This is a genomic window from Streptomyces sp. NPDC040545 (genome assembly GCF_055595065.1).
Window position 1 is genome coordinate 1 of sequence record NZ_JBVIWA010000034.1, and the last position, 50,105, is coordinate 50,105.

A 50,105-nucleotide genomic window follows, 5' to 3' on the forward strand; every position below is an offset into this window, starting at 1 on the left:
GCTTCGATCTCGGACGGGCCGGCGTTGAAGGACTGCGGCTTGATCTTGGTGCCGCTCAGTTCCTTCTCGATCAGGCCTTCCTGGAGGCCGACCAGGGCGGTGGCGTGCGTCAGGTTGGGGAAGTACCCGATACGGACCTCGGAGGCGGACAGCTTCTTGCCCGCATCGACCGCGGTGTTGGCGGACTTGTCGTCCTCCTTCTTCGCCTCGGAGCCGTAGCCGCAGGCGGTGAGCAGGAGCGGAAGGGTCGCGGTGACGGCGATGGCACGCAGGGCGGTGAGCGGTCTTGCGGCAGACACGAGGTGTCCTTTCACGGGATGGGGTTCAGGGAGCTGCGGGGACGGAGACGGGCGGCGCGAAGCCATCGGCACACACGCAAGTCACTCCCGGCCGTCGGCGGGTTCGCGGCCGCGGGCCGGGGAGGGTATGGCGGACGCCGGCGCTCGAAGGCAGGCGGTGGGTGAGGTCGGCCGAGGGGCCCGGGGCAGCGCCCAGTGGTGACCTGCGTGTGCGGCCGGGTCCGGCGAGGTGTGTCAGCCGGGCTGACAGATGGCGCTGGAGGTACGGACCAGGTCGATGTGCCGGCGGGAGGTCAGAGGCAGCATCCGGCCTGCGTGGTGCAGTGCTCGCACGGGCCACCTCCCTGGATTCCTAGTTTTCCCACCTGGTTGGTAGGCATATTGGCAGAGGCCGAGACTCACCCCAAGAGGCTGTCCGCATGTTGGATGCAGGCCTCTCGACATGTGAGAACGTGCAGGTGGGCCGAAGGGCGTGGGGCTAGGGATTGGTCCAGGCGCCGGGGGTGTCGGCCAGTGCCGACACGTCAGCGGGCAGATCGGCCGACGCGACATCGGCGAGCGTCACGCCGTCCAGGATCTCGCGCACATTGGCCCGCAGCGCGATCCACAGGGGGAGCAGCGCCTGGGCGGGGCCGGTGTAGGACAGGTCCGGCGGGCGGACCCCGCGCACCGATACGAGCGGCCCGTCCACGACGCGGATCACATCCGCGACACTGATGGACCGGGCGGGCTTGGCCAGCCGGTAGCCGCCGTTCCCGCCCCGCTGGCTGAGCACGAGACCGCCCCGGCGCATGTCGTTCAGGATGCCCTCGAGGAACTTGTGCGGGATGTCCTGGGCGTCGGCGATGGCCTCGGCCTTCACCGGCCCGTCATCCTGTGACGCGGCAAGCTGCAGCGCGGCACGTACCGCATAGTCCGCCCTGGCTGAGATCCGCATACGGACATTATCTGGCATGGCTGCGGGCGGTGTCCGCCATGGGTGGCAGTCGGCTGCCGGGTGCGCCTACCCGGCAGCCGGGGGCACGTCTCCACCCCGCGACCGGAGCCGTGCCGTGCTGTGAGGTGCCGTGCCGTGCCGTGCGTCAGCGGAAGGCCGCCACCGCGCGGTGGGAGCCGTTGAGGTAGTGCTCGCCGATGGAGCGCAGGCGGTGCGCGACGGGGCGGTGGGCCGTCAGGACCCGGGCGTTGCGCCAGAACCGGTCCAAGCCGGGCGCGTCGGCGAGCTCCAGCACCCGGGCGGTGATGCGCAGGGCGGCCTTCGACGTCACGGTCTCGGCCGTGGCGACCAGGGCGGCGACGCCCGCGGCGCCCTCCGCGTCGAGGTGCGGCCCCGTGTCGAGGGCCTGCGCCATCACGTCCGTCGCCCGGTCGACCACGGCGGTGGCCGTCTGGGCGGCGGAGGCCAGTTCCCCGTAGGTCAGGAAGAGGTCCGGGTCCTCGCCGGGAAGCCGGTGTGCGCGGCCGCCCCTGCTGAGGTCGCGCGCCTCGGTGAGGGCGCCCTCGGCGATGCCGAGGCCGACGTGGCACAGGGCGAGCCGGAGCGCCGGCTCCGCGAGCGCGGTGAAGGGTGCGGTCGACTCCTCGTCGTGCGGCCGGCGGCCCAGCACCTGCTCGGGGGTGACGGTGACCCGGTCGAGGACGACCTCGCCCGCGCCGGCGACGCGCTGCCCGAGGCGATCGTGGGCGGGCACGACGGTCACGCCCCGTACGCCGGGTGGGATCCGTACGACCAGGACCTCACCGTTCGCGGCGCACACGGCGTCGACCACGATCTGGTCGGCCGTGGCCACCGCCGTGTCCACGGCCCGGCGCCCGCTCAGCAGATAGCCGGCGGCGTGCCGCCTCAGCGTGAGGTCCGGTCCCTCGGTGTCGTCGTCGGGCCAAGGAGTGCGGACCGCGCCGGTCCACAGCCACCGCTCGCGCACCGACTCCTCTTCGAGGGCGGCCGCGTGCTCGGGACCCGCGTAGAAGCGTCCGCTCCACGTGTGCGCGTAGTGGCGGGCGAGTACGTCGCCGACAGAGCTGTCCGCCGCGGCGATCTCCCGTATGACGGCGCATCCGGTACGCCAGTCCGTCCCACGGCCCGGCCCGGGCGGAGTGAGGGCCGCCGGCAGGCCGGCCTCGCGCAGCCGGGCCGTCTCGTCGGTCGGCTCCTTGCCCGCCTGGTCGCGGACGATGGCGTCCGCTGCGAGGTCGTCCGCCACGTCGCGGGCGGTACGCAGGAGTGCGCGGCGCTGTGCGTCGGCGGCTCGGTGGGCGGCGGTGCCCGGTGTCGTCGGCACCGGCGTCACCGACAGGCCCGAGCGTCGGCGCGTGGTGTGCGAGCTGGGTGGCCAGCTGTGCCATGGGGGATGGCGGTCGTCATGTCGGCTGCTCCGGAACATGGTCGGGCGGCGTCGGCCGGTTGCTGAACGTGCGGGAGGGGCGCGAGGGGTGGGAGGCGGGGAAGGGCCGAGCCTGGCGGATGAAGGCAGCGTCAGTGCACTGCGCGACCGCACTCCGCCCTATCCCTACTTTTCCCATCGGAGTGATAGGGAATCCTTGCCCGAAGCGGCCTTCCCGGCAAGAGCGTGACCGGATCATGGACACTTCGATCTCGAAATGAAAGACGATGCAGGTCAGAGGGGGGTCGGCAGAGATTTCCTATGAAATCAGTAGGGAAGTGTTGACGCGCGCCTGCCGCGCACCCCACCATGTGGCCATGTCCCCGTCGCAGCCGTTGCTCGTACGCCGCAGGCACGTCGACTTCCGTCGCGTCGCCAGCGCCGTCTGCCGACCCGTTTAGGGCTTCTTCGACAGGGCGATCCCTCGCGCGCGCCGGAGTGCCGGCCGCCGTTCGTCTCTCTGTGCGCCGCGCTCGTCGTGCCCCGGTCTGCGAGCCGTACGGGTCCGCCCGGCGTACGGCGCGCCGACCCTTCCGCTCGCATCCGCCGCGGAGACCCCTGCCCCGTCGTGGCCGAACACCCGGCATCCGTATCCGACTTCGAGCAGCCGAAGGGGCTCATCGTGACCACCGCCATTCCCGTACCCGACCTCCGCCGTTCCCCGGCCCCGCGCCTCCAGCTGGTCGGCGACCGTCCGCCCGCCGTCCCCGCCCCCGTCCCCGTCCCTGTCCGCGAGAGCGAGGGCGGCCGTGTCGGATACCTCGTGTTCCTGCCCGCGAACGTCGACCCGGTGGCGGTGATGAGCGCGCACGGCATACGCCCGGAGATCCGTCCCCTGGGGCTCGGAACGCCTCCGGCCCCCGAGCCGGAAGCGGCTCGGCACCTGGAACCCGATCACTCCGGCGGCGCGATCCGCGTCGACCGCGCACGCCGGCTGATCGAGGTCGACGGACGCGAACTCGACCTCACCTACCTGGAGTTCGACCTCCTGGCCTACCTCGTGGCGCACCCGTACACGGTTCACACGCGTGATGCCCTCATCACGGGCATCTGGGGATATGGGCACATCGGCGACGGCCGTACCGTCGACGTCCACGTGGCCAGGCTGCGGCGCAAGCTCGGCCCCGCTCACCGGGACCGCATCTCCACCGTGCGCCGCGTCGGCTACCGGTACGTTCCCGACCACCGGTAGCCCGGAGTCGGGCCGTGCCCCGGCCGATGGTGCCGCGGCCGTGAGCCGAGCTCTCGGAAAGTGGGAGATTCCCGATTCGGCCAGCGAACATCTGTTTCGCGCCGGTTAGGGCGGATCCGGGTGTCGCGTTGTCCGGTGAGTGCTGTGCTGGAGGGGATACGCCCGTCGGGGGCAAGCGTCGGACAGCGTGATCAGGGGGTCTTCAGCGATGGCTTCTCTGCACTACGAAATACTCACCGATCCGGCTCCGCTCCAGGTGCCGGTCGCGGGCGAGGAACGCCACGGATCGGTCTACATCGTCGTCTCCAACCCGACCATGGACGAAGTGATCTGGTACTCCATCGAGATACGAGTGCCCTGCGGCCAGGCGGACGGTGATCTGACGGCACATCCGAAGACGATCACCGCGCGGGTCGAGCGGAACACCGCGACGAAGAAGGGGGAGGAGCCGATCGTCGCCTGGGACGACAGCACGGGCGTCCTCACCGTGACCGCCCGGCCGAACACGCTGTTCCAGGAGGCCGGCTCCATGGCCCTGGTCCTGGACGGCTTCCCCGTCTCCAGCGCATCGGGACTGGTGCTGCTGCGCGTGACGGAGAGGGCGGCGAACGGCGCCTGGGTGAAGAAGACCCCCGTGACCCTGAGCCTGCTGAAGCAGCTGCCCAAGGTCCCCCGCAACTTCCGTGCGAAGCGGACGCTGGTGGCCGGAGGCCAGGACGTCGTCCTGCAGTGGGACGGGCCCGACACCCTCACCTACCGGATCCAGGGTCCGGACGGATCCACGGAGAACGCCTTGCCGACCCGGGGCGCGACCGGCTGGCAGTGGTCGCCGGCGGCGGGCCAGGAGCCGAAGCGGGACGCCACGTACACCTTGATCGCCACCTCCCCGGGCGGGCAGCAGCCCGGGTACTTCCTCACCACCACCGTCCACCTGCGCAGCCCCGAGTTCGAGAGCGTCACCGCGACGACCGGTGTGCACAGCCCGTGGGTCGACGGCACGACGGACCGGGGCCGGATCGTCTTCACCACGCAGGGCGCCCAGATCCGCGACGCCGAGGGCGGCCTCGGCACCCTCTCCGCCGCCAAGGCCGACGTCGAGACCGTGACCGCGGCACGGGTCCGGGGGCGCGAGAGTGACGCCGGGTGGATCGGGTTCCCGTCCGACGGAATCAGGGTCGGCCGCGGCGGCGGAAGCGACTTGGGGACCGTCACGGCCGACAAGATCAGCGTGAACGGCATCAACACCCAGTGGGTGGGGGACCGGGACTCGGGCAAGGGATGGGTCGAGTTCCCGCAATCGGGAGTGAACGTCCGCAAGGACGGAAAGCAGGACTGGGGCACCGTCGCCGCCGATCTCGCGGACCTGAACGGCATCAACACCAAGTGGGTGCAGGGCCGTACGGCCGCCGACGGCTGGATCGAGTTCCCGGCTTCCGGGATGAACGTGTTCCAGGGCGCGGGGAGCCGCCAGTGGGGCACGGTCGCGGCCGACAAGGCCGACCTGAACGACGTGGTCACCCACCGGGCCCAGGTCACGGAACGCCTCACCCTCCAGGGCGGGCTGAGCGTCGACAACGTCCTGGAGACGCAGGACGGCCCGCCGCGGCTGATCGTCCACGGCCGACTGGATGCCGAGGGCGAGGTGAAGGCGGACCGCACGGTCACGGTCACCGGCGACCTCACCACCCTTGGCATGCTGCGCGTTCAAGGCGAGTCGCGCCTGCAGGGGAAGGTGAACGCCGGCGCCCATCTGTCGGTCCGTGCCGGGGGCGCCTGGATCATGCACACGAACGACGGGAAGGTGGCGATCAACGGCGACCTGCGCGTCCACGGGGCATTCCGCTCCGATTCCTGATCGGCACTTGGCGGCAGGTGTAGGGGTAGGTGAAGCTGGTCTCGGCGCGGGCCCGGTTCGGCGACAGCACCTCCAGTACGGCGGTGGCCCGCAGGGAGCCGGGGCCGTGGAAGGTCCGGGGCGCTCGGGTCGCCGTGCAGATTGTGCAGCGACGAGGCGTTTCGGCCGGCGGGGTCCGGAAGATGGCTCTGCCCTACTCCTCGCGGACCCTGCTGAGTGACGGAAAAGTCCGCGAGGTAGCTCAGGCCTGCGACCAGGCCGGCGCTGACGCAGTGGTCTTCGTGGCCACCTTGACCGGGCGTCAGCAGCGCAGGTTGACGGCCGTGCTCGGCCGCCCCGCCCTGAGTCTCTCCGACGTCCTCACTGCCGACTGACCGTGCACTCGAAGCGGCTTGGCGTCGCCGTGCTTCCGGGCCGGTCGTGCGTGTGTCTTGGGCGTGGCTCAGTCGTCCGGGCAGAGGACGAAGAGAGGAAAGGCGAGCCGGCGGGGCCGGTCGCCGATCTCGTCGAGTGCGGCGCGGATCTCGTGGAGGTGGCCGGTGGTCATCTGCAGTGGCGGTTCGTGGGGCTGGTAGGTGGTGCGGATCGGGTAGTCCACGCCCGGTTCGGTGGTCATCTCGATGTGACAGCCCATGACGTGGGTGACCGGTCTGCTTGCGCAGAACTCGATCAGGCGGTCGATGGTCCGGGCGAAGGCCTTCCGGTCCTGGATGTAGAGGCGGCCCGGATACACCGTGTCGCCGGTGAGCAGGAACCCGGTCCACGGGTCGTAGAACGTGACGGCTGCCTCGTGGTGCCCGGGGGTGGCCAGGCATTCGAGCCTGCGGCCTCCCAGATCGACGCTCGCCGTGGCGGTGGGGTTCTCGTCGAAGCCGAAATACTTCCAGGCCGCGGGGGGTTCTGCTGAGACCACCGTGGTGTCCGGACGGTCGGCGAACTGGCCGTCGCCCGCGATGTGGTCGCCGTGGGCGTGTGTGTGCAGCACGAGCAGGTGGTACTCCTGGCGGGGGTGGCGGGTGAGCCAGCTGTCGACGAGCTGGTCCACCACCAGGCGCAAGGGGAAGTACGCGCTCGACGCTGTGGCCCCGGTATCGATCAGCACGGCCCGGTCGTTGCCGAACAGCAGGAACAGGAACGGCGCTTCGTAGTTGATCGCCATGTTCTGCCGCAGGATGACCGTGTGCTCGTCGTACTCATGGACCTGGATGTCCGGGTCGGTGTTGTGCTTGGACGATGGTGAGCCGTGGATCCAGCGGACGTCCAACTCGCGGGGCCGAGAAGCCGGGCTATCGAAATCGATGAAGGATGTACCTGCAGCCATGACGCCTCCTGCGTGCGTCGTCTTGGCGGGCCGGGTACGGCGCACATCTCGTCCGGGGTGGGCACCTATGGGCCTCCGCCGGGACGCTACCACGAGAATGATCTACGGCTCTGCTGCCCGGCGTCCGTGCGGCGAACCACTCGCGGGGCGGGCCTTGGCCTTCGGCGTCGATCCCCCGAAGGCGGAGGTCGCCGACGAGTGACCGAGCAGGAAAGGGTCCGAAAGGAATGGCGACACGGTAGACCGGTTGCCATGGGTCGGGTTGCTTTGACTGATCGGTGCGGCCGACCTGGCGGCCTGCTCGATCTTCGCGCAGTGGGCTGCGCGGGCTTCCTCGTCGACCTGCTTCTCGAGTTCGGCGCGCAAGCCGGTCCGGCCGTCGAGGCCCTCGCGCAGGATATCGGCGTGCCCGGCATGCCGGATGGACTCGCCGAGGACATGGACCATGACGGCGAACAGGTTCGTGTCGGCATAAGGCTCGGGCCACCACGGCACGTGGCCGGGGGCGTCGAGGGGAAGCTCGTTGATCGTCGCGTCCGAGTGTTCCCACGTGCGCCGGCAGAACCCGATGATCTGATCGCGGGTCTCGTCCTCGGTCGCCCACAGATCGCTGCCGTCGGAGTCCTGCCACCGGGGCAGCGGTTCCGGGGAAGGGCGGTCGAAGACCTCGCCGAAGTACCGGGCCTCGACGGTGGCCACGTGTTTGACCAGGCCGAGGAGGTTGGTCCCGGTCGCCGTCAAAGGCCGGCGGGCGTCGTATTCGGACAAGCCGTCGAGTTTCCAGAGCAGCGCCTGGCGGTCCCGCCGCAGTCTCCCGTGCAGGTTGTCCTTCGCGAATTCATCGATCATGCGGCATGAGCCTGCCACGGGCTGCTCGTGGTCTCAAGATCCCGTACGTGGTCCGCAACGACCGGCGGAGCCGAGGGCGACCCGCTCGCGGTCGGCAACAAGCTCGGCATCACCACGCGCAAGGAGCCGGCCGACCGACTGCTTCGGGATCGTCCCCGCAACCGCTGGTCGAGGGTCCGGTACGTGCCCTTCCCGGGAAGGGGCCGGGCCGAGTCATGGTGGCGCCGCGCCGCCGAGGCCGGCAATTCCCGTGCCGCGTACAACCTGGCGATCTGTCTCGAGCGGACTCGGACGTCGCGGAGGCCGAGCGCTGGTACCGCCACGCCGCGGACTCCGGGTACGCGAGCGCCGCCACCAACCTCGGCGTGCTGCTGGCCGAGCGGGGTGACCTCGTCGGCGCCGAACCGCGGCTGAGGCAGGCCGCCCACAGCGGGAATCCCGACGGCAGGCACAATTACGGGGTCCTTCGGCGCATGACCGGCCGGGAGACGGAGGCACGCGCGTGGCTCGAACACCGGTGATCGCCGCTCCCGCCTTCAACGTAGACCGCTGGAGGAGGAGTTGATGGAGACGGGGGACGTTCCCGGGTGGTTCTGGGAGGTCCTGGACACGGCCAGGCCCAGCCTGTCCGCCCTGGAGTCATGGCTGGGGTCGCAGCCGGGAGACGTTCTGGAGGCCTACGCGCTGGCGTACCTGGAGGCCGCCGAATCGCTGATCGACTTCTCGGAAGGCGTGACGGTCGACGGAGCGGTCTGGTCCGAGGACAGCACCGAGGACCTCTGCATGTGGGTGGTCGGCCAGGGGCGCGCGTTCTGGCGTGCGACGGTCGAGGGGATCTGGGAACTGCCGGATGCCGCACAGGCGTACCTGGGGCGCCCCCCACCCCTCATGCAGGAGGTGACGCAGTGGGACGAGCAGGTCCGCCGCCCGGAGCATGCCGGCTACCGGTCCCCGGCAGCCCTGGTCCACGGCGTGTACCGGACGCGCTTCGGGCAAGACCTGCACGAGCGGCTCACGGCCGGATGACGTGCTCCCGGCGAGCGCGGCCGTCACCCGCTTCGCCGGGTCCGCGTTCGGCGAAGAGATGGCTGCGCGTGCGCATCAGGATCCGGCCGAGCATGTTCTTTCCGGTCCCCGTCCGGCCGCGTCCCCAGTAGTGGTCGGACGTCGTGTCCTCGACGATCTCTTCGTCTCCCGTGGCCAGCAGGATCGCGGCGATGTCGGCGTGCGTGCGGAACTTGGCCGCCACGGCGCGGCGCATCACGTCGTCCTTCACCCGTTCCCAGTCCCGCCGCATCGGCTTCGACCGGTCACGGCCCAGCTCCGCCGCGCGCAGCGGGGTGCCGGCCCGGCGGATGAGTTCGGCGTGACGGGTTCCGGTGAACTTCTGTGCCTGGAAGTAGTGTTCCGTGGTCGGCCACCAGTGTCCGTCGAGATCCACGCCGTGTGCGGAGAAGTTGGAGAAGCAGCCGTAGGGAACCTCTCCGGCACCGTGGAAGTAGATCGTCATACGAACCTCGTGTCAGGGACGGGACCCGCACCGTGTCAGTCGCCGCTCCGCGGTCGCAACCGACTTACCGCCCGGCCGGGACCGGCCGCCGCTTGCTATTCTTCCCGATCATGCGAGCCCTCTTCCCCGGATCCTTCGACCCGATCACCCAAGGGCACCAGGACGTTCTCCGCCGCGCCGCCCTCCTGTTCGACGAGGTCGTCGTCTGCGTGATGTTCAATCCGAACAAGACCGGCCGCTTCCCCATCGCCGAACGGCTGGACCGGCTCCGCGCGGCAGCGGCCGACCTGGGCAACGTCACGGTCGACTCCCACACCGGCGGCCTGCTGGTCGACTACTGCCGCCGAGCCGGCATCGACGTCGTCATCCGCGGAGTCCGTGGCGTCGCCGACCTGGACTACGAAATGCCGATGGCCCGCATGAACCACGAACTGGCCGGAGTCGAAACGTTCTTCATGCCTGCAGACCCCGACCTGGCTCACATATCCTCCACCCTCGTGACCGCGGTGAGTCAACAGCAGCGTGTCCCGGATGACGAGGTGAGCCACGGCTCTTCCCGCGGACTTCCCGCTCAGAGCCAGATGGCAAGACCGGCACGTGATCAGTGAACCTGGCCGGTCTGGCGCGATGAGGTATGTCCTGTTCGATGTCGACGGCACGTTGATCGACGCCGTGGACAACCACGTCTTGTCTGGCGGACGTGGGCGGAGCGGTACGGGCTGGACCGGCTGGAGGGATCGGCCGCAGTGGAATGAAGCCCTTGCATGAGCCCACGCGCGGTTTCCCGCAGCTCGTCGCTGAAGGCGAGAGGCCGCGACGTTTCCGGGTCCACCCGGACCTGTACCCGATGGCCGTGGGCATGAACACAACGGCCGTCCTCGGATCTCACCTGGAACTGGTACACCACGCTGGTGCGGCCGAGCCGCGATATCCGGAACCGCACGCCCACGTCCCTCGTGCTCCGAATCGGCTCCTCGTATGTGACGAGGAATTCACGCACGACAAGATGGGTGAGCATGCAAAGCTCCTGGTGGACACGGGTGATCTTGGTCGAGAACTCGTCTACCAGGAGCTTTCGCTGCGCGCATCCCTTGACCCCGCACAGGGCGGACGCCGCCGGCAGGGGGTTGCAAACGGAGCATTTTGTTGGCGAGTTTCTTCGGGCCGCGCGGAGCAGTCGAATTCGAAGAGCAGACGGCGGCGCTGCGGTGCGGCTCCCTACTCCCGCGGGGCAAGGCCGGGGAGAAAAGCTGCTGTCGTCGTGCACGTGCGGAATTGACGACTGCTGGGCGCTGACGGCGCACATTACGGGCACGGACACCACCGTGACGTGGCCGGGCTTCCGCAACAATTCCCGGGACTGGAACTACGACTCCCTCGAGGTCCTGCCGGCGCCCCGGTACTGACGCAACACCACACGGAGGGGTATCCCATGGAGAACGAAGCGATACGAGCATGCCTGGACCTGCTGGGCCAGGCATGCGACCTGCCGCTGGAGGACGAGCGCCGCCGCCTGCTGGAACAGGCGGCCAGCGACCTCGTCCGGGACGGGCGGCGCCGTAGGCGTGCCGCGAGCAGGGCCGTCCGGGCGGCGGCCGACGCGAAGGTGCTGGCCACCACCGCGACCGGAGCGCCCGACCGGATCATGGATGCGGCACTGTCGGCCGAGACCCCGCACCGATCGGGCCTGTCCCCGCACGAGTACGTCCAGGGACACAGCGGTCCCGGTGCGGTGACCCGCTGGCCGCCGGGCCCCGCACCGGACGGCGACGGGCCGCGCAGACTGCTCAACCGCCCCCAACGCTGCTACGTCTGCAAGAACCACTACCGGCAGGTCCACCACTTCTACGGCCAGCTGTGCCCCGGCTGCGCGGAGGAGAACCTCACCCGGCGCACCGCCCGGACCGATCTCACCGGCCGGCGTGCACTGCTGACCGGCGGGCGGGTCAAGATCGGCTTCCACCTGGCCCTGATGCTGCTGCGCGACGGAGCCGAACTCACCGTCACCACCCGCTTCCCCCAGGACGCGGCGAGCCGCTTCGCCGCGGTGCCCGGTGCCGCCGACTGGTGGCACCGGCTGCGGATAGCCGCGCTGGACCTGCGCGACCCCAGACAGGTACTCGCCCTCACCGACCACCTGCTGGGCCAGGCCGCGCCCCTGGACATCCTGGTCAACAACGCCGCCCAGACACTGCACCGGTCCCCCCGGGCGTACCGCGCGCTGGTAGCGGCAGAGGCCGCCGCCGTCGTGAGGGCCCGGCCCTCCACCGCGCCGGAGATCTGGACCGCTCCCGGATTCACCGTTCCCGGATCGCACGCCGCGGCACTCCCTCTGACGGCGGAACTCGCCGCGCGCCCCCGGGCGTCCGGCGCCCTCACCGGCGCCCTCACCGGCTCGCGCAGTGCGGCCGAAGGCGCCCTCGCCATGGATTCCGACCCGGACCCGGACCCACAGGAGCGCACCGACGAGGCGGGGCTCCTGCAGGAGACGGGCGACAGCAACTCCTGGACCCTGCGGCTCGGCCAGGTCGAACCGGCCGAACTCCTCGAGGTCCAGCTGGTCAACGCCGTGGCACCGTTCCTCCTCGCCGACCGCCTGCTGCCCCTGCTGGAGGCGTCGCCGCACGCGCGCCGCTACCTGATCAACGTCTCCGCCGTCGAGGGCCAGTTCGCCGCCCGCAACAAGACCAGCGGTCACCCGCACACCAACATGGCCAAGGCCGCACTCAACATGCTCACCCGAACCAGCGCGACGGACCTGGCCGCCCGAGGCATCCACACCTGCAGCGTGGACACCGGCTGGGTCACCGACGAGAAGCCGTTGCCCGCCCGGGAGCGGCACGCAGCCACGGGGTGGCGTCCGCCCCTGGACGTCATCGACGGGGCTGCGCGCATCTACCACCCCATCCTGCAGGGGCAGGCCGGCAGCCCCATCCACGGCGTCCTGCTCAAGGACTACCGCCACGTCGCCTGGTGACCTGCTCCCGGACCGCGCGGCACGCGATCGTGGCCGTGCGGCTGTGAAGGCGCGTCACTTCGCCGGTCAGCAGCCGCCGGAAGAGACGGGGGCACCGATGGTGAGGGTGGGGGGCGCCGCGCAGCAGCCACCACCGGCCGCCTCGGCGGCCTCGGGCTCGTCGAAGAGGCCCGCACCCCCGCACACGCCGGTCTCGGGGAGGGCGAGCTCGACGCGTTCGGCGGCCTCCATGTCGCCCGCGAGTGCGGCGGCGATGGAACGGACCTGCTCGTAGCCGGTCATGGCCAGGAAGGTGGGTGCGCGGCCGTAGGACTTCATGCCGACGAGGTAGACGTCCTTCTCCGGGTGGGCGAGCTCGTTGACACCGTGGGGGTAGACCGTGCCGCAGGAGTGCTGGTTGGGGTCGATCAGAGGGGCGAGTCCGGTCGGGGCCTGGAGGCGCTCGTCGAGGCCGAGGCGGAGCTCGTCGAGGAAGGTGAGGTCGGGGCGGAAGCCGGTGAGGACGATGACCTCGTCGACCGGGTCCAGGTGGCGGCCGTCCTCGGCGACGAGGACGAGCTGGTCGCCGGTCTTCTCCACGGCGGTGGTGCGGAAGCCGGTGACGGCGTCGGCGTAGCCGTGGTCGACGGCGGCCTTGGCGGCGAGGCCGAGGGCGCCGCGGGCGGGCAGCTGGTCGGCTTCGCCGCCGCCGAAGGTGGAGCCGCTGATACCGCGCCGCAGGATCCAGGTGGTGTGGGTGCCTGCTTCGTCCTCGGCCAGGTCGGCCAGGTAGGCGAGCGCGGTGAACGCGGAGGCACCGGAGCCGATGACGGCGGTGCGCTTGCCCGTGTAGCGGGCGCGGACAGCGGGGTCCTTCAGGTCCGGGACGCGGTACGAGACGCGGTCGGCGGCGGCGCGCTCGCCGAGGGCGGGCAGGCCGTCACCACCGATGGGGCCGGGGGTGGACCAGGTGCCGGAGGCGTCGATGACGGCGCGGGCCGTCAGCCGTTCCTCCCTGCCGTCGGCGCGTGCGATGTGAACGGTGAAGGGCTGGGTCTCGCGGTCGGCGTCCACGACCCGGTCACGCCCGAGGCGGGAGACACCGGTGACGCGGGCGCCGACGCGGACGCGCTCGCCCAGGACTGCGGCCAGCGGCTGCAGGTACCGCTCGGCCCAGTCGCCGCCGGTCGGGTAGCCGGCCGCCTCCGGCTTCACCCAGCCAGTGAGGGCCAGGAGCTTTTCCGCGGCCGGGTCGACGACCTCGCCCCAGGTGGAGAACAGCCGTACGTGGCTCCAGTCCCGCACGGCGCTGCCGGCGACCGGTCCGGCCTCCAGGACCAGGGGCTCGATGCCCTGGTCGATGAGGTGTGCGGCGGCGGCCAGGCCGATGGGGCCGGCTCCGATGACGACGACGGGCAGCTCGATGTCGGCAGGCGCGTTCACGGTCGACTCCTCGGTGTTTCGACATCTGTCGATGTCTTGTGTGGCCAGCATGACCCCTTATTCGATGAGCGTCAACATAGACGTTCATCGAATCTGTAGCTCGTTTCGACGGAACGCGTCGATGTCGTCGCGGCTGAGACCTCTCTGGCTGGCTGGTTCGACATGTGTCAACATAGATACATGTCGAATGTGAACGCGTTGCCGCTGCTGGAGCCGGACACTGTCGTGCCGTGCTGCCCGCCGCTCACCGAGCGCCCGCTGACCGCGGACGAGGCGGAGCGCACGGCCACGATGTTCAAGGCCCTGGGTGATCCCGTGCGCCTGCGGCTCTTCTCCGCGGTGGCTTCGCACGAGGGTGGCGAGGCGTGCGTCTGCGACATCTCCGACGTGGGTGTCTCGCAGCCGACCGTCTCCCATCACCTGAAGAAGCTCAAGGAAGCCGGACTGCTCTCCTCCGAGCGGCGCGGCACCTGGGTCTACTACCGGGTGGAGCCGGCGGTCCTCGCAGCCATGGCTCAGCTCCTGACCCGTGCGGCCGGCGTGTAGGGGTCGCTGGTCCTGCCGCGCATGAAGATGACCGCCACCAGGGCCAGGCCGACGACGGCGCCGGCGAGCTGGGCGCCGATGAAGCCCGGGACCGAGGCTGGGGCGATGCCCGCGAAGGTGTCGGTGAAAGCGCGGCCGATCGTCACCGCCGGGTTCGCGAAGGAGGTCGAGGAGGTGAACCAGTAGGCGGCGCCGATGTACGAGGCGACGGCGACCGGTGCGAAGCGCAGGCGGTCGGTGCGGGCCAGGCCGAAGATCAGCAGGATCAGGCCGGCCGTGGCGACGACCTCGCCGAGGAGCAGGTTCCCAGCGGAGCGGTCGTGGGTGGACCACCGCGCCAGCGGTTCGCCGAACATCGCGTCCGCGAGGATGGCGCCCGCGATCGCCCCGGTGATCTGCGAGGGCACGTACGCGGCCAGCTCGCGAGCGGTGACACCGGCGCCCCCGCGTCGGGCGGTCCACCACTCGGTCAGGGTGACGGCCGGGTTGAAGTGGGCGCCGGACACCGGCCCGAGGAGGGCGATCAGTACGCCGAGGCCGAAGACGGTGGCCAGGGAGTTCGCCAGCAGCTGCAGGCCCACGTCCTGGCTGAGCTCGGTGGCCTGGATGCCGGAGCCGACCACCACCGCCACGAGCGCGGCGGTGCCGACGAGCTCGGCGGCGGCGCGGGCGATCAGCGGGGTCCGGGGCGGGGTCGCGCCGGGCGCGGGCCGGGGCGCGTCGGCGGCTGTGCCGGACGCCGCTGCGGGGGCGGCGCCGACGGGCTCGGTGACGGACAACGGTTCTCCTCGGGCAGGTGAGGCGGTGAGCGGGCACCCTCTATGGGCGGGAGCGCTATGGGCAGGAGCGCTTGAGGTTCGCTTCGGCGGTGGCGCGGGCGGTCCGGGCGAGGTCGGCGAACTGACCGGCGATGGCCTCGATGACTTCCGGGCGCAGGCGGTAGTAGACGTACCGCCCGCATGGCTCCGTGTCCACGACCCCGGCCTCGCGCAGCACCTTCAGGTGGTTCGAGAGGTTCGTCTGCTTGGCGCCCGTCTCCTCCACGAGATGGGTGGTGCAGAGCGTCTCCTTGGCGAGGAGGGTCACGATCTGGAGCCTGAGCGGGTCGGCCAGCACCCGGATCAGTTCAGTGTCGACTGACGTCATCATGGACTGATATTGTCACATCATTCGATGCTGATACCAGTCTGGGCTGATGTCTTGGAGCCCGGGGGCACCGAACCCACCACCGTGGCCGGTTGCGGCGATGCCTCTCCCGTCGTCACCGGCCGGCCCCGCAGTTGACTTCACCCCAAGGAAGAAAGATGCCGTCCACTCCTGTCGCGTCCGTGCTGTTCGTCTGCATCCACAACGCCGGCCGCTCGCAGATGGCCGCCGGCTTCCTGCGCCACCTCGCCGGAGACCGCGTCGAGGTGCGCTCCGCGGGCTCCGTCCCCGGTGACCGGATCAACCCCTCCGCCGTGGCCGCCATGGCCGAGCTGGGCATCGACATCTCCGACCGGACGCCCAAGGTCCTCACCCCGGAGGCCGCGCAGGCGTCCGACTACATCATCACCATGGGCTGCGGCGACGCCTGCCCGTACTTTCCCGGCAAGACCTACCTCGACTGGCAGCTCGAGGACCCGGCCGGACAGGGCGTCGAGGCTGTCCGCCCCATCCGCGACGAGATCAAGGGCCTCGTCGAGGGCCTGATCGCCGAGATCGACGCGAACCCGAAGCTCTGAGCCGACGGGCCCGCGGAGGGTCAGGCCAGCGGGATGGCCGTGTATCCGGCTTCCGTGACGGCCTCGACGATCCGCTCTGCCGGGAGCCGTGACCGCGGCCCCGGTGAGCGCGGAGCCCGAGGTGACGGCGATCAACTGAGCGCCGCCTGGGTGCGGGAGCCGGGCTGGACGGCGGCGCCGAGCAGGCCGAGGGTGGGGGCCGTCGGCCGGGCCACCTTCAGCACGGCCAGATATCCGTCGACGTCGATCATGCTCCCCCTCACCGTCCGAACGGATGATCAGCCCAGGCGGCCGCGCCCGCCCCGTGCTCCGCCCTGGGTGTCCTTGCCGGTGCTGGTCACTCGGGTGCGCTTCGCCTCCGGGTATCCGCCTGCCGCCATTCCTCGGCCGCCTGGATCATGGTCCGGCCGACGTGCTCGAAGAAGTGGCCGATGTCCTGCATCCGGGTGCCGGCGGGTGTCGCGGTGCCGAGGACCTCGGCGCCGCGCAGGGCGAAGTCGGCCAGCATGGCGTTCTGCCGGGCGCTCGCCATCCAGCCGCGGAACCAGGCATCGGCGTCGATGACGTACCGGTCGCGCCGCCGCCCGGGGTCGCGTTCGCGCCTGATGAGCTCCTGCTGTTCGAGCTCGCCGACGGCCTTGGAGACGGAGGCGGGGCTGACCTGGAGGCGCTGGGCGAGCTCGGTGGCGGTCAGGCTGCCTCCGTCGGTGACGTACAGGCACGTCAGCACTCGGGCGGTCATCCGCGGGAGACCCGTACCGACCATCATCGCCGTGAACTGTTCCTCCAGTTCGAGGACGGCCTCCGGGTCGCGTCCGTGCGCGTCGCCCGCGCTCGGGGAGGCCGTCGGCGAGGCGGCCGGGGGCTGCTTGCGGCGGCGGGCGCGGCCCGTGGTGGCGCGATGGGCCGCGTCGGCCCGGTATGCGGCGGGGCCGCCGTTGCGGGCCACCTCCCGGGAGACCGTGGAGATGGGCCGGTTCAGGCGGCCGGCGATGTCGGTGTAGCTGAGTCCTTCCCCCAACCCCTTGGCGATCTCCAGCCGTTCGCCGTGGGTCAGTCTGCCTCCGGGCATCGGCATTGCCTCCGTGTCAGGTCCGCGTGGGCGCCCAGTATTGCTTTCACAGCCAGTTCATTGCAAATCCCTGGAGGCCGTATTTGCATTCGCCTTCAGGGTCATTGCAAGAGATTTGCGCCGTGGCCTGCATAAATGCAGGAGAGGTCGATTCTTTGATTGACGAAAGAGTGAAAGCAATTTAGCTTTTAGTCATTCGCGAACAAGCGACGTGAACCGAGCGGGCCCGGACGAGGGCTGCTCACCGCCCTGATCGGAGCCCTCCCATGACGTCCTTACCCGCCCCCGTGCGTGCCTGGCACCGGCCCCTGACGGTCTGCGCCGCCCTCATGTTCGGCCTGGTGCTCGTCTCCGGCGTCGGTACCGTCGTCGACGGACGGACGCTGCTGGACGAGTCGGTGTGGGACAAGCCGCTCAAGTTCGGCTTCGCCTTCGGCCTCTACGCGGCCACGCTGGCATGGCTGCTGACCAAGCTGACCAGGGGCAGGCGGCTGGGACGATGGCTGGGTACCGTCTTCGCGGTGGCCGCCACCGTCGAGGTGGGAGCCATCACGGTCCAGGCGGCGCGCGGCACCTTCAGCCACTTCAACGCGGACCGGACCGACCCGGTCACCCTGGCCCTGGTCCCGCTCCTCACCTTCGGCGTGATGGTCATCGTCATCGCGCAACTGGTCCTCGCCGTCGTCGTCCTGATCCAGCGCACGGGCGGACCAGCACTGAACCGCGCCATCCGCTCCGGTCTCGCGCTCGCCACCTTCGGCATGGTCGTGCCGGTCTTCTGGATGGTCACCGAGATCCACTCCCGTACGGTGACCGACGCCAACGGCCACTCCGTGCAGATGTACCAGGGACACGGCATCGGTGACCCCGACGGCCACGGCATGCCCCTCACCAACTGGAGCGTGACCGGCGGCGACTTCCGGGTACCGCACTTCTTCGCCCTGCACGGCATCCAGGTACTCCTCCTGATCACCGCCGTACTGGCCGCCCTGGCCGCCGAGCGCGTCTGGCTGCGCGACGAGAAGGTACGGGCCCGCCTGGTCGGCAGTGCCGCCCTCGGCTACACGGGGCTGGTCGCGGTGGTGACCTGGCAGGCGTGGCGCGGACAGTCCCTGGTCCATCCGGACACCGCCACCCTCCTCGCCCTCGCCGCGGTGCTGCTGCTCACGGCGGGGACCACCGCACGAGTCGTCGTGACCGCCAAGCATGCCGCGGCGGCCGAGCGTGCCACGGCGCGACCGACCGGGATTCCTGAGCCCGCCCACCTGGCGCGCTGACGCCGCCCCTTCCCCGATCCGACCGACCGACCGATCGATCGGCAGAACCAGAACTCCTGAAAGGAACACCGACATGACCAGCAACTCTTCCACCGAGGCGACCGCAGCGGCCGTCGCGACCACCCCCGACCGCTCCGCGATGCGACACGCACTGGACCGCGCCACCGCCCCGGGCGGCGCTCCCGGCATCGTCGTCGAAGTGCGGGACGGCCGTGGCACGTGGTTCGGTTCGGCCGGAGTCTCCGACACCGGGACCGGGGAGGAACGCCGGCGGTCCGAGCGGTTCCGGATCGGGAGCACGACCAAGGCGTTCACCGCCACGCTCGTCCTGCAGCTGGCGGCCGAAGGCCGGCTGAGCCTCGACGACACGTTGGAGCAGTGGCTGCCCGGGATGGTGGCGGGCAACGGCTACGACGGCCGTGCGATCACCATCCGCCAGCTGCTCAACCACACCAGCGGCATCTTCAACTACGGCAACGACGCGGAGTTCTTCAAGAAGGGCATCGGCGCGGCGTGGTTCCGGCACCGCTACGACACCTACGCCCCCGAGCAGTTGATCGGGATCGGTCTGGCCACCCCGGCGCCCTTCGCCCCGGGGGACGCCTTCCTCTACTCCAACACCAACTACTTCCTGGCCGCCCTGATCGCCGAGAAGGTCACCGGTGGGACGCTCGCCGAAGCGCTCACCCGGCGGATCGTCCACCCTCTGGGGCTGACCGGGACCTACCTGCCCGACACGGAACCGACCGTCCGAGGGCCGCACCCCCGGCACTACTCCACCCTCTTCGTCTCCGACACCCCGCCCGGGATCCACGACGCGACCGACATGAACCAGTCCTTCGCATGGGCGGCCGGCGGCATCGTGTCGACCACGGGAGACCTGCAGCGCTTCTTCGGCGCGCTGCTCCAAGGCCACCTGCTGCCCGCCGAACAGCAGCGGGAGATGTTCACCACCGTCGACACCACAGGACCCGTCCCGTGGATCCCGAGCACCCGGTACGGCCTGGGCGTGTTCTCCTGGACGCTGCCGTCCGGCGCCACGGTCTGGGGCAACGCGGGGGCGACGTACGGCTCGTGGACCTGCGCCATGGGCTCCCGTGACGGCAAGCACCTGCTCACCGGCCAGGTCAACGGCGACTGGAGCGGCCTGGGCGTCCTCGACGAGATCCTGACCACCGAGTTCGGCGCGGCTGCCGGAAGCTGACGGCCGGTGCGACCCGCCGCCGGTCAAGTCGTGGCGCCGGCCGGGAGTTCGCCGGCCACCGGACGGGCGTCTGCGGCGATGGGGAGGGTGAGCAGTTCCTCGACGTCCTGCCAGCGCTTGGCGTTGCGCGAGCCCGGCACGTTGCTGTGCGCGAGTTCGTCCACGAGCGCCACGGCGGGGCGGCGGGCGAGGACCGCGTCCACGTCCATCTCGGTGAAGGCGGACCCCCGGTACTCCAACTCGCGCCGTGAGATCTGCTCCAGACCGTGCAGCATCACCTCGGTGCGCGGCCGGTCGTGGTGCTCGACGAAGGCGACGACGGCATCGGTGCCCCGCTCCACCCGGCGGTGGCCCTCCGAAAGCATCGCGTACGTCTTGCCGACGCCGGGGGCCGAGCCCAGATAGATACGAAACTTGCCGCGTCCCATGACGTCATCCCTCGAAGCGGTAGCCCATACCGGGCTCGGTGATCAGGTATCTCGGGTGCGAGGGGTCCGCTTCCAGTTTGCGGCGCAGCTGAGCCATGTAGACCCGCAGGTAGTTGGTGTTCTCGGAGTACGCCGGCCCCCAGACGTCGAGCAACAGCCGCTTCCGGCTGATCAGTCTGCCGGGATGGGTGATCAGGATCTCCAGCAGATGCCACTCCGTGGGGGTCAGCCGGACACTGCGACCGTTGCGCCTGACCTTCTTCGCGACCAGGTCGACCGTGAAGTCCTCGGTCGTGACCGTGACGATCTCGTCGGCGGGCGCCGGAGCGTCCCGGCGGCGGACGGCGGCGCGCAGCCGGGCGAGGAGCTCGTCCATGCTGAACGGCTTGGTGACGTAGTCGTCGGCCCCCGCGTCCAGGGCCCGGATCTTCTCCTCGGAGGTGTGCCGCGCGGAAAGGACGAGGATGGGCACGCTGCTGGTCTCCCGTACCCCCTTGATCACGTCGAGGCCGTCCATGTCCGGCAGGCCGAGATCCAGCAGGATGGCGCTCGGCTTGCGTGCGGCTGCCAGCCTCAGGGCCGTGTTCCCGTCGGAGGCCGTCTGCACCTCGAACTCCCCTGCCTCCAGGTTGATCCTCAGCGCGCGGACGAGCTGGGTGTCGTCCTCCACCACCAGCACCTTGATCATCGGTGTGGGGCCTTCCTCTTTCTGTGGGTACGGGGCGGAGCCGGCGGGACGCCGGGTCTCCCCGCCCAGCCGTAGCTGGGGGAGACGTGCGTCCCGCCGGCTCCAGACCTTTGCCGTGCTCGATCTCAGCTCTTGGCCAGTGCCTTGAGCGCGGTGTTGAGTTCGAGGACGTTGACGCGCGGTTCGCCCATGAAGCCGAGGGTGCGGCCCTCGGTGTTCTTCTCCACCAGCTTCTCGACCTGCTCGACGTCGAGCTGGTTCTGCTCGGCGACGCGATGGACCTGGATCTTCGCGTACGCGGGGGAGATGTTCGGGTCGAGGCCGGAGCCGGAGGAGGTGACGGCATCGGCCGGGACGTCCTCGGGCTTCACCGTGTACGAGGCCGTCGTGTTGTCCGCGATGACGGCTGCCTTGGCGTCCTCGACCAGCTTGACCAGGTCCGGGTTGTCGGCGGCTTTGTTGGTGGCGCCGGAGAGGATCAGCGAGTACCGGGTGTTGACGCTGTTGGAGCCGAGGCCGTTGGAGGGGCGCGGCTGGAACCACTTGAGGTCCGGCTTGGCGGCCTCTTCCGGGTCGTCGGGGTTCTGCTTCGGGAGGTTGTAGGTCTGGCCGATGAGGGAGGATCCGACGACCCGGCCGCTCTTGTCCTTGATCTCGGAGCCGTTGGCCTTGTCGTTGAACAGGGCCTGGGCCATCCCCGTGACGGCCAGCGGGTAGAGCACGCCGCAGATCACCGTCAGAACCAGCAGGGCCCGCAGGCCCGCGCCGAGCAGGCGCGCCGTGTTGCTTACAGAGTTGTTCATGGCTCAGCCGATTCCGGGGATGAGGGAGATGAGCATGTCGATGATCTTGATGCCGATGAACGGGGCGATCAGGCCGCCGAGTCCGTAGATCCCCAGGTTCCGGCGGAGCATCCTGTCCGCGCTGGTCGGCTTGTACTGGACGCCCTTGAGGGCGAGCGGGACGAGCGCGATGATGATCAGCGCGTTGAAGATGACGGCCGAGAGGATCGCGGAGTTCGGCGAGGACAGGCCCATGACGTTGAGCTTGTCGAGGCCCGGGTAGACCACGGCGAACATGGCCGGGATGATCGCGAAGTACTTCGCCACGTCGTTGGCGATGGAGAACGTGGTGAGGGCACCACGCGTGATCAGCAACTGCTTGCCGATCTCGACGATCTCGATGAGCTTGGTGGGGTTGGAGTCCAGGTCCACCATGTTCCCGGCCTCCTTGGCGGCCGAGGTACCCGTGTTCATCGCCACGCCCACGTCGGCCTGGGCCAGCGCCGGGGCGTCGTTCGTGCCGTCGCCGGTCATCGCGACCAGCTTGCCGCCGGCCTGCTCCCGCTTGATGAGGGCCATCTTGTCCTCGGGAGTGGCCTCGGCGAGGAAGTCGTCGACACCTGCCTCTTCGGCGATGGCCTTGGCGGTCAGCGGGTTGTCACCCGTGATCATGACGGTCTTGATGCCCATGCGGCGCAGCTCGTCGAACCGCTCGCGCATGCCCTCCTTGACGACGTCCTTGAGGTGGATGACACCGAGGACGCGGGCGCCCTTCCCGTCCTCCACCGCCACCAGGAGCGGGGTGCCGCCGGCCTCGGAGATGCGGTTGGCGAGGAGGTCGGCGTCGTCGGAGACCTGGCCGCCCTGCTTCCGGACCCAGGTGATGACGGAACCGGCCGCGCCCTTACGGGTCTTCCGCCCGTCCACGTCGACACCCGACATCCGGGTCTGGGCGGTGAAGGCGATCCACTCGGCTCCGGCGAGCTCGCCCTGGTGGCGTTCGCGCAGGCCGTACTTCTCCTTCGCCAGAACCACGATCGAGCGGCCCTCGGGGGTCTCGTCGGCCAGCGAGGACAGCTGCGCGGCGTCGGCGAGCTCGGCCTCCGTCGTTCCCTTGACCGGGACGAACTCCGAGGCCTGGCGGTTGCCGAGGGTGATCGTGCCCGTCTTGTCCAGCAGCAGCGTGGAGACGTCACCGGCGGCCTCGACCGCCCGCCCGGACATCGCCAGGACGTTGCGCTGGACGAGCCGGTCCATGCCGGCGATGCCGATGGCGGAGAGGAGCGCGCCGATGGTGGTCGGGATCAGGCAGACCAGGAGCGCGGTGAGGACGATCATGGACTGTTCGGCGTCCGCGTAGACAGCGAACGGCTGCAGGGTGACGACGGCCAGCAGGAAGACGATGGTCAGCGAGGCCAGCAGGATGTTGAGGGCGATCTCGTTGGGCGTCTTCTGCCGGGCCGCGCCCTCGACGAGGGCGATCATCCGGTCGATGAAGGTCTCGCCGGGCTTCGTCGCGATCTTGACGACGATCCGGTCGGAGAGCACCTTCGTACCGCCGGTGACCGCGGACCGGTCGCCGCCGGACTCACGGATGACCGGGGCGGACTCGCCGGTGATGGCGGACTCGTCGACCGACGCGACGCCCTCGACCACGTCACCGTCGCCGGGGATGACGTCCCCGGCCTCGCAGACCACCAGGTCGCCGATCCGCAGATCCGTGCCGGGCACCGACTCCTCGGTCGACCCGGTCGACCCCGTCGACCCGGTCAGCCTCCGGGCGACGGTGTCGGTCTTGGCCTTGCGCAGGGTGTCGGCCTGGGCCTTGCCGCGGCCCTCGGCCACGGCCTCCGCGAGGTTGGCGAAGATGGTGGTCAGCCACAGCCAGGCGGTGATCGCCCAGCCGAACCAGTTCGTCGGGTCCGTGACCGCCAGGACGGTCGTGACGACCGACCCGATCAGGACCACGAACATGACCGGCGACTTGACCATGACCCGGGGATCGAGCTTGCGGACCGCGTCCGGGAAGGACTTCAGCAGCGCCTTGGGGTCGAACAGCCCCCCACCCACGCGGCCGGCAGGCGGCTTGTGGCCGGTCGGCAGGTCGTCGTGCGGAGCACGGGTCGGTGTGGCGGTGCTCATGATGCGAGCCCTTCGGCGAGCGGACCCAGCGCCAGGGCCGGGAAGTAGGTCAGACCGGTGATGATGAGGATCGTGCCGACGAGCAGGCCCGCGTAGAGCGGCTTGTCGGTACGGAGGGTGCCCGCCGTCTCCGGGACGGGCTTCTGCTCGGCGAGCGAGCCGGCCAGGGCCAGGACGAACACCATGGGCAGGAAGCGCCCGAGCAGCATGGCGATGGCGATGGTCGAGTTGAACCACTGCGTGTCGGCGTTCAGGCCCGCGAAGGCGGAGCCGTTGTTGTTGGCGCCCGAGGTGTAGGCGTAGAGGATCTCGGAGAAGCCGTGCGCCCCCGGGTTCGCCATCGAGTTGCCCGGCGTGGGCAGGGCCATCGCGGCGGCCGTGAAACACAGGACCAGCGCGGGCGTGATGAGGATGTAGCAGGCCGCGAGCTTGATCTGCTGGGTGCCGATCTTCTTGCCCAGGTACTCGGGGGTCCGGCCGACCATCAGGCCGGCGATGAACACCGCGATGATCGCCATGATCAGCATGCCGTAGAGGCCGGAACCGACACCTCCGGGCGCGATTTCGCCGAGCTGCATGCCCAGCAGCTGGATGCCGCCGCCCAGACCGGTGTAGGAGGAGTGGAACGAGTTGACCGCACCCGTCGAGGTGAGCGTCGTGGCGACCGAGAAGATCGCGGAGGCACCGACGCCGAAGCGGGCCTCCTTGCCCTCCATGGCACCGCCCGCGGCCTGCAGTGCCGGTCCGTGGTGGGCGAACTCGGTCCACATCATCAGCGCGGTGAAGCCGACCCAGATGACACCCATGGTGGCGAGGATCGCGTAGCCCTGGCGCAGGTTTCCGACCATGCGGCCGAAGGTGCGGGTCATCGCGAAGGGGATGACCAGGATCAGGAAGACCTCGAACAGGTTCGAGAAGGGGGTGGGGTTCTCGAAGGGGTGGGCCGAGTTGGCGTTGAAGTAGCCGCCGCCGTTCGTGCCCAGCTCCTTGATGACCTCCTGCGAGGCCACCGCCCCGCCGTTCCACTGCTGCGTGCCGCCCAAGAACTGGCCGACCTCGTGGATGCCGGCGAAGTTCTGGATGGCACCGCACGCGACCAGCACGATCGCGCCGATCACCGAGATCGGCAGCAGGATCCGGACGGTGCCGCGCACCAGGTCGGCCCAGAAGTTGCCGAGCTCCCCGGTGCGGGAGCGCGCGAAGCCCCGTACGAGGGCCACCGCGACGGCCATGCCGACCGCCGCCGAGACGAAGTTCTGGACCGCCAGGCCGCCGGTCTGTACGACGTGGCCCATGGCCTGCTCGCCGTAGTACGCCTGCCAGTTGGTGTTCGCCACGAACGACGCGGCGGTGTTGAAGGCCTGGTCCGGGTCGATCGACACGAAGCCGAGCGAGCCGGGCAGGATCCCCTGCACACGCTGCAGGAGGTAGAGGAACAGGACGCTGACGGCGGAGAAGGCGAGGACGGCACGCAGGTAGGCGGGCCAGCGCATCTCGGCCGACGGGTTGGCGCCGATGGCCTTGTAGATCCACTTCTCCGGCTTGTGGTGCTTCTCGGAGGAGTAGACGCGGGCCATGTAGTCGCCCAGGGGACGGTACGCCAGAGCCAGCGCGGCGATCAGCGCGAGCAGCTGGAGCACACCAGCGGTGACGGGGCTCATTTCGGTGCTCAGAACCTCTCCGGGTACACGAGGGCGAGGACGAGGTATCCGAGCACGGAGACGGCCACGACGAGGCCGACGACGTTCTCGACGGTCACAGCTTGGTCACCCCCCGGGCGATGAGAGCCACCAGCGCGAACACCGCGACCGTGGTGACGACGAAGGCCAGGTCGGCCATCGCGAGCTCCTGAGTGAAGTGGGAAGTAATGAATCGGCCAGTTGGCCGATGCCGAGACAACCGTGTCTTCACCCGGGTGTTAAGACGCCTTGACGGGCTCCATACGGGGGGACGGGCACTCTTGACGCCGCTCTGACGGCGCATGCCGCCTGCGGGGCATCAGACCTGGTGGGGCAGGCCGGCCGAGTCCAGGGCGGCGCCCGCCTGCGCGGCCAGCGCGACGGCCACCAGACGGGCCTCCTCGGGCGGCAGGGGCCCGCCGGGGTGTGCGTCGAGGAGGAAGCGGCCGTAGTAGTGGCCGCCGCCGACGGCCCGCAGCTCGGTGTCGCCCTCCGGCCACTCGGTGTACTCGGTGATCCGCCTGCCGCGGCGCAGCCAGACGCTGCCGTCGTGCTCCAGCCGCGGCAGGTGTCCCATCAGGGTGCCGTACTCGAAGCGGCAGCCCCGCAGCTCCAGCAGCCCCACCAGCTCCCGGCGCACGTACTCGACCACTGCCTCCGGCGGGCCGCCGTCCTCGGCGAGGCGGGCGGTTCCCTGGAGGCTCGACAGGTGCGCCGCGTCCGTGACCGCGACGGCCTGGAGCCGGCGGGTACGGACCGCCAGCTGGGAGACGATCAGCCCGACGATGAGCAGGAGGACCGCCGTCTGGATCTCGCCACCGTCCTCGATGGTGAACTGCTGGTAGGGCCTGGTCAGGAAGAAGTCGAACCAGGCCGCCGCCGACAGGGCGGCCAGCGCGCCGGCCGTCCGCGTACCCAGGGCGGCGACCGCGACCACCACGACGACCATGATCAGCGCCTCGTTCGTCGCCGAAAGATCCGCACGGAAGGGCACGAGCGCGAGCGCGACGAGGAAGGGGGCCACGAGGGCCGCGACCAGTGCGAGGGGGTCGTGGAGCCGGTGGAGGTAGCCGGACATGTGAGGCCTCCCGTCCGGAAAAGACCGGTCGTGACGAAGGGCGTCGCTCAGAACTTCTCGGGCCTGATCAGTGCGGCCACGAGACAACCGAGCAGCGCGAGGGCGATGAGCAGGCCGATCACGTTCTCCGCGTTCCTGGGATCTCTTCTCCTTCTGCTCTCCTTCTGCCGCAGCCGGGCCCGCCCGCCCAGATCAAGCCTGCCCTTCCGCCGAGCCGGCGCAACGCGGGGCGCCGCCTCTTGACGGCCCCCTGAACACGCCCCCACCCGCGCGTAGGGAACGCGTGAAGAGTGGCGGGGCGGACGTATGGAGTGCGCCAAGGGTGCTGGTGGCCGACCCGTGCGACTCCGACGCTGTCCTCACTTTGCTCATTCGGAGGGACCGGCGACGTGGCCATACACGTAGGAAAACCGACCGCGGTCGCTCAGGAGCCGAGTCAGGACGAGCCCCCGGACACCAGCGTCACCGGAGCCGGGGACCGCCACAAGGTGACCGCCGTCCAGGGCCTCGCCGCGCTGTCGCTCGACGCGATGGCGTCCGTGGCGTACGGGCCCGAGTCGATCGTGCTCGTCCTGGCCGCCGCGGGCGCCTACGGCATGGGTTTCACCCTCCCGGTCACCCTCGCCATCGCCGCGCTCCTGGCGGCGCTGGTGGCCTCGTAACGGCAGGTCATCGCCGCGTTCCCGGACGGCGCTCGTCGCCCGGACCCGCCAGGTATTCGTCCGTGACCTCGCCCTGCGGGTGGCGATGCCCGGCGGCGGGCGCCTGTAGGCGTTAAAGGCACGTCAGGGTTTGCTCACTCACGTGCAGAAAGGATCAGTCTGCGTACGCTTGCTCAGCCGTCGTTGTCGATGGCTGATTCTTTGCCGTACGACAGGAGCCCCCACGATGGCCACCCCTGCCCGCACGTCACGCCTGCGCGCGTGGATGCTGGAAGGCCTGACCGCCGAGAACAGTTCGCCCGCCGCCAAGGAGGCGGCGGCCCAGCCGCACGGCCGGCCGTGGTGGCGGGTCATGTGCCTGACGGGTCTCGACTATTTCTCCACCCTCGGCTACCAGCCCGGCATCGCGTTCCTCGCGGCCGGGCTGCTGTCGCCGCTGGCGACCATCGTGCTCGTGCTGCTCACCCTCTTCGGCGCGCTGCCCGTCTACCGGCGGGTGGCCGAGGAGAGCCCGCACGGCGAGGGCTCCATCGCCATGCTGGAGCGGCTGCTGACGTTCTGGAAGGGGAAGCTGTTCGTCCTGACCCTGCTGGGGTTCGCGGCCACCGACTTCCTCATCACCATCACCCTCTCCGCCGCCGACGCGACCGCCCACATGGTCGAGAACCCGCACCTCACCAGCACCCTGCACGGCCACGAGGTGCTGATCACCCTCATCCTCATCGCCCTGCTCGGCGCCGTCTTCCTCAAGGGGTTCAGCGAGGCCATCGGCGTGGCGGTGGTCCTCGTCTTCACGTACCTCGGCCTGAACGTGATCGTGGTGGCGGTCGGGCTGTGGCACGTGTTCACCGCACCGCAGGTCATCACCGACTGGACGACCGCGCTGACCGTCGAGCACGGCAATCCGTTCATGATGATCGCCATCGCGCTCGTCGTGTTCCCGAAGCTCGCGCTGGGCCTGTCCGGGTTCGAGACGGGCGTGGCGGTCATGCCGCACGTCAAGGGCGATCCCGAGGACACCCCCGGGAAACCGGCAGGCCGGATCCGCGGCGCGAAGAAGCTGCTGACCACGGCCGCCGTCATCATGAGCATCTTCCTGATCTGCTCCAGCCTCATCACGACCCTCCTGATCCCGGCCGCCCAGTTCGAGCCGGGCGGCGAGGCCAACGGACGCGCGCTCGCCTACCTGGCGCACGAGTACCTGGGATCGGCCTTCGGCACGGTCTACGACATCTCCACCATCCTGATCCTGTGGTTCGCCGGTTCCTCCGCGATGGCGGGCCTGCTGAACCTGATGCCGCGCTATCTGCCCCGCTACGGCATGGCCCCGCACTGGGCCCGCGCCCTGCGACCGATGGTCATCGTGTTCACCCTCGTCGCGTTCCTCGTGACCTGGATCTTCGACGCCGACGTCGACGCCCAGGGCGGCGCGTACGCCACCGGTGTCCTCGTCCTGATCACCTCGGCCGCGGTCGCCGTAACCATTGCGGCGCGCAGGGCGGGAGAGCGCGGCTGGACGATCGGCTTCGGCGTCATCTCGGCGGTCTTCATCTACACGACGGCCATCAACGTCGTGGAGCGCCCCGACGGCGTGAAGATCGGCGCCTGCTTCATCGGCGGCATCATCGCGCTGTCCCTCCTCTCCCGCCTCGCCCGCGTCTTCGAGCTGCGCGTCACGCACATCGAGTTCGACGACATGGCCCAGCGGTTCATCCGCGACACCGCCAACCGCACCATCCGGTTCATCGCCAACGAGCCCGACAACCGCGACCGCGAGGAGTACCGGCAGAAGAAGGAACAGATCCGCGCGGACAACGACATCCCGGCCGGGGACGACGTCATGTTCGTCGAGGTCACCGTCCTGGACGCCTCCGAGTTCGAAGCCGGCATGCGCGTACGCGGCGAAGTGCTGCACGACCGCTACCGCGTCCTGACCCTGGAGAGCTCCAGCATCCCCAACGCCCTCGCGGCCCTTCTGCTCCACGTCCGGGACGAGACCGGCCAGCGCCCGCACATCTACTTCGAGTGGACCGAGGGCAACCCGATGGCCAATTTCCTGCGCTTCTTCCTCTTCGGCCAGGGCGAGGTCGCCCCCGTCACCCGCGAGGTCATCCGGGAAGCCGAACCGGACCGGACCCGCCGCCCCCACGTCCACGCCGGCTGAACCGGCCGCGTCGAAACGCCGACAGGAATCCCGCCGGACCCTCGCGGCGGGGGAGCGATCGTCGTGACCGCAGGCCGAAGGAGCCGGCCCTACCCGCCGATGTCCCGGCTGCGGAAGTCCTCCAGCGTCTCGCGCCGGACCAGAATCCGCGACGCGCCCTCGTGGACGGCGACCACCGGGGGACGCCCCACCATGTTGTAGCCGGAGGCCATGGACAGCTGGTACGCGCCCGCCACCGGTACGGCGAGCAGGTCACCGGGGTGGATGTCACCCGGCAGTTCCACATCGGCCGCGAGGACGTCCCCGGCCTCGCAGTGCCTGCCGACGACCGTCGCCGTGCAGGCGCCGGCGATGGAGTGCCGGCCGATCAGGAGGGGTGCGTAGCGCACCCCGTACAGGGCCGGCCGCGGATTGTCGCTCATCCCGCCGTCCACGGCGACGAACACCTTCCCGCCGGTGCGCTTGACGGCCAGCACCCGATACAGGGCGACCCCGGCAGGACCGGCGAGGGCACGCCCCGGTTCGAGGGCGAGCCGGGGCACGGTCAGGCCCGCGGCGGCGCAGCTCTCGCCGAGCTCGGCGCGGAGGCCGCGGGCGAGGGCGGTGAGGTCGAGGGCCGGTTCGCCCGGCCGGTAGGCGATGCCGTGGCCGCCGCCCATGTCCAGCTCGGGCAGGACGACGCCGTGCGCGTCACGGATGAGGGCCATCAGCCCGACCATCCTGCGCAGGGCGACGAGGTAGGGCTCCACCTCGGTGATCTGCGAGCCGATGTGGCAGTGCAGGCCGGTCAGTTCGAGCTGAGGCTGGCCGAGTATGCGCGCGACGGCGTCCTGCGCCGACCCATCGGTGGGCGAGAGGCCGAACTTCTGGTCCTCCGTACCGGTGCGGATCTTCTCGTGGCCCCCGGCCGCGACGCCCGGCACCACCCGCACCATCACCTTCTGGTGCCCGTCCGGCCCTACGGCGGCCGCGATCCGGGCGATCTCGGACGGCCCGTCGATGACGATACGGCCGACCCCGAGCCGCAGCGCCGTCTCGATGTCCCGGGGCGATTTCGCGTTGCCGTGCAGCACGATCCGCTCGGGCGGGAACCCGGCGGTGACGGCGAGTTCCAGCTCCCCGGCGGAGCAGACGTCGAGGCCCAGTCCCTCCTCCGCCACCCAGCGCACCATCGCGCGGGAGAGGAAGGCCTTGGCGGCGTAGAGGACGTCGGCCTCGGGGAGGGCCGCGCGGTAGGTGCGGCACCGCTCGCGGACCTCACCCTCGTCCAGGACGTAGGCCGGGGTGTCGAACCGGTCGGCGATCTCCACCAGGGACACCCCGCCCACGGCCACGTCACCGTGCGGGAGCCGGGTCGTGGAGGCGGGCCACACGGACAGTTCACCGGCACCGGCCGGAATCTCCGACAGGGAGGCGATGGTCATGGTGCGGTTCCCTTCAGACGGTCCGGGCAACAGACTGGGAGGCCTGCGGGACGGAAGTGCCGACCGCCCCCGTGGCCGCCCCGGCAGCCGTCCCGGTCACCGCAGGTGCGGTGAGGGTCGGGTCGACGGTCAGCAGCGATGCCCCGACCGGTTCGGCCATCGCGCGGAGCGCGGACTCGGAGAGCCGGATCCAGCGCTGGCCGGCGCCGAGCGTCGCGGCCAGCCGCTCCGCGCTGGTGAAGCCCACAGCGGTACGCGCTCCCAGCGGAGTGCGGAACAGGCGCACCACCACCTCCGCCCTTCCCGGCAGGACCGGCACGTACAGGGGCCCGGCCGGGACACGTGCTTCAGGCTCCGGGTCGTCGGCGTACTGGAACAAACACATGAGGCCCTCCCAGAGGAACCACGAGTGACGGTTGAGGCCCCGGATGCGGGGAGGCGGTCCGGGGCGCGACAACGAAGCTATCCCCGCCCGCACGCACCTGCGGCCACCCCATGACGGGACCTTGACGGTGGCGGACCAAGTCCATACGGATCACTGATGGCCCCCGGAGCGGGGCGGCGTCAGGGCTCCGTACGGGGTGGGCACCGTCGCGTGAGAAACCCGTCAAAATCCCGCCCGCGTCCCCTGCCGCAGCCCTTCCATGGGAACCGGTGAACACCGAGGAGAGGGAAGAGGCCGTGCGCAAAGTCGTGGTCGGGGCTACGGGCACCCCGGGGAGTCTGGCCGCATTGCACAAGGCCGCCGCCGAGGCCCGGGCGCGTGACGCGGAGCTGTGGGCCGTCCTGGCCTGGCAGCCGCCGGGCGGCGAACTCGGGAGCCGCAACGGCCTCGGGCCCGCCGCTCTGGCGCAATGCCGCGCCGCGGCCGCCGAAAGACTGCGCGAGGTCCTCGATACCGCCTTCGGCGCCGTGCATCCCGGTGTCGCCCTCGCGGGCCTCACGGTACGGGCCACCCCGGGCGCGGCCCTGGTGGACACGGCCCGCGACCCGGAGGACCTCCTGGTGGTCGGCACGGGATCCCGTACGGGGTGTGGCGCCGCTTCGTCCGCCCCTCGGTGGCCCGCTACTGCGTCGCGCACGCCGCCTGCCCCGTCCTGGCGGTTCCGCCGTCCCCGCTCCAGGCCGAGCTGGAATCCGTGCACCGCCGCAACCTCTGGAGGATTCCGCTGGACCTGCGGGAGCTGGCCCCCTGAGCCTGGGGCACCGGGGCGTCCCGTGCCCGTCTAAGGTGCGGCGCTGCCCTGTCGGCCGCCACCCGTGAACTGGCCCGCCAGCATCACGACGAAGCCGCCGACCAGGATCACGCCGCCGGTCAGTGCGCCCCACAGCCGGGTGCCGGAGTCGCTGATCACCAGCCCGAACACCACCTGCCAGCACAGCGCGAAGGCCGTCACCAGCTGGCCCCAGCCGTAGAGGCGGGGGCTGCGGATGTGGCGCCGGTTCATGGGGAGCACCCAGCCGCGGGTGACCGCCGCCACCCCCGAGGCGGCGATGAGCAGCGCGACGAGAACCAGAGGTGCGACGACGTACAACTTCATGATCTCTCTCCTGCGCGCCGGACCCGTGCCGGACGCTCGCGTGATCGTGCCACCGGCCGCCTGAGGCGTCCACCGGCCCACCCGGGCCGGCCCGCCCACGCCCCCGTGACCAGCGATATCGACCGGCGAGGCCAGCCACCGGGGCTGGCTGCGAGGACATCTCTGCCGAGTCGGAGGAGCATCTATTGCTGTGAGGCCTCTACGGCGCGCCACGCCCCGGCGGGCACGAGGCGGCGCACGTCGGTCGGCCGTGAGGAGGAAGGCCATGATCGTCGACTGCGCACATTACCGCGACGGGCGTCGACAGGACGAGGGCGCGATGCCACTGGAACAGGCGGCCGCGCGCTGCCGGCAAGGCGGCTTCGTCTGGCTGGGCATCTTCGAACCGGGTCCCGAGGAGCTGGACCGGGTGCGCGAGATCTTCGGACTGCACGAGCTCGCCGTCGAGGACGCCTCGGCCTTCCACCTGCGACCGAAGGCCGAGCAGTACGAGGACGGCACCGAGCTGATCATCCTGCGCACGGCACGCTACGACGACGCCCGGGAGGAGATCGACACCGGCGAGATCAGCATCTTCCTCGCCGACCACTTCGTGATCACCGTTCGCCAGGGCATCGCGAGCGAGCTGCACGAAGCCCGCAGCCGGCTCGAAAACCGCCCCGAACTGCTCAAGACCGGCAGTGCCTCCACGCTGTGGGCGATCCTCGACCAGGTCGTCGACAGCTACGCGCCGGTCGTCGGCGAACTCGAGCGCGACATCGAGCAGATCGAAGCCACGGTGTTCTCCGGGACGGTCGCCCCGACCGAACGGATCTACTCCCTGCGCCGCGAGGCCACCGACTTCTACCGCGCCGTGCACCCGCTGCTCGCCGTGCTCACGCGGCGGCTGCAGACCGGCAGGACGCCGCCCGCGCTCCAGCCGTACATGCGTGACGTGCACGACCACCTGCTGCTGGTCAACGAGGAGGTCGCCGCCCAGCGCGACCTCCTGACCACCGTCCTGGAAGCGAACATCGCGGTGATCTCCGTAGAGCAGAACAACATCAACCTTCGGCAGAGCGCCACGATGGAACGGCTCACGATCCTCGCGAGCGTGTTCCTCCCCCTGTCCTTCGTGGTCGGCTTCTTCGGGCAGAACTTCGAGTGGCTGGTGACCCACATCAGCAGCTTCACGGCGTTCCTCACCCTCACCGTCCTCGGGGTGCTCCTGCCGTGCCTGATGCTGTACGTCTGGCTGCGCCGACGCCGAAGCGGGCCGACACCGCCGATGCCCGAGGTGAACCCCGTCGACCGGCACACTCCGGCGGCCGCCGCGAAGTGACGACGGCGCCGGCGATCGGCCTCACCCTCAGGGATGCACGCTGCGGCCGGGGCCGCTCGTCCTGCCCCGCCCCCTCCATACAGGAACGCGTCCCGAGTCGAGCCTTTCCGTGCCGCGCTTTAGCCGAAGTTGCTTAACCGGCTCCGTCCCGGGGCCGGCAGCACTATCGTCCACATCCCGTCATGACCTGCGGCCCTGCCCGAGTCCCTCCTGTCGCCCCAGTGAGCCCCACCGTCCGACCGCCGCCCCGCAGGACCGAGTTCCGGGCGGCGGTGCCGCCGCCGACGACCGCCACTTCGGAGACTGACTGTTCATGCACACCGGATCACCTCCCGCGAGGGCGTCACTGACCGTCCTGGCGCTGGTCGCCGCCCTGCTCGCCCTGATCCTCGGCGGTGCGGCCCCGGCCTTCGCGCACGCCGGGCTCAGCGGCTCCGATCCTGCGGAAGGCAGCGTCCTCGAGGCGGCTCCGAAACAGGTCACCCTCACCTTCACGGAGTCGGTCAGCTTCTCCGACGACTCACTGAGGGTGCTGTCTCCGGAGAACGAGCGCGCCAACCCGCGCCCGGCCCAGCACGCGGACGGCAAGGAGAACACCGCACGCGTAGAGCTGTCCGACAAGCTCCCCCAGGGCACCTACACGGTGGCCTGGCGCGTCGTCTCCGCCGACGGCCACCCGATCTCGGGCGCGTTCGTCTTCTCCATCGGTCAACCGTCCGGCACCGCCGCCGTGGTGGCGACCGGCTCGCCCGAGGACACGGCGGCCGGCCGCCTGTACGGGTTCTTCCGTTACGTCGCCTACAGCGGGCTCGCTCTTCTGGTCGGAGCCGCCGCCTTCGTCCTCGTGTGCTGGCCCACCGCAGGCGCGGTCCGATGCGTACGCAGGCTGCTGGCCGTCGGCTGGTCGGCGCTGCTGGCGTCCACCGTCGCCCTGTTGCTGCTGCGCGGCCCGTACGAGACGGCCGGCGCGCTGACATCGGCGTTCGACCCGTCTCAGCTGGGCCGGACCGTCACCGGGCGGCCCGGGATCGCCCTGATCGCGCGGCTTGTACTGCTCGCGGTCGTCGCCGTGTTGCTGAGACGGTCGGCCGTACGACTGGACCGGCACGACGACGGATCGCCGCTGAGGGACCTCGGAGCCGGCGTCCGCCTGGGCGGAGCCGTTCTCGCCCTGGCCCTTGCCTTCACCTGGGCCTCCGCGGAACACGCCTCCGCCGGCATCCAGGTGCCGCTGGCCATTCCGGTCGCCGTGCTGCACCTGCTGGCCATGGGGGTCTGGCTGGGCGGCCTGATCACGCTGGCCATCCTTCTTGGGCCCCGAGGGCCCGGCAGCCGTGACATCCCGGCGTCCGCGATCGGCCGCTTCTCCACCCTGGCCTTCACCGCCGTCGCCGTACTGGTCGGCACGGGGACGTACCAGTCCTGGCGACAGGTCGGCTCGTGGGAGGCGCTGTCCACCACCACGTACGGCAGGACGCTCGCCGTGAAGATCGCCGCCGTGGTTCTCGTACTGTGCGCGGCGTCCTTCTCCCGCCGTTGGACGGCCCGCCTCGTCCACCAGGCGCCACCGGCCGCGGAACCGCAGGCAGTGCCCGAGCCCGAGCTGGTGAGTGCCCTGCGGACGGTCGGAGCGCCGCCTTCCCGCGGGGCGACCGACCACAGCGGTACGTCCGACGTACCCGCCGGGAGTGAGCCGGGGGACGGTACCGGGCCGCCCGTCTTCGAGGCCGACGGACACCGGCGCGGCCTGCGCCGCACGGTGGCCCTCGAAGCCGTACTCGGTGTCGTGGTCCTGGCGATCACGACCTTGCTCACCGGAACCCAGCCCAGCCGCGCCGCCGACACGGCCACGGCGGCCACGGCGGCCAGGGCTCAGGAGCCGCAGACGAAGGTGGTCACGGTCCCGTTCGACATGGGGGCGGCCAACCAGCACGGCGCGGTGCAGATCACGCTGGCGCCGGGACGCGTCGGCGAGAACACCGTCGAAGCCGTCGTGTTCACCGCGGACGGCGGCCTCGCCACCGTCCCCGAACTCCGCCTCACCCTCACCCAGGACGACCTCGGAATCGGCCCGCTGGACGCCAAGCTCAAGAACCAGAAGGGGTACTGGGCCACCTACGACCTGCGGCTGCCCATGCCCGGTGTCTGGACCCTGAACATCACCGTGCGCACCACCGACATCGACCAGGTGACCGTGCGCGAGACCGTCCGCATCACGTAGTCGTCGCGGGGGGAACACGCTCGGGGCCGGCGCACGGCGTGAGCCGCGTGCCGGCCCCGAACGTGTCGGTCAGGCCCGACTACCGCTACCACTACGGCTGCGACGGACCCACCAGAAGGTGCCGACGGCGACGAGCAGGAGCACGGCCGCAACCGCGCCGACGACGGCGCCGGTGCTGCTGCCCGCCTCCGCCTCCGCATCCGCCTCGCCCGTCGCCTGTGCGCCGTCGGACGCGACGGGAGTGGACGGGGCCGACGGCGCCACGGACGGGGCGGCGCTCGGCGTAGGAGACGGCGACGGGGTCGGGGCGATCGGCTTGGCCCCAGGGGCCGCGGCCTTCAGCTCGAGCACGGGAGCCGGATTGTCGACCTTCTCGCCGCCGGTGGGCACCTCGATCCAGCGCGAGACCTTTCCGTCGCCGTAGGTCTCCAGAGTCTTGAACACCAGGGATTTCTCGTCGGGCAGCTGGCGCACGGTGACGCTGTACTCGGCATCGGTGCCGGTGGCCAGAGCCGGGCCCCCGATCGCGTACCCGTCCGGGGTGGCCGTCAGCTTCCACTCCTTGGGAGCGTCCTTGAGCGTCACGGCGTCCGGAGCGATGCCCTTCGGCAGCACCACCTTCAACTCCGCGATGCCGGCGGTGTCCGACTCCGCCTCGGAGGTGAAGGACAGCGTGACGTTCTCGGCGAGCGCGCGCGGATCGGAGGCGGTGACCTCGGCGTGCGCGGCGGCCGGGCCGGCCGCCACGCCCAGGACCACCAGGGCGCAGGCGACCGTGAAGGCCGTCCTGGAGAACGGAAGACGGGTGTGTGACCTGGTCATGATGGAGAAACCCTCTCGGTACGCGGGACGGGCCTCACCTTGTGGGTGAAGCGTCCGCCGGGATCAGGGGAACGTCTCCCGCACATCCGGCAGGAGGCCCCCGACGCACCACCGCGTGACAGAGCATGGTCATCACCGCCGGCCGTACGGCGGGCCCGCCGAGCGCACCGGGTACCGCCCGCAGGCCAGGCCGGAACGACGGCCGACGGCCTGCGCCGAACGCCGCGACGGCAAGAGCCACCGCCGTCTGGGCCCACCGGCCCACCGTCTCCGGCAGACGGCTCAGCACCTCGTCCGCGCGGTACATGAGCAGAGCCATCACGCACGTGGCCAGGCAATGAGCCGCCGTCATGGCCCCCGCCGCGTGGTGCGGGGCATGCCCGGCCTCCAGCAGCGCACCGGCGTGCCCGTGGCGTACCTCCCTGTGCGGGGACAGAGCCCCGTGCAGGAGGAGCTGAGCCAGCCCGGTCGCCGCAAGCACGTACCGGCCAGGCAGGGACGGACGGGCTGCCGGCCACGCCAGAGCGCAAACGGCCGGCGCCCCGACCGCCGCCCGCCACCAGGAAACCGGCTCCTCCGAGGCCAAGCGATGGGCTACGACCGCCAACACCGAGCTGAGCAGCGTGAACACGGCAGCCCGCAGCCACCGTCCGCTCGGCCCCGCAGGCTGCGGACACGAGCGCATCCGTGCACGGGCTCCGGCCATGTCGGGCTCATCATCCACCGCCCCCGTCGCGGTGATCCCACACCTGTCAATTGTGAAACAGTTTTTCGGACGGTCGTGTGATCGGGCGTGTGATCGGGCTCAGCCGGAAGACGCCCCCCTAGAGGCCCGCGAAGGTCAGGGCGGTCGCGGTGACCGAGCGCGCGAGCGCGGCCGCGTACTGCGTGTCGTGGTCCTCGTCGAGGAGGGTGTCGCCAGGCGTGTGGTACTTCCGGGTGCCGGTTCCCCCCTGGCTGCCGTCTGCGCGGAAGAGGTCCTCGGAGACGGCGATGGCCGCCCATCCCCGCTCGTGGAAACTCGCGTGGTCGCTCCGCCCCAGGGCGGGATCCCCGGCTCCGGTGAGCTGCTGGACCGCGAAGCCCGAGGCGATGGCAGGGATGGTCCGCGCGACCAGTTCACCGAGCGCGTCGGAGGCGTCCGCGACCGGCCCGGGTACGGAGGAGCCGGCATGGATCTCCACAGCGGGCGTGCTGCCGTCCTGCAAACCGGCGATCATGTCCATCTGGAAGACGCCCGCGATGCGGTCGTCCGCGGCCGCGGCGGCGCGCGCGTAGCGCTTGCTGCCGACGAGCGCCTGTTCCTCGGCGTTGAAGAGGACGAAGCGGACGTGATGCGTCGGCGCTCTGCCCTGCGCGAGGAGCGCGTGCAGACACTCCGCCGCGGCCATGACCGCCGCGGTGCCGCTCCCGTCGTCGTCCGCGCCGGGCGCCGGGTCCACCAAGGGGTCGTAGAGGCGGGGATCGCCATCGGCGTCGACGAAGTCACCACTCTCCGCCGTCGAATCCAGATGTCCCGTGATGAGAACGGCGGATTCTGCCCCCTCGACGCGGTGCTCGGCTTCGACATTGAACAACCGCCGCCCCCGCCACCTGAACGCGTGCCGTCGGACCACCAGCCCCAGATCCTGGAAGTGCCGGACGAGCGCGTCCACGACCAGCCCGTTGTCGGCATGCGCCGCGTGACGGCTGCGGATCTTCAGCGGCTCGCCCCGGACCAGCGGTTCGACGCCGGAGAGGCGTGCCACGTGCGCACGCAGCGTCTCCGGCGTCACGGTCGCGCGTACGGCCGCGAGCGTTTCGGGGGAGGGAAGGCCGTTGCCCGTTTCGCCGAACCCGGCCGGCACGGCCGCGGCCACCCCCTCGGCCCGCGTCTCACCAGGGCGTGACAGGAGCGCCGGGTCCGGGAGCAGGCGTTCGGTGTGTCCGGGCTTGGCTCCCGGCGCGTGCACCTCCTCGATCGGGACACCGGCGGGCGCAGCGACGTAGACGCCGCCGGGCGCGGGCCCGAGCGAGGAGATCTGCCGCGGGTACCCGGTCAGTTCGCCGGAGGCGAAGCAGAACGCGGCCGCCGCGCGCATCGCGCCTTCGGCCGCCGCCAGGGACTCCTTTGAGCCGCCCGCGAGGGCATCCGGCACCGGGACCGAGCGGTCGTCCCGGATCAGGAATGCCGCCGTGTCCTCCACCTGTCCCCGCACGTCGGTCGTGAACCCTGCCTGTCGGAGCGTCTCGACTCCGAGTGCGGTCGCCATCGCGAGCACGAGCCGGGGGGAGGCGACATGTACGGGAACGGCCTCCGTGCCGTTCGCCGCCGACTCCAGCGCGCCCAGGCTCCCGCCCTCCGGCACGTCGATCCTCGTCCAGAAGACCGGGCGGTTCTCGATGGCGGCCAGGGTGAACACCGGGTGGGGCGCGACACGCATGCCCGCCGTGCGGGCGAACGCGCGCTCGTCGTGGTCCTCACCCACGAAGACGCAGTCGTCGGCCGCGCCACCGCTGCTCGCGACTGCGTCGTCGAAGATCGCACGGCTGGTCTTGGGGCCGAAGTGAATGAGGCGGTCGTCCGCGAACCGGCCGGGGAACGCCTCATGGAGGGCTTGCGTGATCTGCGCGACCGCATCCTGTTCGGTACCGGGGTCGGAGATGATGCCCTTGGGTTCCCCGGCGAAGGCATCGAGCACCTGCAAGACCCGGGGGCGGGGGCGCAACAGCCAGGATCCGTCCGCCTCGACGTGGCCATCCGCCAGGGTCGCCCCGATGTCGAAGAAGAGCGTGGTCATCTCGGCGCCTCCGATGGTTCGACGTACGCCGGCGCCGCAGGCGGGCCGGTCCTCCCGGACCGCAGCACGCGCAGCCCCGTTGATATCGTCACGCACCGTAATCTGTGCGGCAACCGGACGTGCGGTGGGCGCGCCGGTTCCGCGGTCCGGTTTTCCGGTCCTCGGGCGCTGCGGCAAGCCGTATCCGTGCTGCTCGCGCTCTACGTGGCCGTGCTCGGCGGCCGGGCAGTCCATTACAGGGGGTAAGTGAACCGTCATCATTGTTTCTGCTGGATCGTTGAAGCCGCGTTCGACGACGCGGGACGGAACCATCGGGATGATGCCCGGTCGCCGGTCGTGGTGATGCCCCGCACGCCTCCGGCTTCCCGACGCGCATTGGCTCTACCGTGCAAGCGACCCGTCCGCGTACCGGACCGCGTCCCGCCACTCAGGCATTCCCTCATTCCCTCATTCCCTTGGAGGTCATGGTGCAAAGTCCCGCCCAGCCTTTCGGCACGGTCGTCAGCAGCAGCGGCGTCAACCTGCGGAGGTATCCGAGTACCGACTCCTCCCTCGTCGGCAATCTGAACCAAGGCGCCCAGGTCGGTCTGCACAGCAAGGTGCACGCGCAGACCATCGACGGCAACAGCATCTGGTACCTGCTGCGCGACCAGGCCGTGTGGGTCGCCGCCCGTCACGTCGACAACACCGGAGAGGTGCCGCTGTCCAAGGACGCCCAGCCCGCCGGCCCCCAGGGCTGACAGCGGCCCGGCCCTCAGCTCGTCCAGGGCCGTCCAGGACCGTCCCGGGACGGTCCGTACCGTCGGAATCGCCGCAGACGAGGTGGACTCGGCAGAGTGCTGCTGTCGAGTCCGCCCGCCGCTGGTACGACGCTTCACGAGCGCTGATGAGCCGAGGGCCGTCCGGGTCGGCCTGTTCCAGGTGCCAGCGGTCGTTCCGACTCCGGCGGAAACGGTGAGAGCCGCCGCGAACGTCGGGATCCCCAGCCCCGGTGTGCGGCATCCGCGGGCGCGCGGTGGACGGCCCTCTGCCGACGTGCGGCGGCGCGGCGATACTGAAGGTATGCCGACTGCTCGACCCCTGATCTCCGATCACTCCGGGTAGTCGCTGGGGCAATGCCCGCTGTGCGGTCCGTTCGGCAGGTCGAAGGGTGGCAGCGATGGACGCACCGGTGCCGGGATCGGGCGAGGTGCCCGAGGACCCGTTCGCGCTGCACAACTCGGCCTCGGCGGTACTGGACGAACACGGCGGGGTCGTCGGCTGGAGCGAGCGCGCACAGGAGCACCTCGGCTACCCGCCCGACGACGTGCTGGGCCGCAGGGCGGTCGAGTTCCTGGTCGATTCCCGTGACCGCGAGGCCGTCCTGGACGCGGTGGCCGCCTGCGAGCGCGACGGGGGCTGGTCCGGTGTCCTGCCCGTCCTGCACCGCAGCGGGCGGCGGGTGGAGCTGGGCTTCCGCGCCCGCGCCGTCATCCGCGCCGGCTCGGCCCGCGAGTGGTTCCTCGTCGTCGCCCCGGCCGAAGAGGTGCTGCGGTGGGAGACGGACCGGTCGGTCCTGGACGGCCTGTTCCGGCGCTCCCCGATCGGCCTGTCCGTCCACGCCCCCGATCTGAGCATCCTGCGGATCAACCGGGCGCTGGCCCGGTTCACGCAGCTCTCCGCCGCGGAGATACGGAGCCGGCGCATCGGCGACTTCCTCATCGGTCCGGACGTGAAGACCATCGAAACCCGCCTGCGACGGGTGCTGGAGACGGGCGCCCCCCTGATCTTCACCGAGCAGCGCTGTCGCCCGAGGAGCGACCCCGACCACGAGCGGGTGGTGTCGGTGTCGGCGTTCCGGATGGAGGACCCCTCCGGCGGGATCCTCGGGGTCACCCAACTCGTGGAGGACGTCACCGACCGCTACCGGGCCCGGCGGCGGCTCGCCCTGCTCAACCGGGCGAGCGCCCGCATCGGGACCACACTGGATCTCGCCCAGACCACCCAGGAGCTCGCCGACGTCGCCGTCCCCGACCTCGCGGACGCCGTCTCGGTGGATCTGCTGGAGTCGGTGGCCCGAGGCGACGAGACCGCCGAGGAGGCGAACGGACTGGTCCGCAGAATGGCCGTCCACTCGGTCGTGGCAGAGGCGCTGCAGGCGATGCACCCCGCCGGAGAGGTCTTCCGCTTCGACCCGCGTACCCCGCACGCCAGGTGCCTCGCAGAACAGCGGTCCATCCTCGAACCGGTACTCCGGAGCAGCCCCGGCTGGTACTTCCAGGACCACGAGCGCAGACGGCGCGCCCTCGACCTGGACGCGCACTCACTGATCGTCGTACCGCTCACGGCCCGCGGTCTGCTCCTCGGCCTGCTCAGCCTGTGGCGGGCCGAGCGGCCCGAGCCGTTCGAGGAGGACGACCTCACGCTCGCGGAGGAATTCGCCGCGCGGGCCGCCCTGTGCATCGACAACGCCCGCCGCTACACCCAGCAGCATCAGGCCGCGCTGACCTTGCAGCGCAGCCTGCTGCCGCAGGCGTTGCCCCAGAACAGCGCGGTCGAGGTCGCGCACCGCTATCTGCCGGCCGATCCCGCCACCGGCGTCGGCGGTGACTGGTTCGATGTCATCCCGCTCTCCGGAGCGCGCGTCGCCCTCGTCGTCGGCGATGTCGTCGGCCACGGTCTGCACGCCGCGGCCACCATGGGCCGCCTGCGCACGGCCGTACACACCCTGGCCGGCCTCGACTACGCCCCGGACGAGGTCCTCTCCCACCTGGACGACCTGGTCAACCGCCTGGCGGATGAGCAGGAGCCGGCCGACGGAAGCTCGCGGGGCCGCCAGATCGTCGGCGCGACGTGCCTCTACGCGGTCTACGATCCCACCTCCCGGCGCTGCACCCTGGCCCGGGCGGGCCACCTGCCCCCCGCCGTGGTGACCTCCGACGGCGCGGTGAGCCTGCCCGACCTTCCCGAGGGGCCGCCGCTGGGTCTCGGCGGACTCCCGTTCGAGTCCGCCGAACTGGAACTCGCCGAGGGGAGCCTGCTGGCGCTGTACACGGACGGCCTGGTCGAGGCCCGTGGCCTCGACCTCGACGAGGGACTCGCCCGGCTGCGGGAGGCCCTGGCCCGGCCCGGCCGCTCGCTGGAGGAGACCTGCACGGCGGTCCAGGAGGCCCTGCTCCCGGAACACCCACCGGACGACGTCGCACTTCTCCTCGCCCGCACCCGCGTGTTGGCGCCGGAGCAGGTCGCCTCCTGGGAACTGCCCGCAGAACCGACCGCAGCCGCCCGGGCCCGGCACCTGGCGGAGGCCACACTGACCGGATGGGGGCTGGAAGAGCTGGCTTTCACCGCCGAACTGGTCATCAGCGAACTGGTCACCAACGCCTACCGGTACGGCGGCGGCACGCCGGTGACCCTGCGGCTCATCCGCGATCGCAGCCTGATCTGCGAGGTCTCCGACAGCAGCAACACCGCACCGCACCTACGGCGGGCACGCACCACCGACGAGGGCGGGCGCGGTCTCTTCCTGGTGGCCCAGCTCACCGAACGATGGGGCACCCGCTACACCCGGGACGGCAAGACCGTCTGGACGGAGTTCCCCCTTGTCACAGCGGCGGAGGGGTTCTCCGTGGCCATGGCGAACCGTGCGCTCGATCGGTGACAGGGGGATCCGAAGCCACGTGCGTTCCGTCGACCGGTCCGTCCTGGCCGTCCTGGCCGCCCCTGGCCGTCCTGGCCGCCCCTGGCCGTCCTGGCCGTCCTGCTGACGGCCCTCAGGCCGGGGCGAGGAACACCCTGCCCGGTCAGCCGAACCGACCGTCGAGCAACTCCCGTACCAGTGCGGCGACCTGGCCCGTCTCCAGCAGGAAGCCGTCGTGCCCGTACGGGGAGCGGATGATCCGCACCCCGTCCGCGGACGCGATGCCGTCCGCGAGCTCCTCCTGCTGTGCCAGGGGGTGGAGGCGGTCGGAGTCCACTCCGCCACGGCTGCTCGCCCTCCTGGGCCCGGTGTCCGAAGCGGGCCTGGAGCTCATGGTCGCCACTCCGCCAGTGGGGGGCGGCGCGGATCGCGTGGACCTGCGCGCCGGCCCAGGCGATCTGGTCCGCGCTCGCCACCGCCGGGCAGGCGAGCAGCAACAGCGCCGCCACCCGCGGGCCGGGGCGCACCAGCTCTTTCAGCCGATCCGGTGAGATGTGCCGCCACGCTGCCTAGAAGGAGTGCGGCAGCCAGGGGGCGGCCTCGTTGCCGAAGGCCAGTGAGGCCCGTTCGAGCGTGCCACCGCTCAGTTCACCGGCCCGCCCGGCCCGTGCGAGGGCGGTCAGCGGGACGCCGCCCAGGTAGGCGGAGGCCAACGCCCGTACCGACAGGGTCACATCGGCAGCCGCACGGGTACGCGTGCACGAGGCGCCCCCTTCGTCCCCCGTGAGCCGCCAACGGCCCCCGTTCCAGGGGCAGAAGGAATCCTCGATCTTCAGAACGACGTCGACGGGGGCGCGGTAGGTGCGGGCTCCGAGCGCGGCGCCCACATCCACCAGCCGGACGAACAGCCCGTCCCGCAGCTGCCGTTCGCATCGGCGGATGTCGGAGACGAGGTGCTGCCAGGCGTCGTCCGCCGGGCGGTTCTGCGCAACGAGCGTCGAGGTCAGATCGATCCCGAAGAGGAACCGCCACAGTGCCGCGTACGCGGCCGGATCCCGGGCTTCGAGGTCCCGCAGCACGATCGTGCCGCGTGCGCCCGAGACGTCCCACTGCGGTGTGTTGTGGAACCGGGCGTACCCGACCGTCGCCCCGTCCCGTTCGGCGACGACGCACTGGAGCGGTGAGCCGCCATCGCGGCCGCCGCCCTGGGGTGCCAGCACGGCCAGGCGCTCCCATCCGGGTACGCGGGCCGGCATGCCCGGGCGGCCGGCCCGCCGATGGACCGGTCGTGTTCGGTCAGGCTCTGCCACAGCTCGCGCGCCTCCGGGGGCGTGGGCGGGCCGCCGAAGGCCCGTTCCAGGGTCCGGTACCAGGTGTCCCATTCCTGGGCCTCCAATGTCCGCAACTGTGGCGCCATGGACCACCTCTACCAGGGACTTTCCGCCGCGGAGGCCTTGCGGGGCGGCGGTGCACCCGACTGGGCCATCGCTCGGATCCGGCCGCGTCGCCGAGGTCGGGGCTTGACGAGTCACCCCCGAGGATATGACACTCGGAGTGCAAGTTGTTTTGTCTGTATTTGTAACTAATGCTTGCTTTCTGTAATGAAAGGCGAGACATGTCTGTCTACGGCACCCGAGTGTGTTCCCGGCCGAGTCGTACCGGGCCGCCCGCGCGGTCGGCCCGGCCCGCGCGCGTGCTCGCCTACGCCGCCGCGGGGGCGGCCGTGGGCGCTGTCTGGGCCTTCGGCGGGGACACGCCCGCGTGGGAGCACGCACTGCGCGTCCTCGTGGTGGTGCTCTGTGTCAGCGTGGCCGGACGCTTCGTGGGCCGCCGTCTCGCCCGCGCCGGGCGCACCCCGGTGGACCGCGGCCTGTTCTTCGGTCTGGTGGCGGCGAAGGTGCTTGTCGTGGCCGTGGCCCTGGTGGTCGACTGGCTCGCAGGCCTGTGGTTCCCCGAACCGGCGCTGATCACCGCCGGGTTCCTGTTCGTGCTGGTGACCGTCGGCGGTCCTGCTCTGCACGGCCGGCTGTCGCACGGTACCGGGGGCAGGGGAGCGCGGGCCGCGCGCGCGTAGCGGCGGCCCGGCCGCACCCGGTCGCCCTCGGTCGCTTCGTGCCGGCGTCCTCCGCTCGTCGACGTCGGCACGAAGCGACCAGCCGGGCCTCAGAGGAATTCGACGAGGGGGAACGCCCGGTGGCGACGGGGCGGTGTCAGGAAGTTCTGCCGCCGAGTCGCCGTCAGGAACCGCTCCAGCCCGTTCTCCTCCTCGGGGACACCGTGGGCCGCCGCCAGGTCGAGCGAGGCCTGATGCGTGCGCATCGTGGCGAAGAAGTCGGCGGTCGGGACGAACACCGTGAACTCCAGCTTGGGCTGGAGCGACCCGTCCGGCACGTCCATGGTGCTGTAGCCCGGCCCGTCCATGCGGACGTGCAGCGGCTTTCCGTCGGCCGTGCGTGAGGACCGCTGAAGGCAGGAGAGGTGGCCGATGCGGCGCTCCCCGTCCGGGGTGCCCCGGCCCTGCGCGCTCAGGAGGGCGTCGTCGGTGCCCTGGAAGGTGTTCGGCAGGAACGCGGGTCCTCCGCCGTCGGTGATCTGGTCGGCGTTCCCCTGCGAAGGCGGCGGCGTGGAACGGAACATGTACTGGACGCGTTCGGTGAACGAGGCGTCGTCTCCCGGCACACCGGCGTCGTCGACGTCGTAGAACTGCTGGAGGTCCATGAGGACGTGCGAGAGGTGCTGGACGGCGCCGGCGTCGAAGTAGGAGCCCGGCTTCGCCGTGGTGAGGCCGCTCGCCCGGAAGGTGACGGCGTCGGCGTCGGCGGTTCCGGCGGTCTGCTGGTCCGCGAAGCCCATCCACATCGGCGAACGCGGATTGACCATGAAGGCGTAGGGCAGCGACGCCTCGTCCGCCAGCTTCCTGGGCAGTCCGATCTGGGTGAACATCGCCCGGGCGGAGGTGAAGGAGAGGAGGTCGGAGAGGGGCGGCGAGGGCTGGGGGCGGCCGGCGAGGGTCTGACTCCCGCCGAGCCACCTGAGTACGTCCTGGATGTTGGCGGCGTGGTCGCTGCGCAGGGTGAGCAGCAGGTCGTTGCCCTCGATCGCCACCGGCACGTGGAACTTGCGCTTGACGATGCCGCTGTTGGCGGGGGACACGTCCGTGGGGCCGGGCACCGCTTCCTCCAGGACGTACCGGTGCGCTGCAGAGCGCAGGCGCGGCATGTGCGCGGAGACCAGATCGCCCTGCAGCCCTCCGGGTAACCGTCGGAAGTACGGAAGGCCGTACGCGAGGAACGTGAACACGCCCGACGGGCTGAAGGGGTACGCGCGCTCGATGGCGGCCAGCGCCCCGGTGAGCTTGACCTGGTCGATGCGGGTGGGTGGCCGCAGCAGGCGGGCGGTCACGAACAGCGTGTGCACGGGGCCCAGCTGGACTTCGACCCCGTCGACGTCGGTGACCGGTGCGATGAAGTCCGCGATGTCGATTGTCACCCGCGCCGAGGGCGGCGGCCGCGAACCGGCCCGCGTCCCCGGTGCGCCCACGGGCCTCGGCGGCGGCCGCGGCGGCCAGGAGGAAGGTTCCGACCCCCGCCGTCCCGTGAGCGAATCCGTACGTGTGCGCCCCCGCGAGTACGGAGTCCGTGTCGTGGGAGGTCGGCCAGGTCCAGTCGCCGTCCGCCCGGTCGGGCGTCCAGAACGGCATCGGCGCAGGTGAGCGCCGTGTCGAGCAGCGAGTCGCGGGCGGTCGCCCGCCACAGGTGCAGGCGCGCGGTGCCCGCTCCGGAGAGGCCGTGGGTGAAGTCGGGGCTCGGCCAGCGGGTCGGGAGCCGCTCGGCGAGCGTGATCGCCCGCTCGGCCATGGCCGTGTCACCGAGCAGCCGGGCGGCGTCGTAGAGCGCCCAGGCGGTACCGGAACGGCCGAAGCACAGCCCGGGAAGCAGCCGGTCCACGCTGAACAGGCGCTCGTCGAGCCAGCGCGCGGCCTCGGCCACGGTGCAGAGCAGGGAGGCGCTCCCGCGGGCCCGCGCGGCGTGGGTGAGGGTGGCGAGCACGCCGGCCGCACCGTTCCACGTGTTGCAGGGATCGCTGCGCGGCACGTTCCATTCCGGTGCGGGCCACAGGGTGGCGCGCCAGGGGGTCATGGTGCGCTGCAGGTGGGTGAGACCGTCGTCGAGCAGCCGGTCGATCGCCGCCGGCCGGTACGGGGGGAGCGCGGCTCGCGGGGCCGTGGCCGTGGCCGCGGCCATGGCCCCGCTCGCGGTGGTGCTCGGCGCGCTCGGCCCGGCCAGCCAGGCCAGGGCGTGCGGGAGGGTCCACCGGGCGCCGGGGTCGGGGCGGGTCAGACCGTCGATCAGCTCGCCGAACGGTGCCAGCGGGGGATGGGCGAGGGCGATCAGCGGGAGCACGGGCAGCGCGTCCTGCGGCCGGACGACGTCGTCGGTCCAGCCGGCCGCCCACCGTGGATCGAGGCCGGTCAGAACGGAGAAGAGGACCACCCCGAGGCTGAAGCGGTCCGCCTCCGGCCCGGCCACCCTCGCGGCCTCCGCGGGCGACGCGTGCAGGCCCAGTGCTCTGACCTCGGGTGCGGCGAATCCCCGTGTGTACGCGGGAGCCCGTTCCTGCCCCGCTTCTACGACGTACTCCGTATCGATCAGCCGGAGGTCCCCGGCCGGGGTGACCATGACGTTGTGCGGCTTGAAGTCGCGGATCACGAACCCTGCCTCATGGACGGTCCGCAGCAGGTTCACCAGCCGGGTCACCGTCGCGGCCGCCTCGTCCGCGCCGGGTCCGCCGTCCCGGGCGCGCGCCGACTGCCACAGGTGCAGGGGCTGTCCAGGCACGAGTTCCTCGGCGAGGAACAAGTCCCCCTGCTCGTCGAACAGATGCACCTTCCCGGGCGTGACCCCCAGCGGTGCGAGCTGATCCAGCATCCGGGCCTCGTCCCGCAGCCGGTCGCGTACATCGGTTCCGTCCAGACGGGCCCCGACGTGGGCCCGCGCGTGCTTGACGATGACCTCGAGGCCGGTCCGCTCGTCCAACGCCCGGTAGACGCCGCCCTTGTTCGCGTGTCCGCGGTGCGCTCGTCCTTGATCCTGCTGCCGTCCGGGCCGGTCATCCAGGGTTCGAGGACACCGTCGTCGGTCAGGACCATGTCGCCGCTGAACTGCCCGTACCGGAAGGAGACGAGGCTGCCGGGCCGCACCGGCCTGTCGGACAGGATCCGCGGTCCGCCGAGGCCGGCCATCGCGCCGTCCAACTCGCGTGCCTGGATGCGGAACTGGTCGTCGTCCTCCGGGTACACGGTGACGAACTTCCCGCCCGTGCCCCGGTCGTGCCAGACGTCGCCGAGACGCGTGACCCGTTCGAGATCGACGGCGAACTTGAAGGAAGCCGTGCGGCGTACGAGTACCTCCGCCGAGCGGGCGAGGACGAGGGCGGCCGACAGGGGCGTCGCCGACACATGGAGCTTCCATCCGTGCGCGCGCCGCACGGCGATGTCCGGGGGCCGTGCGAAGCACCACGAATCCGCCGGCTGCAAGGTCCACCGCTGACCTCCGCAGCGACTCAGTACCGCACGCGCGACATCGAGCAGCAGGAGCGAGTCGGCCGACTCGTCGCGCGGCCGGGCGGGAGGCGGATGCGGATCCGGATGCGTGGTCATGGGGGTCGGCGCCCTCCTGGATCCTCGCCGGATCCTCAGGCGTTCACGGTCCGTGTGCGCAGCTCACCAGTCTATGCCCGCCCCGTCAGGCCTTCCTGTCGGCCGGAGCGGGGCCGATCGTAAGTATTTGCACTCGAAGTGCAAAGAAATCCCAAGTCCGGTGTTGTGTCGATTTGTCAGGGTATCGACCTTCTGTCGGGCCGAGGTGACCCGAGAGGTTCGAGGAGAGAGGCAAGACGATGAACGGAACGACGACCGACCTCAACGCTCTGGAACTGCTTCCGCAGGAGCAGGAACAGGAACTGTCGGAGCGGGACTGCACCGGCTGGTCCACCTGCAGCTTCACCCTGGCGGCCGACGAATGACCCGGTGAACACCGACCCGCTGATCCGAGTCGGACCGGCACCCCGTCCGGCAGCCGACTGCCCGATCCCCGCCCGAGAGGCGGGGATCAGCTGTGAACCGACGGCTGTGCCGTCAGCGAACCGGGCGGACGGCGCCGACCTCGTCCCGCTCTTCGACCGGGCGGACACGCGCCGCCAGGCGTCAGCGGTTGATGGTCTCCCGGAGGGCTGTGCGGGCGAACTCCTTGGTCCGCTCGACCGCCTGCGTCATGGCGAAGTGCCGGTCGCCGCCGGGCGGGAAGTAGTCGATCGCGCCGACCGCGCCGTAGTCCGCCCAGAAACAACTGGCCATGGGGAAGCCGTCGGCGATGTTGTGCTGACAGGCGAGCGCCAGGGTTCCGGCGGCGACGACGGTCGGCTCGCCCACTGCGGTCCGCTGCCCGCCGGCCGGCAGGGAGGCGGCCATCGCCTTTCGCACGGCGGCCACCGGGTCCGGCACGGTGCGGAAGAGTTCTGTTCGGGCGATGAGGTCCGGCGCGGCCACCGTCCTGCCGGACTTGGTCAGCTTGATGAGCGGGAAGCCCCGGCAGGTGGTCACGGTCTCGTCGGGCCCGTTCGAACGCGGGGTCAGGTCGTCCACGCCGGAGAGGCGCAGGTCCCAGCCGTCGCCGAAGCGGAATGTGGAGCTCCCTTCCTCGCACTCCAGTTGTTCCATCACGGGAAGTCCGACGGTGGCGGGACGGGTGCCCGGATCAGGTGCGAGCCCGCCGGCGGCCGGACCCGGTGCCGCGCTTCGCGGCGTGCCGGGCGTGCCAGGCGTGCTGGGCGTGCCGGGCGCGGTGGGCGTGCCGGGCGCGGTGGGCCCGGCGGCGGGTGACGCCGTCCCGCCGGCCTCCGGCCCGCATCCTGTACCGAGCGCGCCGAGCAAGCCGAGCGCCACCGCCATCCGCTTCGCGCCTTGCCTGCCCATGCCCATGTCCCCCCGACGCCGAAAACGATCAAGAGCACCCTACGGGAAGTGCGGGCTGCGGGAGAAGGACGACAACCTCGCGGGTGAGGACATCCGTGAGGGTCTGACGGCGATCATCTCGGTCAAGCTGGGTGAGCCCCAGTTCGAGG

The 50,105-nt window shown here is 70.9% G+C and carries 45 protein-coding genes, 9 pseudogenes and 1 riboswitch; of the genes and pseudogenes, 23 read left to right on the forward strand and 31 right to left on the reverse strand.

The genetic code is table 11. The features are described from left to right. From ACZ573_RS36630 to ACZ573_RS36645, 4 genes and pseudogenes are all read right to left on the reverse strand, one after another. A pseudogene (locus ACZ573_RS36630) lies at positions 1 to 299 on the reverse strand (sulfate ABC transporter substrate-binding protein); the annotation flags it as partial. Between the two features lie 234 nt (positions 300 to 533). Beyond that, the gene (locus tag ACZ573_RS36635) at positions 534 to 851 is read right to left on the reverse strand and encodes a putative leader peptide (protein WP_471312922.1); all 318 of its coding nucleotides are present in this window, start codon (positions 849 to 851) and stop codon (positions 534 to 536) included. Then, a complete protein-coding gene (locus ACZ573_RS36640; RefSeq protein WP_471312924.1) occupies positions 778 to 1,236 on the reverse strand; it encodes an RrF2 family transcriptional regulator in 459 nt (152 codons plus the stop codon). Before ACZ573_RS36640 ends, ACZ573_RS36635 begins: the two co-directional genes overlap by 74 nt. Positions 1,237 to 1,381: 145 nt before the next feature. Next, complete coding sequence (locus ACZ573_RS36645) at positions 1,382 to 2,581, reverse strand: acyl-CoA dehydrogenase family protein (RefSeq protein ID WP_471312926.1); 1,200 nt, start codon at positions 2,579 to 2,581, stop codon at positions 1,382 to 1,384. Positions 2,582 to 3,000: 419 nt separating this feature from the next. Between ACZ573_RS36645 and ACZ573_RS36650 the strand changes: the two genes are divergently transcribed. The 4 genes from ACZ573_RS36650 (at position 3,001) to ACZ573_RS36665 (ending at position 6,104) form a co-directional block, all read left to right on the forward strand. Continuing rightward, complete coding sequence (locus ACZ573_RS36650) at positions 3,001 to 3,084, forward strand: putative leader peptide (protein WP_351157052.1); 84 nt, start codon at positions 3,001 to 3,003, stop codon at positions 3,082 to 3,084. Between the two features lie 221 nt (positions 3,085 to 3,305). Then, entirely contained in the window at positions 3,306 to 3,875 is a 570-nt protein-coding gene (locus tag ACZ573_RS36655) for a winged helix-turn-helix domain-containing protein (protein WP_471312928.1), read from the forward strand. Between the two features lie 208 nt (positions 3,876 to 4,083). Further along, positions 4,084 to 5,730, forward strand: a complete 1,647-nt coding sequence (locus ACZ573_RS36660; RefSeq protein WP_471312930.1) for a hypothetical protein — start codon at positions 4,084 to 4,086, stop codon at positions 5,728 to 5,730. A gap of 182 nt (positions 5,731 to 5,912) precedes the next feature. Further along, the gene (locus ACZ573_RS36665) at positions 5,913 to 6,104 is read left to right on the forward strand and encodes an HflX-like GTP-binding protein (RefSeq protein WP_471312932.1); all 192 of its coding nucleotides are present in this window, start codon (positions 5,913 to 5,915) and stop codon (positions 6,102 to 6,104) included. Positions 6,105 to 6,172: 68 nt separating this feature from the next. Here the strand turns inward: ACZ573_RS36665 and ACZ573_RS36670 are convergent, their stop codons facing one another. After that, on the reverse strand, positions 6,173 to 7,051 hold the full coding sequence (locus ACZ573_RS36670; protein ID WP_471312934.1) for an MBL fold metallo-hydrolase: 879 nt from the start codon (positions 7,049 to 7,051) through the stop codon (positions 6,173 to 6,175). 11 nt (positions 7,052 to 7,062) lie between these two features. Next, positions 7,063 to 7,130: riboswitch (guanidine-III (ykkC-III) riboswitch) on the reverse strand. Positions 7,131 to 7,324: 194 nt separating this feature from the next. Continuing rightward, a pseudogene (locus ACZ573_RS36675) lies at positions 7,325 to 7,900 on the reverse strand (DinB family protein); the annotation flags it as partial. A 215-nt stretch (positions 7,901 to 8,115) separates the two neighbouring features. Between ACZ573_RS36675 and ACZ573_RS36680 the strand changes: the two are divergent. After that, entirely contained in the window at positions 8,116 to 8,421 is a 306-nt protein-coding gene (locus tag ACZ573_RS36680) for a hypothetical protein (RefSeq protein WP_471312936.1), read from the forward strand. 43 nt (positions 8,422 to 8,464) lie between these two features. After that, positions 8,465 to 8,926 (forward strand): hypothetical protein, encoded by a 462-nt coding sequence (locus ACZ573_RS36685; RefSeq protein ID WP_471312938.1) that lies wholly within the window; start codon positions 8,465 to 8,467, stop codon positions 8,924 to 8,926. Here ACZ573_RS36685 and ACZ573_RS36690 read toward each other — a convergent pair. Continuing rightward, positions 8,913 to 9,410, reverse strand: a complete 498-nt coding sequence (locus ACZ573_RS36690; RefSeq protein ID WP_471312940.1) for an NADAR family protein — start codon at positions 9,408 to 9,410, stop codon at positions 8,913 to 8,915. The two genes, ACZ573_RS36685 and ACZ573_RS36690, sit on opposite strands and share 14 nt — an antisense overlap. 110 nt (positions 9,411 to 9,520) lie before the next feature. On the opposite strand from ACZ573_RS36690, the gene coaD reads away from it, so the two are divergent. Next, positions 9,521 to 10,018 (forward strand): pantetheine-phosphate adenylyltransferase, encoded by a 498-nt coding sequence (gene coaD, locus ACZ573_RS36695; RefSeq protein ID WP_471312942.1) that lies wholly within the window; start codon positions 9,521 to 9,523, stop codon positions 10,016 to 10,018. Here coaD and ACZ573_RS36700 read toward each other — a convergent pair. Next, on the reverse strand, positions 10,012 to 10,716 hold the full coding sequence (locus tag ACZ573_RS36700; protein WP_471313006.1) for an acyl-CoA thioesterase: 705 nt from the start codon (positions 10,714 to 10,716) through the stop codon (positions 10,012 to 10,014). The two genes, coaD and ACZ573_RS36700, sit on opposite strands and share 7 nt — an antisense overlap. 126 nt (positions 10,717 to 10,842) lie before the next feature. On the opposite strand from ACZ573_RS36700, the gene ACZ573_RS36705 reads away from it, so the two are divergent. Then, on the forward strand, positions 10,843 to 12,387 hold the full coding sequence (locus tag ACZ573_RS36705; protein ID WP_471312944.1) for an SDR family NAD(P)-dependent oxidoreductase: 1,545 nt from the start codon (positions 10,843 to 10,845) through the stop codon (positions 12,385 to 12,387). A 66-nt stretch (positions 12,388 to 12,453) separates the two neighbouring features. Here ACZ573_RS36705 and ACZ573_RS36710 read toward each other — a convergent pair whose 3' ends face one another. Beyond that, a complete protein-coding gene (locus ACZ573_RS36710) occupies positions 12,454 to 13,809 on the reverse strand; it encodes an NAD(P)-binding domain-containing protein (RefSeq protein WP_471312946.1) in 1,356 nt (451 codons plus the stop codon). A 180-nt stretch (positions 13,810 to 13,989) separates the two neighbouring features. On the opposite strand from ACZ573_RS36710, the gene ACZ573_RS36715 reads away from it, so the two are divergent. Next, on the forward strand, positions 13,990 to 14,355 hold the full coding sequence (locus tag ACZ573_RS36715) for an ArsR/SmtB family transcription factor (RefSeq protein WP_471312948.1): 366 nt from the start codon (positions 13,990 to 13,992) through the stop codon (positions 14,353 to 14,355). Here the strand turns inward: ACZ573_RS36715 and ACZ573_RS36720 are convergent. Next, on the reverse strand, positions 14,325 to 15,134 hold the full coding sequence (locus ACZ573_RS36720) for an aquaporin (protein ID WP_471312950.1): 810 nt from the start codon (positions 15,132 to 15,134) through the stop codon (positions 14,325 to 14,327). The genes ACZ573_RS36715 and ACZ573_RS36720 overlap by 31 nt on opposite strands. 55 nt (positions 15,135 to 15,189) lie before the next feature. Then, positions 15,190 to 15,504 (reverse strand): ArsR/SmtB family transcription factor, encoded by a 315-nt coding sequence (locus tag ACZ573_RS36725; protein ID WP_471312952.1) that lies wholly within the window; start codon positions 15,502 to 15,504, stop codon positions 15,190 to 15,192. 155 nt (positions 15,505 to 15,659) lie between these two features. On the opposite strand from ACZ573_RS36725, the gene ACZ573_RS36730 reads away from it, so the two are divergent. After that, positions 15,660 to 16,079 carry an arsenate reductase ArsC gene (locus tag ACZ573_RS36730; RefSeq protein ID WP_471312954.1) on the forward strand — a complete coding sequence of 140 codons (420 nt, stop codon included), beginning with the start codon at positions 15,660 to 15,662 and terminating at the stop codon, positions 16,077 to 16,079. Between the two features lie 337 nt (positions 16,080 to 16,416). Here the strand turns inward: ACZ573_RS36730 and ACZ573_RS36735 are convergent, their stop codons facing one another. Beyond that, complete coding sequence (locus ACZ573_RS36735) at positions 16,417 to 17,151, reverse strand: GbsR/MarR family transcriptional regulator (protein WP_471312957.1); 735 nt, start codon at positions 17,149 to 17,151, stop codon at positions 16,417 to 16,419. 266 nt (positions 17,152 to 17,417) lie between these two features. On the opposite strand from ACZ573_RS36735, the gene ACZ573_RS36740 reads away from it, so the two are divergent. Beyond that, positions 17,418 to 18,428, forward strand: a complete 1,011-nt coding sequence (locus tag ACZ573_RS36740; protein ID WP_471312959.1) for a hypothetical protein — start codon at positions 17,418 to 17,420, stop codon at positions 18,426 to 18,428. Between the two features lie 73 nt (positions 18,429 to 18,501). After that, a complete protein-coding gene (locus tag ACZ573_RS36745; RefSeq protein WP_471312962.1) occupies positions 18,502 to 19,632 on the forward strand; it encodes a serine hydrolase domain-containing protein in 1,131 nt (376 codons plus the stop codon). Between the two features lie 77 nt (positions 19,633 to 19,709). Here the strand turns inward: ACZ573_RS36745 and ACZ573_RS36750 are convergent. The 8 genes and pseudogenes from ACZ573_RS36750 to kdpF all read right to left on the reverse strand — a co-directional run. After that, a pseudogene (locus tag ACZ573_RS36750) lies at positions 19,710 to 20,060 on the reverse strand (histidine kinase); the annotation flags it as partial. A 4-nt stretch (positions 20,061 to 20,064) separates the two neighbouring features. Beyond that, entirely contained in the window at positions 20,065 to 20,748 is a 684-nt protein-coding gene (locus tag ACZ573_RS36755) for a response regulator (protein WP_471312964.1), read from the reverse strand. A 125-nt stretch (positions 20,749 to 20,873) separates the two neighbouring features. Continuing rightward, positions 20,874 to 21,551: a potassium-transporting ATPase subunit C gene (locus tag ACZ573_RS36760; RefSeq protein ID WP_471312966.1), complete on the reverse strand. Its 678-nt coding sequence runs from the start codon at positions 21,549 to 21,551 to the stop codon at positions 20,874 to 20,876. Between the two features lie 3 nt (positions 21,552 to 21,554). Further along, positions 21,555 to 23,672: a potassium-transporting ATPase subunit KdpB gene (gene kdpB / locus ACZ573_RS36765; RefSeq protein WP_471312968.1), complete on the reverse strand. Its 2,118-nt coding sequence runs from the start codon at positions 23,670 to 23,672 to the stop codon at positions 21,555 to 21,557. Beyond that, positions 23,669 to 25,333 carry a potassium-transporting ATPase subunit KdpA gene (kdpA, locus tag ACZ573_RS36770; RefSeq protein WP_471312970.1) on the reverse strand — a complete coding sequence of 555 codons (1,665 nt, stop codon included), beginning with the start codon at positions 25,331 to 25,333 and terminating at the stop codon, positions 23,669 to 23,671. The genes kdpB and kdpA overlap by 4 nt, the downstream gene beginning before the upstream one ends. Before the next feature lie 8 nt (positions 25,334 to 25,341). Further along, the gene (locus ACZ573_RS36775; RefSeq protein ID WP_471312972.1) at positions 25,342 to 25,431 is read right to left on the reverse strand and encodes a potassium-transporting ATPase subunit F; all 90 of its coding nucleotides are present in this window, start codon (positions 25,429 to 25,431) and stop codon (positions 25,342 to 25,344) included. Positions 25,432 to 25,670: 239 nt separating this feature from the next. Next, positions 25,671 to 26,429 (reverse strand): DUF4118 domain-containing protein, encoded by a 759-nt coding sequence (locus tag ACZ573_RS36780; RefSeq protein WP_471312974.1) that lies wholly within the window; start codon positions 26,427 to 26,429, stop codon positions 25,671 to 25,673. A gap of 47 nt (positions 26,430 to 26,476) precedes the next feature. Continuing rightward, the gene (gene kdpF, locus ACZ573_RS36785; RefSeq protein WP_471312976.1) at positions 26,477 to 26,695 is read right to left on the reverse strand and encodes a K(+)-transporting ATPase subunit F; all 219 of its coding nucleotides are present in this window, start codon (positions 26,693 to 26,695) and stop codon (positions 26,477 to 26,479) included. 123 nt (positions 26,696 to 26,818) lie between these two features. Between kdpF and ACZ573_RS36790 the strand changes: the two are divergent. Together ACZ573_RS36790 and ACZ573_RS36795 are read left to right on the forward strand one after the other, a co-directional pair. Further along, positions 26,819 to 27,088 (forward strand): annotated as a pseudogene (locus ACZ573_RS36790) (amino acid permease); the annotation flags it as partial. A gap of 229 nt (positions 27,089 to 27,317) precedes the next feature. Further along, positions 27,318 to 29,255 (forward strand): APC family permease, encoded by a 1,938-nt coding sequence (locus tag ACZ573_RS36795; protein WP_471312978.1) that lies wholly within the window; start codon positions 27,318 to 27,320, stop codon positions 29,253 to 29,255. A gap of 89 nt (positions 29,256 to 29,344) precedes the next feature. Here the strand turns inward: ACZ573_RS36795 and lysA are convergent, their stop codons facing one another. Further along, positions 29,345 to 30,679, reverse strand: a complete 1,335-nt coding sequence (lysA, locus tag ACZ573_RS36800) for a diaminopimelate decarboxylase (protein WP_471312980.1) — start codon at positions 30,677 to 30,679, stop codon at positions 29,345 to 29,347. 13 nt (positions 30,680 to 30,692) lie between these two features. Continuing rightward, entirely contained in the window at positions 30,693 to 31,064 is a 372-nt protein-coding gene (locus ACZ573_RS36805) for an SAV_915 family protein (RefSeq protein ID WP_471312982.1), read from the reverse strand. Between the two features lie 308 nt (positions 31,065 to 31,372). Between ACZ573_RS36805 and ACZ573_RS36810 the strand changes: the two are divergent. Together ACZ573_RS36810 and ACZ573_RS36815 are read left to right on the forward strand one after the other, a co-directional pair. Next, positions 31,373 to 31,651 (forward strand): annotated as a pseudogene (locus ACZ573_RS36810) (universal stress protein); the annotation flags it as partial. A 59-nt stretch (positions 31,652 to 31,710) separates the two neighbouring features. Beyond that, entirely contained in the window at positions 31,711 to 31,875 is a 165-nt protein-coding gene (locus ACZ573_RS36815) for a hypothetical protein (protein ID WP_471313010.1), read from the forward strand. 30 nt (positions 31,876 to 31,905) lie between these two features. On the opposite strand, the gene ACZ573_RS36820 is transcribed toward ACZ573_RS36815, so the two are convergent. After that, positions 31,906 to 32,220 (reverse strand): hypothetical protein, encoded by a 315-nt coding sequence (locus ACZ573_RS36820; RefSeq protein ID WP_471312984.1) that lies wholly within the window; start codon positions 32,218 to 32,220, stop codon positions 31,906 to 31,908. Between the two features lie 265 nt (positions 32,221 to 32,485). On the opposite strand from ACZ573_RS36820, the gene ACZ573_RS36825 reads away from it, so the two are divergent. Together ACZ573_RS36825 and ACZ573_RS36830 are read left to right on the forward strand one after the other, a co-directional pair. Beyond that, entirely contained in the window at positions 32,486 to 33,541 is a 1,056-nt protein-coding gene (locus ACZ573_RS36825; protein ID WP_471312986.1) for a magnesium and cobalt transport protein CorA, read from the forward strand. A gap of 313 nt (positions 33,542 to 33,854) precedes the next feature. Continuing rightward, positions 33,855 to 35,762, forward strand: coding sequence for a copper resistance CopC/CopD family protein (locus tag ACZ573_RS36830; protein WP_471312988.1), 1,908 nt, complete (start codon positions 33,855 to 33,857; stop codon positions 35,760 to 35,762). A gap of 69 nt (positions 35,763 to 35,831) precedes the next feature. Here the strand turns inward: ACZ573_RS36830 and ACZ573_RS36835 are convergent, their stop codons facing one another. Both ACZ573_RS36835 and ACZ573_RS36840 read right to left on the reverse strand, forming a co-directional pair. Next, positions 35,832 to 36,584 (reverse strand): DUF1775 domain-containing protein, encoded by a 753-nt coding sequence (locus tag ACZ573_RS36835; RefSeq protein ID WP_471312989.1) that lies wholly within the window; start codon positions 36,582 to 36,584, stop codon positions 35,832 to 35,834. Between the two features lie 824 nt (positions 36,585 to 37,408). Continuing rightward, positions 37,409 to 39,364, reverse strand: coding sequence for a M20/M25/M40 family metallo-hydrolase (locus ACZ573_RS36840; protein WP_471312991.1), 1,956 nt, complete (start codon positions 39,362 to 39,364; stop codon positions 37,409 to 37,411). A 464-nt stretch (positions 39,365 to 39,828) separates the two neighbouring features. Here ACZ573_RS36840 and ACZ573_RS36845 point away from each other — a divergent pair, with 464 nt between their 5' ends. Continuing rightward, positions 39,829 to 40,104 (forward strand): SH3 domain-containing protein, encoded by a 276-nt coding sequence (locus ACZ573_RS36845; protein ID WP_471312993.1) that lies wholly within the window; start codon positions 39,829 to 39,831, stop codon positions 40,102 to 40,104. Between the two features lie 419 nt (positions 40,105 to 40,523). Further along, a complete protein-coding gene (locus ACZ573_RS36850) occupies positions 40,524 to 43,004 on the forward strand; it encodes a SpoIIE family protein phosphatase (protein WP_471312995.1) in 2,481 nt (826 codons plus the stop codon). A 142-nt stretch (positions 43,005 to 43,146) separates the two neighbouring features. Here ACZ573_RS36850 and ACZ573_RS36855 read toward each other — a convergent pair. After that, positions 43,147 to 43,495 (reverse strand): annotated as a pseudogene (locus ACZ573_RS36855) (hypothetical protein); the annotation flags it as partial. Between the two features lie 57 nt (positions 43,496 to 43,552). Then, positions 43,553 to 44,353: pseudogene (locus ACZ573_RS36860) on the reverse strand (sterol carrier protein domain-containing protein); the annotation flags it as partial. A gap of 245 nt (positions 44,354 to 44,598) precedes the next feature. On the opposite strand from ACZ573_RS36860, the gene ACZ573_RS36865 reads away from it, so the two are divergent. Next, positions 44,599 to 45,057: a hypothetical protein gene (locus ACZ573_RS36865; protein ID WP_471312997.1), complete on the forward strand. Its 459-nt coding sequence runs from the start codon at positions 44,599 to 44,601 to the stop codon at positions 45,055 to 45,057. An 89-nt stretch (positions 45,058 to 45,146) separates the two neighbouring features. Here the strand turns inward: ACZ573_RS36865 and ACZ573_RS36870 are convergent, their stop codons facing one another. The 3 genes and pseudogenes from ACZ573_RS36870 to ACZ573_RS36880 form a co-directional block, all read right to left on the reverse strand. Further along, positions 45,147 to 46,472, reverse strand: a complete 1,326-nt coding sequence (locus tag ACZ573_RS36870) for a DUF7405 family protein (RefSeq protein ID WP_471312999.1) — start codon at positions 46,470 to 46,472, stop codon at positions 45,147 to 45,149. Beyond that, positions 46,469 to 48,100, reverse strand: coding sequence for a protein kinase domain-containing protein (locus ACZ573_RS36875; protein ID WP_471313008.1), 1,632 nt, complete (start codon positions 48,098 to 48,100; stop codon positions 46,469 to 46,471). Before ACZ573_RS36875 ends, ACZ573_RS36870 begins: the two co-directional genes overlap by 4 nt. Next, positions 48,061 to 48,642: pseudogene (locus tag ACZ573_RS36880) on the reverse strand (class III lanthionine synthetase LanKC N-terminal domain-containing protein); the annotation flags it as partial. The gene ACZ573_RS36875 and the pseudogene ACZ573_RS36880, both read right to left, overlap by 40 nt. A 239-nt stretch (positions 48,643 to 48,881) precedes the next feature. Between ACZ573_RS36880 and ACZ573_RS36885 the strand changes: the two are divergent. Further along, positions 48,882 to 49,007, forward strand: a complete 126-nt coding sequence (locus ACZ573_RS36885; RefSeq protein WP_471313001.1) for a hypothetical protein — start codon at positions 48,882 to 48,884, stop codon at positions 49,005 to 49,007. A gap of 181 nt (positions 49,008 to 49,188) precedes the next feature. Here the strand turns inward: ACZ573_RS36885 and ACZ573_RS36890 are convergent, their stop codons facing one another. Next, positions 49,189 to 49,701, reverse strand: a complete 513-nt coding sequence (locus ACZ573_RS36890) for a hypothetical protein (protein WP_471313003.1) — start codon at positions 49,699 to 49,701, stop codon at positions 49,189 to 49,191. 310 nt (positions 49,702 to 50,011) lie between these two features. Here ACZ573_RS36890 and ACZ573_RS36895 point away from each other — a divergent pair. After that, a pseudogene (locus ACZ573_RS36895) lies at positions 50,012 to 50,105 on the forward strand (hypothetical protein); the annotation flags it as partial.

Excerpts from the sequence above, each read along its gene's own strand:
- ACZ573_RS36635 (WP_471312922.1), bottom strand. The coding sequence starts at position 851 with ATGTCGCGTCGGCCGATCTGCCCGCTGACGTGTCGGCACTGGCCGACA.
- ACZ573_RS36640 (WP_471312924.1), bottom strand. The coding sequence starts at position 1,236 with ATGCGGATCTCAGCCAGGGCGGACTATGCGGTACGTGCCGCGCTGCAG.
- ACZ573_RS36650 (WP_351157052.1), top strand. The coding sequence starts at position 3,001 with ATGTCCCCGTCGCAGCCGTTGCTCGTACGCCGCAGGCACGTCGACTTC.
- ACZ573_RS36660 (WP_471312930.1), top strand. The coding sequence starts at position 4,084 with ATGGCTTCTCTGCACTACGAAATACTCACCGATCCGGCTCCGCTCCAG.
- ACZ573_RS36665 (WP_471312932.1), top strand. The coding sequence starts at position 5,913 with ATGGCTCTGCCCTACTCCTCGCGGACCCTGCTGAGTGACGGAAAAGTC.
- ACZ573_RS36670 (WP_471312934.1), bottom strand. The coding sequence starts at position 7,051 with ATGGCTGCAGGTACATCCTTCATCGATTTCGATAGCCCGGCTTCTCGG.
- ACZ573_RS36680 (WP_471312936.1), top strand. The coding sequence starts at position 8,116 with ATGGTGGCGCCGCGCCGCCGAGGCCGGCAATTCCCGTGCCGCGTACAA.
- ACZ573_RS36685 (WP_471312938.1), top strand. The coding sequence starts at position 8,465 with ATGGAGACGGGGGACGTTCCCGGGTGGTTCTGGGAGGTCCTGGACACG.
- ACZ573_RS36690 (WP_471312940.1), bottom strand. The coding sequence starts at position 9,410 with ATGACGATCTACTTCCACGGTGCCGGAGAGGTTCCCTACGGCTGCTTC.
- coaD (WP_471312942.1), top strand. The coding sequence starts at position 9,521 with ATGCGAGCCCTCTTCCCCGGATCCTTCGACCCGATCACCCAAGGGCAC.
- ACZ573_RS36700 (WP_471313006.1), bottom strand. The coding sequence starts at position 10,716 with ATGTGCGCCGTCAGCGCCCAGCAGTCGTCAATTCCGCACGTGCACGAC.
- ACZ573_RS36705 (WP_471312944.1), top strand. The coding sequence starts at position 10,843 with ATGGAGAACGAAGCGATACGAGCATGCCTGGACCTGCTGGGCCAGGCA.
- ACZ573_RS36715 (WP_471312948.1), top strand. The coding sequence starts at position 13,990 with ATGTCGAATGTGAACGCGTTGCCGCTGCTGGAGCCGGACACTGTCGTG.
- ACZ573_RS36725 (WP_471312952.1), bottom strand. The coding sequence starts at position 15,504 with ATGATGACGTCAGTCGACACTGAACTGATCCGGGTGCTGGCCGACCCG.
- ACZ573_RS36730 (WP_471312954.1), top strand. The coding sequence starts at position 15,660 with ATGCCGTCCACTCCTGTCGCGTCCGTGCTGTTCGTCTGCATCCACAAC.
- ACZ573_RS36735 (WP_471312957.1), bottom strand. The coding sequence starts at position 17,151 with ATGCCCGGAGGCAGACTGACCCACGGCGAACGGCTGGAGATCGCCAAG.
- ACZ573_RS36740 (WP_471312959.1), top strand. The coding sequence starts at position 17,418 with ATGACGTCCTTACCCGCCCCCGTGCGTGCCTGGCACCGGCCCCTGACG.
- ACZ573_RS36745 (WP_471312962.1), top strand. The coding sequence starts at position 18,502 with ATGACCAGCAACTCTTCCACCGAGGCGACCGCAGCGGCCGTCGCGACC.
- ACZ573_RS36755 (WP_471312964.1), bottom strand. The coding sequence starts at position 20,748 with ATGATCAAGGTGCTGGTGGTGGAGGACGACACCCAGCTCGTCCGCGCG.
- ACZ573_RS36760 (WP_471312966.1), bottom strand. The coding sequence starts at position 21,551 with ATGAACAACTCTGTAAGCAACACGGCGCGCCTGCTCGGCGCGGGCCTG.
- kdpB (WP_471312968.1), bottom strand. The coding sequence starts at position 23,672 with ATGAGCACCGCCACACCGACCCGTGCTCCGCACGACGACCTGCCGACC.
- kdpA (WP_471312970.1), bottom strand. The coding sequence starts at position 25,333 with ATGAGCCCCGTCACCGCTGGTGTGCTCCAGCTGCTCGCGCTGATCGCC.
- ACZ573_RS36780 (WP_471312974.1), bottom strand. The coding sequence starts at position 26,429 with ATGTCCGGCTACCTCCACCGGCTCCACGACCCCCTCGCACTGGTCGCG.
- ACZ573_RS36795 (WP_471312978.1), top strand. The coding sequence starts at position 27,318 with ATGGCCACCCCTGCCCGCACGTCACGCCTGCGCGCGTGGATGCTGGAA.
- lysA (WP_471312980.1), bottom strand. The coding sequence starts at position 30,679 with ATGACCATCGCCTCCCTGTCGGAGATTCCGGCCGGTGCCGGTGAACTG.
- ACZ573_RS36805 (WP_471312982.1), bottom strand. The coding sequence starts at position 31,064 with ATGTGTTTGTTCCAGTACGCCGACGACCCGGAGCCTGAAGCACGTGTC.
- ACZ573_RS36820 (WP_471312984.1), bottom strand. The coding sequence starts at position 32,220 with ATGAAGTTGTACGTCGTCGCACCTCTGGTTCTCGTCGCGCTGCTCATC.
- ACZ573_RS36825 (WP_471312986.1), top strand. The coding sequence starts at position 32,486 with ATGATCGTCGACTGCGCACATTACCGCGACGGGCGTCGACAGGACGAG.
- ACZ573_RS36830 (WP_471312988.1), top strand. The coding sequence starts at position 33,855 with ATGCACACCGGATCACCTCCCGCGAGGGCGTCACTGACCGTCCTGGCG.
- ACZ573_RS36835 (WP_471312989.1), bottom strand. The coding sequence starts at position 36,584 with ATGACCAGGTCACACACCCGTCTTCCGTTCTCCAGGACGGCCTTCACG.
- ACZ573_RS36840 (WP_471312991.1), bottom strand. The coding sequence starts at position 39,364 with ATGACCACGCTCTTCTTCGACATCGGGGCGACCCTGGCGGATGGCCAC.
- ACZ573_RS36845 (WP_471312993.1), top strand. The coding sequence starts at position 39,829 with ATGGTGCAAAGTCCCGCCCAGCCTTTCGGCACGGTCGTCAGCAGCAGC.
- ACZ573_RS36850 (WP_471312995.1), top strand. The coding sequence starts at position 40,524 with ATGGACGCACCGGTGCCGGGATCGGGCGAGGTGCCCGAGGACCCGTTC.
- ACZ573_RS36865 (WP_471312997.1), top strand. The coding sequence starts at position 44,599 with ATGTCTGTCTACGGCACCCGAGTGTGTTCCCGGCCGAGTCGTACCGGG.
- ACZ573_RS36885 (WP_471313001.1), top strand. The coding sequence starts at position 48,882 with ATGAACGGAACGACGACCGACCTCAACGCTCTGGAACTGCTTCCGCAG.
- ACZ573_RS36890 (WP_471313003.1), bottom strand. The coding sequence starts at position 49,701 with ATGGAACAACTGGAGTGCGAGGAAGGGAGCTCCACATTCCGCTTCGGC.